At 70.4% G+C, this 56007-nt stretch carries 52 protein-coding genes, 2 tRNA genes, 2 pseudogenes and 1 riboswitch (1 of these 57 only partly in view); of the genes and pseudogenes, 29 read left to right on the top strand and 27 right to left on the bottom strand.

Annotated elements, in window-relative coordinates:
* The 3 genes from SNR22_RS15275 to SNR22_RS15265 all read right to left on the bottom strand — a co-directional run.
* Window positions 1-1506, bottom strand: partial view of an acyl-CoA dehydrogenase gene (locus SNR22_RS15275; RefSeq protein WP_320067235.1) — the 5' portion only. Its footprint begins 351 nt before the window's first position; only the first 1506 of its 1857 coding nucleotides appear in the window; its start codon is at window positions 1504-1506; its stop codon lies beyond the left edge, outside the window.
* A 149-nt stretch (window positions 1507-1655) separates the two neighbouring features.
* Window positions 1656-2783, bottom strand: a complete 1128-nt coding sequence (locus tag SNR22_RS15270; protein ID WP_320067234.1) for a PP2C family protein-serine/threonine phosphatase — start codon at window positions 2781-2783, stop codon at window positions 1656-1658.
* Between the two features lie 122 nt (window positions 2784-2905).
* Window positions 2906-3556, bottom strand: a complete 651-nt coding sequence (locus SNR22_RS15265) for a septal ring lytic transglycosylase RlpA family protein (protein WP_320067233.1) — start codon at window positions 3554-3556, stop codon at window positions 2906-2908.
* A gap of 204 nt (window positions 3557-3760) precedes the next feature.
* Between SNR22_RS15265 and SNR22_RS15260 the strand changes: the two genes are divergently transcribed.
* Entirely contained in the window at window positions 3761-4309 is a 549-nt protein-coding gene (locus tag SNR22_RS15260) for a phosphoribosyltransferase family protein (RefSeq protein WP_320067232.1), read from the top strand.
* Between the two features lie 48 nt (window positions 4310-4357).
* Entirely contained in the window at window positions 4358-5395 is a 1038-nt protein-coding gene (locus SNR22_RS15255) for a questin oxidase family protein (RefSeq protein ID WP_320067231.1), read from the top strand.
* 35 nt (window positions 5396-5430) lie between these two features.
* Here SNR22_RS15255 and SNR22_RS15250 read toward each other — a convergent pair whose 3' ends face one another.
* Window positions 5431-5643: a hypothetical protein gene (locus SNR22_RS15250; protein WP_320067230.1), complete on the bottom strand. Its 213-nt coding sequence runs from the start codon at window positions 5641-5643 to the stop codon at window positions 5431-5433.
* Between the two features lie 57 nt (window positions 5644-5700).
* A complete protein-coding gene (locus SNR22_RS15245) occupies window positions 5701-6591 on the bottom strand; it encodes an LLM class flavin-dependent oxidoreductase (protein ID WP_320067229.1) in 891 nt (296 codons plus the stop codon).
* Between the two features lie 151 nt (window positions 6592-6742).
* On the opposite strand from SNR22_RS15245, the gene SNR22_RS15240 reads away from it, so the two are divergent.
* Window positions 6743-8365: a hypothetical protein gene (locus tag SNR22_RS15240; protein WP_320067228.1), complete on the top strand. Its 1623-nt coding sequence runs from the start codon at window positions 6743-6745 to the stop codon at window positions 8363-8365.
* A gap of 131 nt (window positions 8366-8496) precedes the next feature.
* On the opposite strand, the gene SNR22_RS15235 is transcribed toward SNR22_RS15240, so the two are convergent.
* Window positions 8497-8928, bottom strand: coding sequence for a DUF5753 domain-containing protein (locus tag SNR22_RS15235; RefSeq protein WP_320067227.1), 432 nt, complete (start codon window positions 8926-8928; stop codon window positions 8497-8499).
* Between the two features lie 40 nt (window positions 8929-8968).
* On the opposite strand from SNR22_RS15235, the gene SNR22_RS15230 reads away from it, so the two are divergent.
* Window positions 8969-9541, top strand: a complete 573-nt coding sequence (locus SNR22_RS15230; RefSeq protein WP_320067226.1) for a GNAT family N-acetyltransferase — start codon at window positions 8969-8971, stop codon at window positions 9539-9541.
* 102 nt (window positions 9542-9643) lie between these two features.
* A complete protein-coding gene (locus SNR22_RS15225) occupies window positions 9644-10345 on the top strand; it encodes a dihydrofolate reductase family protein (protein WP_320067225.1) in 702 nt (233 codons plus the stop codon).
* Window positions 10346-10409: 64 nt separating this feature from the next.
* On the opposite strand, the gene SNR22_RS15220 is transcribed toward SNR22_RS15225, so the two are convergent.
* Window positions 10410-10886, bottom strand: a complete 477-nt coding sequence (locus tag SNR22_RS15220) for a barstar family protein (protein ID WP_320067224.1) — start codon at window positions 10884-10886, stop codon at window positions 10410-10412.
* Window positions 10887-11178: 292 nt separating this feature from the next.
* Here SNR22_RS15220 and SNR22_RS15215 point away from each other — a divergent pair, with 292 nt between their 5' ends.
* From SNR22_RS15215 to SNR22_RS15180, 8 genes are all read left to right on the top strand, one after another.
* Entirely contained in the window at window positions 11179-12435 is a 1257-nt protein-coding gene (locus SNR22_RS15215; protein WP_320067223.1) for an MFS transporter, read from the top strand.
* A gap of 273 nt (window positions 12436-12708) precedes the next feature.
* Window positions 12709-13812 (top strand): FAD-dependent oxidoreductase, encoded by a 1104-nt coding sequence (locus tag SNR22_RS15210; RefSeq protein WP_320067222.1) that lies wholly within the window; start codon window positions 12709-12711, stop codon window positions 13810-13812.
* 8 nt (window positions 13813-13820) lie between these two features.
* The gene (locus SNR22_RS15205; protein ID WP_320067221.1) at window positions 13821-15140 is read left to right on the top strand and encodes a SidA/IucD/PvdA family monooxygenase; all 1320 of its coding nucleotides are present in this window, start codon (window positions 13821-13823) and stop codon (window positions 15138-15140) included.
* A gap of 3 nt (window positions 15141-15143) precedes the next feature.
* On the top strand, window positions 15144-15509 hold the full coding sequence (locus SNR22_RS15200; protein WP_320067220.1) for a cupin domain-containing protein: 366 nt from the start codon (window positions 15144-15146) through the stop codon (window positions 15507-15509).
* Complete coding sequence (locus SNR22_RS15195; RefSeq protein ID WP_320067219.1) at window positions 15506-17104, top strand: class I tRNA ligase family protein; 1599 nt, start codon at window positions 15506-15508, stop codon at window positions 17102-17104. The genes SNR22_RS15200 and SNR22_RS15195 overlap by 4 nt, the downstream gene beginning before the upstream one ends.
* Window positions 17105-17113: 9 nt before the next feature.
* Complete coding sequence (locus SNR22_RS15190; protein WP_320067218.1) at window positions 17114-18358, top strand: ATP-grasp domain-containing protein; 1245 nt, start codon at window positions 17114-17116, stop codon at window positions 18356-18358.
* A gap of 71 nt (window positions 18359-18429) precedes the next feature.
* Window positions 18430-19521 carry an S-(hydroxymethyl)mycothiol dehydrogenase gene (locus tag SNR22_RS15185; protein ID WP_320067217.1) on the top strand — a complete coding sequence of 364 codons (1092 nt, stop codon included), beginning with the start codon at window positions 18430-18432 and terminating at the stop codon, window positions 19519-19521.
* 59 nt (window positions 19522-19580) lie between these two features.
* A complete protein-coding gene (locus SNR22_RS15180) occupies window positions 19581-19988 on the top strand; it encodes a hypothetical protein (RefSeq protein WP_320067216.1) in 408 nt (135 codons plus the stop codon).
* Between the two features lie 421 nt (window positions 19989-20409).
* On the opposite strand, the pseudogene SNR22_RS15175 reads toward SNR22_RS15180, so the two are convergent.
* The 3 genes and pseudogenes from SNR22_RS15175 to SNR22_RS15165 form a co-directional block, all read right to left on the bottom strand.
* Window positions 20410-20646: pseudogene (locus tag SNR22_RS15175) on the bottom strand (LLM class flavin-dependent oxidoreductase); the annotation flags it as partial.
* A gap of 91 nt (window positions 20647-20737) precedes the next feature.
* Complete coding sequence (locus SNR22_RS15170) at window positions 20738-21295, bottom strand: NUDIX domain-containing protein (RefSeq protein ID WP_320067215.1); 558 nt, start codon at window positions 21293-21295, stop codon at window positions 20738-20740.
* A gap of 55 nt (window positions 21296-21350) precedes the next feature.
* Window positions 21351-21545 (bottom strand): annotated as a pseudogene (locus tag SNR22_RS15165) (putative immunity protein); the annotation flags it as partial.
* Between the two features lie 57 nt (window positions 21546-21602).
* On the opposite strand from SNR22_RS15165, the gene SNR22_RS15160 reads away from it, so the two are divergent.
* The 3 genes from SNR22_RS15160 to SNR22_RS15150 all read left to right on the top strand — a co-directional run bounded on the left by SNR22_RS15160 (window position 21603) and on the right by SNR22_RS15150 (window position 24071).
* Window positions 21603-21929, top strand: coding sequence for a hypothetical protein (locus SNR22_RS15160; RefSeq protein WP_320067214.1), 327 nt, complete (start codon window positions 21603-21605; stop codon window positions 21927-21929).
* Window positions 21930-21996: 67 nt separating this feature from the next.
* The gene (locus tag SNR22_RS15155; RefSeq protein WP_320067213.1) at window positions 21997-23619 is read left to right on the top strand and encodes a hypothetical protein; all 1623 of its coding nucleotides are present in this window, start codon (window positions 21997-21999) and stop codon (window positions 23617-23619) included.
* A 185-nt stretch (window positions 23620-23804) separates the two neighbouring features.
* Window positions 23805-24071, top strand: coding sequence for a hypothetical protein (locus SNR22_RS15150; protein ID WP_320067212.1), 267 nt, complete (start codon window positions 23805-23807; stop codon window positions 24069-24071).
* 143 nt (window positions 24072-24214) lie between these two features.
* On the opposite strand, the gene SNR22_RS15145 is transcribed toward SNR22_RS15150, so the two are convergent.
* Entirely contained in the window at window positions 24215-24409 is a 195-nt protein-coding gene (locus tag SNR22_RS15145) for a DUF397 domain-containing protein (RefSeq protein WP_320067211.1), read from the bottom strand.
* 938 nt (window positions 24410-25347) lie between these two features.
* Between SNR22_RS15145 and SNR22_RS15140 the strand changes: the two genes are divergently transcribed.
* The gene (locus SNR22_RS15140; protein ID WP_320067210.1) at window positions 25348-26580 is read left to right on the top strand and encodes a PIN-like domain-containing protein; all 1233 of its coding nucleotides are present in this window, start codon (window positions 25348-25350) and stop codon (window positions 26578-26580) included.
* 267 nt (window positions 26581-26847) lie between these two features.
* Complete coding sequence (locus SNR22_RS15135; RefSeq protein ID WP_320067209.1) at window positions 26848-27201, top strand: site-specific integrase; 354 nt, start codon at window positions 26848-26850, stop codon at window positions 27199-27201.
* A gap of 88 nt (window positions 27202-27289) precedes the next feature.
* Here SNR22_RS15135 and SNR22_RS15130 read toward each other — a convergent pair.
* Window positions 27290-27363 (bottom strand) — tRNA-Gly (locus SNR22_RS15130).
* 222 nt (window positions 27364-27585) lie between these two features.
* Between SNR22_RS15130 and SNR22_RS15125 the strand changes: the two genes are divergently transcribed.
* Window positions 27586-28569, top strand: a complete 984-nt coding sequence (locus SNR22_RS15125) for a zinc metalloprotease (RefSeq protein ID WP_320067208.1) — start codon at window positions 27586-27588, stop codon at window positions 28567-28569.
* A 72-nt stretch (window positions 28570-28641) separates the two neighbouring features.
* Here the strand turns inward: SNR22_RS15125 and SNR22_RS15120 are convergent, their stop codons facing one another.
* The gene (locus SNR22_RS15120) at window positions 28642-29202 is read right to left on the bottom strand and encodes a pyridoxamine 5'-phosphate oxidase family protein (protein ID WP_320067207.1); all 561 of its coding nucleotides are present in this window, start codon (window positions 29200-29202) and stop codon (window positions 28642-28644) included.
* Window positions 29203-29301: 99 nt separating this feature from the next.
* Between SNR22_RS15120 and dcd the strand changes: the two genes are divergently transcribed.
* Window positions 29302-29880 carry a dCTP deaminase gene (gene dcd, locus SNR22_RS15115; RefSeq protein WP_320067206.1) on the top strand — a complete coding sequence of 193 codons (579 nt, stop codon included), beginning with the start codon at window positions 29302-29304 and terminating at the stop codon, window positions 29878-29880.
* 72 nt (window positions 29881-29952) lie between these two features.
* Here the strand turns inward: dcd and SNR22_RS15110 are convergent, their stop codons facing one another.
* The gene (locus SNR22_RS15110; protein WP_320067205.1) at window positions 29953-30993 is read right to left on the bottom strand and encodes an NlpC/P60 family protein; all 1041 of its coding nucleotides are present in this window, start codon (window positions 30991-30993) and stop codon (window positions 29953-29955) included.
* Window positions 30994-31005: 12 nt separating this feature from the next.
* Window positions 31006-31146: riboswitch (cyclic di-AMP (ydaO/yuaA leader) on the bottom strand.
* A gap of 210 nt (window positions 31147-31356) precedes the next feature.
* Between SNR22_RS15110 and SNR22_RS15105 the strand changes: the two genes are divergently transcribed.
* Window positions 31357-33348 (top strand): peptidoglycan recognition family protein, encoded by a 1992-nt coding sequence (locus SNR22_RS15105; RefSeq protein WP_320067204.1) that lies wholly within the window; start codon window positions 31357-31359, stop codon window positions 33346-33348.
* A 138-nt stretch (window positions 33349-33486) separates the two neighbouring features.
* Here SNR22_RS15105 and SNR22_RS15100 read toward each other — a convergent pair whose 3' ends face one another.
* From SNR22_RS15100 to SNR22_RS15080, 5 genes are all read right to left on the bottom strand, one after another.
* Complete coding sequence (locus SNR22_RS15100) at window positions 33487-34503, bottom strand: NlpC/P60 family protein (protein WP_320067203.1); 1017 nt, start codon at window positions 34501-34503, stop codon at window positions 33487-33489.
* A gap of 178 nt (window positions 34504-34681) precedes the next feature.
* Complete coding sequence (locus SNR22_RS15095; RefSeq protein WP_320067202.1) at window positions 34682-35683, bottom strand: hemolysin family protein; 1002 nt, start codon at window positions 35681-35683, stop codon at window positions 34682-34684.
* Window positions 35676-37043 (bottom strand): hemolysin family protein, encoded by a 1368-nt coding sequence (locus tag SNR22_RS15090; RefSeq protein WP_320067201.1) that lies wholly within the window; start codon window positions 37041-37043, stop codon window positions 35676-35678. Before SNR22_RS15090 ends, SNR22_RS15095 begins: the two co-directional genes overlap by 8 nt.
* A gap of 98 nt (window positions 37044-37141) precedes the next feature.
* Entirely contained in the window at window positions 37142-39337 is a 2196-nt protein-coding gene (locus SNR22_RS15085) for a (Fe-S)-binding protein (RefSeq protein WP_320067200.1), read from the bottom strand.
* Between the two features lie 309 nt (window positions 39338-39646).
* A complete protein-coding gene (locus tag SNR22_RS15080; RefSeq protein ID WP_320067199.1) occupies window positions 39647-39910 on the bottom strand; it encodes a cell division protein CrgA in 264 nt (87 codons plus the stop codon).
* 228 nt (window positions 39911-40138) lie between these two features.
* On the opposite strand from SNR22_RS15080, the gene SNR22_RS15075 reads away from it, so the two are divergent.
* The 4 genes from SNR22_RS15075 to SNR22_RS15060 are packed head-to-tail and all read left to right on the top strand — an operon-like array spanning window position 40139 to window position 43299.
* Window positions 40139-40945, top strand: a complete 807-nt coding sequence (locus SNR22_RS15075; protein WP_320067198.1) for a DUF881 domain-containing protein — start codon at window positions 40139-40141, stop codon at window positions 40943-40945.
* Complete coding sequence (locus SNR22_RS15070) at window positions 40942-42363, top strand: class E sortase (protein ID WP_320067197.1); 1422 nt, start codon at window positions 40942-40944, stop codon at window positions 42361-42363. The genes SNR22_RS15075 and SNR22_RS15070 overlap by 4 nt, the downstream gene beginning before the upstream one ends.
* Window positions 42364-42365: 2 nt before the next feature.
* Entirely contained in the window at window positions 42366-42644 is a 279-nt protein-coding gene (locus SNR22_RS15065; RefSeq protein WP_320067196.1) for a hypothetical protein, read from the top strand.
* 4 nt (window positions 42645-42648) lie between these two features.
* Window positions 42649-43299: an aminodeoxychorismate/anthranilate synthase component II gene (locus SNR22_RS15060; protein WP_320067195.1), complete on the top strand. Its 651-nt coding sequence runs from the start codon at window positions 42649-42651 to the stop codon at window positions 43297-43299.
* 51 nt (window positions 43300-43350) lie between these two features.
* Here the strand turns inward: SNR22_RS15060 and pknB are convergent, their stop codons facing one another.
* From pknB to SNR22_RS15025, 7 genes are read right to left on the bottom strand one after another with little or no spacing between them, the layout of a single operon-like run.
* Window positions 43351-45162: a Stk1 family PASTA domain-containing Ser/Thr kinase gene (gene pknB, locus SNR22_RS15055; protein ID WP_320067194.1), complete on the bottom strand. Its 1812-nt coding sequence runs from the start codon at window positions 45160-45162 to the stop codon at window positions 43351-43353.
* Window positions 45159-46616: a serine/threonine-protein kinase gene (locus tag SNR22_RS15050; protein WP_320067193.1), complete on the bottom strand. Its 1458-nt coding sequence runs from the start codon at window positions 46614-46616 to the stop codon at window positions 45159-45161. The genes pknB and SNR22_RS15050 overlap by 4 nt, the downstream gene beginning before the upstream one ends.
* Window position 46617: 1 nt before the next feature.
* The gene (locus tag SNR22_RS15045) at window positions 46618-48123 is read right to left on the bottom strand and encodes a penicillin-binding protein 2 (RefSeq protein ID WP_320067192.1); all 1506 of its coding nucleotides are present in this window, start codon (window positions 48121-48123) and stop codon (window positions 46618-46620) included.
* On the bottom strand, window positions 48120-49610 hold the full coding sequence (locus SNR22_RS15040) for an FtsW/RodA/SpoVE family cell cycle protein (protein ID WP_320067191.1): 1491 nt from the start codon (window positions 49608-49610) through the stop codon (window positions 48120-48122). The genes SNR22_RS15045 and SNR22_RS15040 overlap by 4 nt, the downstream gene beginning before the upstream one ends.
* 30 nt (window positions 49611-49640) lie before the next feature.
* The gene (locus SNR22_RS15035; protein ID WP_320067190.1) at window positions 49641-51047 is read right to left on the bottom strand and encodes a PP2C family serine/threonine-protein phosphatase; all 1407 of its coding nucleotides are present in this window, start codon (window positions 51045-51047) and stop codon (window positions 49641-49643) included.
* On the bottom strand, window positions 51044-51529 hold the full coding sequence (locus SNR22_RS15030; protein ID WP_320067189.1) for an FHA domain-containing protein: 486 nt from the start codon (window positions 51527-51529) through the stop codon (window positions 51044-51046). Before SNR22_RS15030 ends, SNR22_RS15035 begins: the two co-directional genes overlap by 4 nt.
* A 6-nt stretch (window positions 51530-51535) precedes the next feature.
* Window positions 51536-52339, bottom strand: a complete 804-nt coding sequence (locus SNR22_RS15025; protein WP_320067188.1) for a DUF3662 and FHA domain-containing protein — start codon at window positions 52337-52339, stop codon at window positions 51536-51538.
* Window positions 52340-52546: 207 nt separating this feature from the next.
* Between SNR22_RS15025 and SNR22_RS15020 the strand changes: the two genes are divergently transcribed.
* From SNR22_RS15020 to SNR22_RS15005, 4 genes are all read left to right on the top strand, one after another.
* Window positions 52547-52632: transfer RNA gene (locus SNR22_RS15020), tRNA-Leu, on the top strand.
* Between the two features lie 128 nt (window positions 52633-52760).
* Window positions 52761-53834, top strand: a complete 1074-nt coding sequence (locus tag SNR22_RS15015; protein ID WP_320067187.1) for an NAD-dependent epimerase/dehydratase family protein — start codon at window positions 52761-52763, stop codon at window positions 53832-53834.
* Window positions 53831-54637 carry a WecB/TagA/CpsF family glycosyltransferase gene (locus tag SNR22_RS15010; protein WP_320067186.1) on the top strand — a complete coding sequence of 269 codons (807 nt, stop codon included), beginning with the start codon at window positions 53831-53833 and terminating at the stop codon, window positions 54635-54637. Before SNR22_RS15015 ends, SNR22_RS15010 begins: the two co-directional genes overlap by 4 nt.
* A gap of 114 nt (window positions 54638-54751) precedes the next feature.
* Window positions 54752-55351: a hypothetical protein gene (locus SNR22_RS15005; RefSeq protein WP_320067185.1), complete on the top strand. Its 600-nt coding sequence runs from the start codon at window positions 54752-54754 to the stop codon at window positions 55349-55351.
* Here SNR22_RS15005 and SNR22_RS15000 read toward each other — a convergent pair.
* Window positions 55319-55732, bottom strand: a complete 414-nt coding sequence (locus SNR22_RS15000; RefSeq protein WP_320067184.1) for a hypothetical protein — start codon at window positions 55730-55732, stop codon at window positions 55319-55321. The genes SNR22_RS15005 and SNR22_RS15000 overlap by 33 nt on opposite strands.
* Window positions 55733-56007 lie beyond the last annotated feature (275 nt).

Genomic DNA, 56007 nt, shown 5'->3' with positions numbered 1-56007 from the left:
CGCCTGCCGCTCCTGCTTGAGCTGGCCGTTGCCGCCCTCGGAGGTGATGAACTCCTGGATCTCGCCGGCCACCGTCATCAGGGCCTTGCCGTTGTCCCGGACGATCTTCCGGAAGATCAGGTCGAGGCTCTGGATGGCCGTGGTGCCCTCGTACAGGGTGTCGATCTTGGCGTCCCGGACGTACTGCTCAAGGGGGTAGTCCTGGAGGAAGCCGGAGCCGCCGAACGTCTGGAGCGACTCGTGGCTGAGCATCTCGTACGCCCGCTCCGAGCCGACACCCTTGACCAGCGGCAGCAGCAGGTCGTTGACCCGCTTGGCGATCTTCGTCGCCTCCTCGTCGCCGGCCGCCTCGGCCATGGTCACCCGGTCCTGCCAGGAGGCGGTGTAGCAGACCAACCCGCGCAGGCCCTCGGCGTACGACTTCTGAAGCATCAGCGAGCGGCGCACGTCCGGGTGGTGGGTGATGGTGACCCGGGGCGCGGCCTTGTTGGCCTGCTGGATCAGGTCGGCGCCCTGCACCCGGTTCTTCGCGTACTCCAGGGCGTTGAGGTAGCCGGTGGAGAGGGTGGCGATCGCCTTGGTACCGACCATCATCCGGGCGTACTCGATGATCATGAACATCTGCCGGATGCCGTCGTGCTTGTCGCCCAGCAGCCAGCCCTTCGCCGGCGCACCGTGCTCGCCGAAGGTCATCTCGCAGGTGTTGGAGACCCGGATGCCCATCTTGTGCTCGACGTTGGTGGCGTAGACGCCGTTGCGCTCGCCCAGCTCGCCGGTCTCGGAGTCGAAGTGGTACTTCGGGACGATGAAAAGCGACAGGCCCTTGGTGCCCGGGCCGCCGACGCCCTCGACGCCGACCGGGCGGGCCAGCACGTAGTGCACGATGTTCTCGCTCAGGTCGTGCTCGCCGGAGGTGATGAAGCGCTTCACGCCCTCGATGTGCCACGACCCGTCCGGCTGAGGGACGGCGCGGGCGCGGCCGGCGCCGACGTCCGAGCCCGCGTCCGGCTCGGTGAGCACCATGGTGGAGCCCCACTGCTTCTCGATGAAGAGCTTGGCCCACTTCCGCTGCTGCTCGTTGCCCTCGGTGTTCAGCAGGGGCGCGAACGACGGGCCGGAGGAGTACATCCAGATCGGGGCGTTCGCGCCGAGCACCAGCTCGGCGAGCGACCACCAGAGGATGCGCGGCGCGTTGGTGCCGCCCAGCTCCGCCGGGAGGTCCAGCCGCCAGAACTCCGAGTCCATGTACGCCTGGTACGACTTCTTGAACGACTCCGGCAGCGGGGCGGTGTGCGTGGCCGGGTCGAAGACCGGCGGGTTCCGGTCACTGTCCGTGTAGCTGGCGGCCAGGCTCTCGCGGGCGAGGCGGTCCATCTCGGCGAGGAAGGTGCGGGCCGTGTCGACGTCGAGATCGGAGTATGGCCCCTGGCCGAACACCCGATCCGCCCCGAAGACCTCGAACAGGTTGAACTCGAGGTCCCGCAGGTTGCTCTTGTAGTGGGTCATGCTGCTGGCCCCGCTTCCGGACAGGTGTTACCGATCAGTAACCCAGACTGTATTACTCACCGGTAGGCAACGACAAGCCGCTCGCTGAAGTGACGGCAATTACACACCTGTGCTTCGTGTGCCCACGAGGCGTCGGGCCGGCGGGCCAGTCAGCCCTCGGCGGCGCCAACTTCCCAGCTCGGCACCGGTGCGGTCGCCGTGCTGCTCGGGCCGGCGTACTCCATCAGGACCAGGGCGATGTCGTCGTCGAGCCGACCGTGTACCCACTCCACCAGGGCGGTCTCCAACGACGCCAGCCCGTCGCCGACCGTCCCGTGGCCGAGCAGCCGCCAGGCCCGGTCCGCCGTCGGGAAGAACTCGCCGTCCCGGCGTGCCTCGCCCAGGCCGTCGGTGAAGAGCAGCAGCCGGTCGCCGGGTTCCAGGCGCTCGACCCGGGGCCGAACCACCGGCATGAAGCCCAGCGGCGGGGCGGGCGCCGGCGGTTCGAGGGAGATCACCGCGCCCCGGCGCAGCAGCAGCGGCGCCGGGTGGCCGCAGTTGACGATGGTCAACGTCCCGCCGCGCTCCTCGACCAGGGCGGCGGTCACGAAGTCCTCGTCGCCGACGTTCCGGGCCACCGCCCGGTCCAGATCGGTCACCACAGCACGCAGGTCGGCCCGTTCGTACGCCACGTGCCGGTAGGAGCCGAGCACGATGCTGGCCAGCCGGACGGCGTCCAGCCCCTTGCCCCGGACATCACCGATGATCATGCGCACGCCGTACGGGGTGTCGATCGCCTCGTACAGGTCGCCGCCGATCTCGGCCGTCGCCGTCGACGAGATGTAACGCCCGGCCACCGCCAGGTTGCCCACCTGCGGGCCGAGCGGACGCAACACCGCCTGCTGGGCCACCGCCGCCAGCTTGGACAGCTCGGCGATCTGCTCGGCCTGGCGCTGCCGGACGGCGGCCACCACCGTCGCGATCGCGGTGGCCAGCGCGATGCCGGCCACGTTGACCGCAGTCACCAACGACCTGGTCGGCTCCATGAAGGCGAAGGCGGACCCGATGACGTTGGCGAGGACCCCCACCCCGATCACGACCCGCCAGGAGGCGAGCGCGGCGGCGAGGAAGGGCGCGGCGACCATGAGGGCGATGTAGTGCGCCGGACGTCCGTCCGCCAACTCCACCGCGGAGATGACCGCGAGCAGCACGAGGGCCGCGCCGAGGCCGGCGCGGGATCCGGGGCTCAGCGGGCCTCGGCCCGGCTGAAAGGCATGTGTGCGTACGAGGGACAGCATGCCTGATGGACGTGAGCCGGTGAATGAGCCTGGCCCGTCGTCCCAGGATGTTCTGCCCGCCCGGGCTGCGGTGCGACCCACCCGGCACCGCCCACCCCTGCCCCGGCACCCCGGTCACCGCGTCAGCCCAGGACCTCGTACTTCACCGTGAGCGCGCCGACGTCGACCGAGGCGATGGTCGCGAACGCGGCCCGGGACAGGTCGATGCAGCGGCCGTCGATGAACGGACCGCGGTCGTTGATCCGGACGGTGACCGACTTGCCGTTCGCCGGGTTCGTCACCCGGACCTTGGTGTTGAAGGGCAGGGTCTTGTGCGCGGCGGTCAGCTCGCCGGGGTTGAAGGTCTCTCCGTTGGCCGTGAGCTGCCCCTCGGCGTAGAAGGACGCACCGCAGGAGCCGCTGTCGACGACCGTGCTGGTCGGGGCCGGCTTCTTCGTCGTGGCGACTGGCTTCTTGGTCGTGGCGGTCGGCTTCGGCGCGGCGGTGCGGGCCTTGCCCCGGGAGGCGGCCTGGGACCGGGTCACCTGCGGGCTGGCGGTGACCGTGGGCGACGGGCTGGCGCTCGGCGAGAGGCTGGCGCTCGGCGACGCCGGGGCGATGGGGGCGCTCGCCGGGCTCTCGGCGATGACCTGCCGGGAGGTCGCCGGCTCGCCGGAGGTGAGTTGGACGGCGCCGACGGTCCCGCCGACGACGAGCGCGACGCCGACGGCGGCGGTGGCCGCGATGCCGGCCGGCGAGGAGAACATACGAATTCGGGAGTGCCTACCAGCCACAGGCCCGGTCCTTTCGTCGTGGAGAACAAACCGGCCCGGACCGTAACGAGAGAAGCACTTCCGAAGTCAACGTGATCACGGTGGTATGAGGGCATTTGCTCGCATACGTGTAGCCGATCATCCGAGGTGAGGTGGCCCGCTCGGCCCCGCCCCCCGCCGGGCCGCCAGGGCCCCGCGCCGCCAGGATGCCGCAGGATGGGTGGCATGCCCGCTGAGCTGAGCGCACGACTCGTCGAGCTGTTCCGCTGGGTCGATCCCGGCCCGCAGAGCACCCACCTGGTCAGCGACGTCTCCGGCTGGTGGCGGGATCCGACGGTCCTCGCGGCGCTCGGGCCGGCCCTGGCCGCGCCCTTCCGGGACGCCCGGCCGACCGTTGTCCTCGCCCCCGCGGTCACCGGCCTGCTGCTCGGCCCGCTCGCCGCGACCGCCCTCGGCGTGGGCTTCGTGCCGGCGTACAAGGCGGGAGACGGGCGATTGCCGGCCGGGGCGACGACCTGGGCGCAGAGCCCACCGGACTTCCGGGGCCGCCGGGTCGAGCTGGGCGTGCGAGACCGACACCTGGGCCCCGGCGACCGGGTGCTGGTGGTCGACGACTGGGTGGCCACCGGCGCCCAGCTCCACGCCCTGTACGCGATCTGCGCCGCCCGAGGCGCCGAGGTCCTCGGCACCTCCGCCGTGGTCGCCGACTGCCCGCCCGCCGTCGCCGCCGATTTTCGGGTACGCGGCCTGTTCGACGCCGCCCGGCTGGGCTGAGCCCCGCCGGTTGACTTGAAGGAAGCTTCATGTTCGACGATCCGGGGCATGGACGACGGGATTCTGAACGAGGCGTATGACCGGCTGCACCGCACCGGCCCCGAGTACGAGGGCTGGCTCTCCAACCACGGGCCGATGGCGGCGGAGGCGCTGATCCGGCACGGGCACGGGGATCGGGTGCACCGCTGGCTGGACGCCTACCTGCGCCGCCTCGACGACCTGCCGCGCGGCATCCGGCCGATCGACGACTGGCGCGAGGCGCTCGGCGACCCGAAACGGTCCGGTGACTGGCTGGCGCACTTCGACCGGGAACTGCGCGAACGCCCCTGGCGGGAGGTGCTGGGTGCCTGGTGGCCCCGGCTGCTGCCGGGTATCGCCGCGGGCGCCACCCACGGCGTCATCCGGGTGGGCCACGCCGTGCGGGCGCTGCATGCCGACGAGACCAGCCCGGCCCGACTCACCGAGTTGGGTCAGGCGCTCGGCTACTGGGCCGCCCGCTGGCAGCCGGTGCCGGGCGCCGATGCGGCCGACCCCCGGAGCCCGGACGGCGGGCGGCTCGGGGTGGCCGCCGCGCTGGCCGGGCTGCCCCGAATCGCCGACCGCACCGGCGGCATCCGCGACCGGCTGGTGCGGCTGCCCGACGTACCCGGGTGGACGGCCGCGCTCGCGGCGCTGCGGCCCGCGCGGACCCCGGCCGAGGCGCAGCGGGGGCTCGTCGAGCTGGCGCACCGGGCCGGCCTCGACTACCTGCGGTACGGGCACGGGGAGCCGGTCATGCTGGTGCACGCGGTGACCGCGCCGACGGCGGTGAGTCGCGTCCTGCCGGCGCTGAACCCCGGCCTCTGGGCGTCGAGCCTCGCCGCGGCCTGGTCCGCGACGGCGGCGGTGACCGCCGTCTACGCCGACCCGGTCGGCAGCGCACCCCCGGCGGTGGCCCCCGGCACCCCAGCCGAGGTGTTCGCCCGCGCCGCCCGGCACGGCGACGCGCATGTGGTGAAGCTGGCCGACGCGGTGCTCGACGCGCACGCGGCGACCGGCGACGAGCGGATCCTGGCGGCGGCCGGCTACGCCGGGCAGCTCATCTGAGCCCTCGTCCCGCCGGTCAGCGCCCGACGGCGGGATCAGTCGAGGAAGCGCTCGACGGCCGTGCAGACCCGGCCCAGGACCTCGGCCGAACGGGCCAACGGGCCGGGCACCAGCAGCGCGTGGTCGGCCCCGCCGATCTCCAGCACGTGCGGGCTGAGCCGGCGGGCCGCCGCGCCGTCCCAGGAGTCGTCGCCGGTCCCGCCGACCAGCAGAAACGGCGCCGTCGCCCGCGCCAGCGGCTCCGCCACGTCGGCCCGGTGCAGCAGCGGCGCGGTGGCCGCGTACGGCCGGCGGGGTGTGGCTGCTCAGGCGCTGGGCAGGCGTCGCAGCTCGGGCAGCAGGCGGGTGGCCACGTCCACCAGGACACCCTCGTCCCCGGCGTACCAGCTGCTGGCCCGTGGCCAGTGGGTCACCACGTCGGTGAAGCCCAGCGCGGCGGCCCGCCCCACCTGCTCGGCGAAGAAGTCCGCGCTGCTCAGCGAGAAGACCGGGGCGGAGTCGAGGATGAGGTATCGGTCCAGGGTGGCCGGGTCGCGGCCGGCCTCGTCCAGCGTCCGGTCCATCCGGGCGGCGAGGTCGACCACCGTCCCCCACCAGCTCTCCAGGTCGTCGCCGCCTGTGCCCGTGGTCACCCAGCCCTGCCCGAACCGGGCCGCCAGCCGCAACGAACGGGGGCCGTTGGCGGCCATCACGAACGGCACCCGGGGAGTCTGTACGCAGCCGGGGTTGTTCCGGGCGTCCACGGCGGCGAACCAGTCGCCGCGCCAGGTCGTCCCGTCCTCGCGCAGAATCAGGTCGAGCAGCTCGGTGAACTCGGCGAACCGGTCGACGCGCTGCCGCGGCGGCAGCGTCTCCCCGCCCAGCACGGCCGAGTCGAAGCCGATTCCGCCCGAGCCGACGCCGAGCAGGAACCGGCCACCGGAGACGTCGTCCAGGGCGGTGATCTGCCGGGCGAACGCCGCCGGGTGCCGGAAGTTGGGCGAGGCGACCAGGGTGCCGAGCCGGATGCGTGAGGTCACCGTAGCGGCAGCGGTCAGCGTGATCATCGAGTCGAACCAGGGCCCGTCGACCAGGTCCCGCCAGCCCAGGTGGTCGTACGTCCAGGCGTGGTCGAAGCCCCACTCCTCCACCTGCCGCCACCGGTGCTGCGAGGCCGACCAGCGCTGTTCCGGGAGGATCACGATGCCAATCCGCATGATCGCCAGCGTACGTCCCCGTCCCGCCGGGCGACCGGCTGCCACTGACCGCCGACGGAGGGCTGTTCACGTTCGTCCGCTGACGTAGCTCGCGACGGCGTCAGTCCATAAAGGGGCAGCGAAAATCTTCGTACGCTGATAAAAAATCCTCATGCTTCTTCCCTTCGCGCGGCGGCTGGTCACCGGCGCGCTGGCCCTCGTCGTCACGGTCTCCGCGACCGTGTTCGGCGCGACCGCAGCTCAGGCGGCGGTGCCGCGACTCGCACTGACCGCCCTCTCCTTCGAGCACTCCACCGTCGACGTGACCGAGGACGGCACGGCCAACAAGCTCACGTGGACCGTCACCAACACCGACCCGGAGGCCCAATCGGTCTACGGCGTGGTGACCATGCGGATGCGCAGCACGGTGACCGGCGCCCTGATCGGCCACGACTGGGTGGCGCGCTACGGCTACCAGGAGACCTGCTGCGGCGACGCCGTTTACGAGTCCGGCACTCCGCAGGAGTCCACCTACTCGTTCCACCTGCCGGTGCGGCGGTATGCCGACGCAGCCACCGCGACGTGGGAGGTCACCAAGGTCACGATCGGTGCCAACGGCACCACCGCGACCGTCTCGGGCACCCGGTTGCAGTCGTTCGGATACCGGTTCACGGCACTGACGCTGGTCGACTCCGCCGGGCCGACGATCGATTCGATCGGGCTCCACTCCTCGCGCAGGCCCTACTTCTACCTCGGCAACGGGCCGGTCACCGCCTACTACGACTTCACCGTGCAGGACGGGCAGTCAGGCTTCTGGAAGGGCAGCATCCGACTCGCCGGGCCGGGCGGGCAGAGCGTCACCACGGCGTTCACCTGGGAACGTGAGGAGTCCAGCACCGGGTTCCGCTGCGGAGCGGTCAGCGGCGGTGAGCGGGACGGCATCTACATGCCGTGCGCCATCGGGGTGACCCTGCCGGCCGGGGCGACGCCGGGGAACTGGCGGATCGCCTCGCTGGTCCTGTGGAACAACGCGGGCGGCACCACCACGTACAAGAACCCCACCGCACCGTCGATCACCGCAACCTACAACACGGCGGTGCAGGCGAGCGGTTTCGCGATCAGCCCCAACCCGGTGAACAACTGGCGCGACAGCGTGACGGCCGAGCTGACCATGGCGGTCACCGGCGCGCTGAGGGGCGTATCGGCGGTCCACGTCGATCTCGACGGTGGCTGCCAGCAGCAGGGCACCGCAACCGTCAAGGCGGACGGCCGGATCGCCATCCCGGTGTTGGTCTACCAGCAGACCACACGCTGCGAGGTCGAGGGCATCGCAGTGGTCGACGGTGCTGGCAACGTGGCGCTGTACGGCCGGGAGTTCGAGGCGCCCGACCCTGAGCTGGTGATCACGCAAATTCCGAGCACCACCCCGCCGGTAGCCCTGGGCGCGACCCTGGACCCGGCGTCGCTGCCGGCGAGCGAGGTGGCGCAGCGCTCGCTCAGGCTCACCATCCAGGCGGAGGTGCGGGTCGCGCCCATCGACGGCATCGGGGTGTACCTGTACGACGCCGACGGGGAGGTGGTGTACCAGTCGTACGGCGGCACCAATCAGGCCGCCGACGGCACCGTCACGGCCTCGGTGTACCTGCCCTGGGACGGCTTGGAGCCGGGCGCGTACACCGTGGGCTTCGCGCTCGACGACGCGGCCAGGATGAGCAGCCGGTGGAACATGCCTGACCGCTCGGACAGCCAGACGCTGCCGGGCGGGCCGGTCGTGTTCACCGTCACCGCGGGCTGAGTTGGTGGGCAGCATCGGTCGGGCATCAGGGTCGTAAGCCGCACGCAGCCTCGATGTCCACAGCACGGCAAAGCGCCCGTCCCCAAGCTCGGGGCGGGCGCTTTGCCGTGCTGGTGGTCGGTCAGGCTCAGTCAGGTCCATTGATTCGCCCCCTCCTTGATCAGATCTAGGGACTGTCGCCGCGACAGCGCCTCGTTTCGGATGCTCTCCCACCGCTCGAAAAGCGTATCCAGCTCTGCCGGGCGGTCCACGACGTCGCCGCCGAGTTGGCTTTCGAGGTGACCCACCCAACTACCGTCCTCCAGGTGCGCCAGCGACAGCGGGCCAGACAAGCCTGCATGAAGGCCAGCGTCCGCAGGGACGACGTGAACACTGGTGTTGGGCCGCTCGGCGCAGGCTGCAAGATGCAGTAGCTGCGCTGACATCAACTTTTCCGCGCCTTCGCCCGCACGCCGGATCGCACCTTCGTCGACCACCACGATGAGCTGCGGCGGAACCTCGCGGGCAAGGATGCCCTGACGCTCGATTCGAGCTGCTACCCGGCGATCGACCGAGCCGGTCACGGGGCGCCGAGGTCGGCGGCGGCTGTCCTACAGTCGACGGGTGCCGTACTTCGCCGCGCCCGCTGTCCCGCCGGGCACGCTGGCGGCGCTCGCCCAGCCCGAACTCGCCGCCGACGGCGTACTGCTGCGGCCCTGGCAGCCGTCGGACCGCCCCGCTGTCGTGTCCGCGTACGCCGACCCCGCGATCCAACGCTGGCATGACCGGTCGATGACCGACGACGAGGCCCGCGACTGGATCGCCGGCTGGCCGGACCGGTGGCGGGCAGAGACCGGCGCCGGATGGGCGGTGCTCGACGCCGGCGAGGTGGTCGGGCAGGTCAGCCTTCGCCGGCTCGCCCTCGCCGACGGGCTCGCGGAGGTGTCGTACTGGGTGCTGCCGGCCGCACGTGGACGGCGCGTCGCCCCACGGGCGCTCTCGGCGGTGACCGCCTGGTTGTTCGGCGCACTCGGGCTGCACCGTGTCGAGCTGACCCACTCGACGGCCAACGTCGCCTCCTGCCGGGTTGCGCTGCGGGCCGGCTTCGCCGCCGAGGGTACGAAGCGCGGCGAGGGACTGCACGCCGACGGCTGGCACGACATGCACCTGCACGCCCGCCTCGCCACCGACGGATGATGACGCCGGTTGTCGTACTGTCACGCTAGGTTTCCCCGATCGGCTCCGACCCCACTCCGGTGGGGCACCGGGGTGCCGCCGGACGGAGAGGGACAACGCGAGATGACGAAGGTGACCGCGCAGCTATCGATATCGGTAGACGGGTTCTACGCAGGCCCGCAGCACATTGACGACGGCGACTGGATCGACTCGGCCGAGAGCGCCAAGTTCTTCCGGGTCACCCGCTGGGCCACCGACGCGTTGTCGTGGCGCGAGCGGCAGGGCTTCACCGGTGGCGAGCAGGACGCCAACTCCGACGTGGTCGCGGAGTCGTTCGGGTCCGCCGGGGCGTACGTGATGGGGCGGCGGATGGCCGACGGCGGTGAGGTGCCCTGGGGCGACGAGCCGCCGTTCCGCGCGCCGGTCTTCGTCGTCACGCACCGCCCCCGCGAGCCCCTGCTGCGCGGCGGTGGCACCAGCTTCACGTACGTCACCGACGGCGTGGCCAGCGCGGTCGAGCAGGCGCGCGCCGTGGCGGGCGGCAAGGACGTCGCCGTGGCCGGCGGCGGAAGCCTCGTGCGGCAGGTGCTCAAGGCCGGCCTGCTCGACGAGTTGGAACTGCATGTGGTGCCCGTCGTGCTCGGCACCGGCTTGCGGCTGTTCGACGCGGACCTGGACCTCGGCGGCAAGGAGGGCATCGAGCTGACGCCGACCCGCGTCATCCCGACCCCGCAGGTCACCCACATCCGGTACGCGGTGAACGGTCGCGCCCCGCTCGTGCTCGACGACCGGGGCAGCGGCGGCGGCGCCACGACGACCCGGTGACGTCCGGCGCGCGACGTCAGATCCCGGACGGGCTGGGTGGCCCGGCGCACCGCCGAGGTCGGAGTCACCGATCCTTCCGCGTCGCGTCGGCCAACTCCAGCCGAAGCACCGCCGCCTCCTGGTCACCGTCACAGAGCAGCAGCACCCTGAATGGGACGCCCCTGCCGCCCGGCCGTCCGAGCGGATTCGCCCACGCACGCGCCGCCCGGGACAGGATCCGGAACAGGGTGTGCCGCTCCTCGGTCTCGTCCGACAACAGCAGCGGTACGTTCTCCAAGACGATGAGGTACCCGTCTGCGGGTAACCAGTTCAGGTCCCGAAGACAGTCGGACAGCGCGTCCCAGTTCCAGCCGAAGTAACCGGAAAAGAGCAGCGCGGCGGAGAACTCGTACAAGGCGTGGTCGACATCCATCATCCTTGCCCCGTCGAGCCGCGCGACGACGATCCGTCCGGCCGACGGTAGGACCCCGCCAACCTCCACCAGAGCGTGGCGCGGGCAGGCCAGCACCTGGTCGTCGGAGGCGTCCCACCAGTCATGCACGGCTTCGCCGCCTGGATCCAGGAGCGGATGCTGTTCTCCAGGGCCTGGTGTCCATCCGGTGGGTCTCCCACGCCAAACCACCCAGCCATCATCCACCGTTCAGACGGTTCAGCCGGTCCGCAACCTCGATCGACTCGCAGGTCGTGAACTTCCCGACCGGCCCACCCGCGGCATCCACCGGCTCTGACGCGCGGTCCACGATCGACCGCCCCTGGTCAGGGGCTGATGCTCATGCCAGGATGTCTCCGCAATCGCGCTTGTAGTCGGCACTCTCCGAAGCAGAGGCTATCCAATGACCAGGACCGCCAAAGTGGGCACGGCCTTTGCGACCTTCGCGGCGGTGGCCAGTTTCTTGATTTCGCTCGCCGGCTCCTCGCTGAAAAGCACCGTCCAGGTCTATTTCCTGAACATCGCGGACGGCTTCGACGTCAGCCGCGGCAGTCTGGCGATCGCGACCACCCTGTTCGCTGTGATTACCGCGGTGACATCGTCGGTGATCGGGCACCTCGCTGACCGGATCGGCGCGATCCCGGTGCTGGCGATCGGCACCGCCCTGAACGGCATCGTGTTGCTGCTCAGTGCCATGGCCACCGAGTTGTGGATGTTCGTCCTCACCTATGGCGTTGTCGGTGCCGTCGCGGTCACGATGCTCTCCTTCGTGCCACTGGGCGTGCTGGCCGACCAACTGTTCCAGGGGCGCAACAGTGGTCTGTTTTACGCGCTGCTGACCAACGGGGCAGCGGTGGGATTCATGGTGCTGGTTCCCCTGTGGACCTATCTGGACGACACCATGTCCTGGAACCAGGTGCTGTTCGCCATCGGTGTGGTCTTCCTCGTCGTACTGCTGCCCCTGTCCCTGGCGTTGGTCCGCCTGTCCATCAGCCGGCAGCCGGCCAGGGTGGCACCGAGGGTGTCGTTCTGGAGCGCGACGGCCACGACGTTCCGCCACCCGCAGATGCGCGCGCTGGTGCTGGCCTTCATCGGCTGTGGGACCACCATGGCCTTCATCGACGTGCACTTCTTCCCGCACCTACACGACCACGGCATCTCGGATTCGGTCGGCGCCTCGGCGGTGGCGGTGCTGGGCGCGCTGGAAATCATCGGCGCGCTGGCCGCCGGACGACTGTGTGACCTCGGCTGGACACGGGCCACGCTGATCGGCGCCTATGCGATGCGCGCCACCGCCATGGTCATGCTGCTGTTCGTCAACTCCCCGGCCACCGTCATCGCCTTCGGTGCGGTCTTCGGCGCGAGCTATCTGGCCACCGTGGTCGCCACGACGGTGTGGGCGACCCGGGTCCTGCCGCCCGGGGTCCGCGGCACCGCGCTCGGGGTGCTCTGGGCAGTCCACATGCTCGCCGTGGCAGCGACCAGCCAGGTCGGGGCGATTCTCGCTGACCTGCAGCACAGCTACACCGTCACCATCGGTGCGTCGGCGGTGCTGACGGCCGCCGCTGTGGTCCTGGTGGCCGTTCAGCCGAGCCCGGACGACCGCATCGCCAACGCCGCGGCCCCGGTGGAGGAAGCGCGACCGAACGTCGAGGTTTGACAGACGAAAAGCGACACTTGGACGCCTGCAAGCCAGCCGGATCAGCCCGTTCGATGGAAAAGGACGTGGTGAGGGCCTAGATGGTGGCCCTGCGCGCCCTACACCAGGGCTTCCTGGTTGGTTGTCGGAACGTCGACTGATCTCTATCGTCTGCAACCACAGTTGCCACAGCGACACCTTCCCCACCGTGGAGTCGGAGTGATCATGCGCGGGCTCAACCGGCGGTCCGCACGACGTACACGGTTCGGCCCACATGCCAGCCGAGCCTGATCGATGCGGACTCCAGTGGCCGTCATCGGCGGAGGCCTGGCCGGCTCCCTGCTCGCGCTGCGGCTCGCCGAGTATATCGGGGGACCTCGCATCGAGTTGTACCTGGGCGCGGCGACGCGCGGCCGAGATGCCACGGTCGCCTCCGGTGGACTGGTCCGGGGCTTCGAGACGAACCTCGACGAGTGTCGGTTGGCGGCTGAGAGCCTCGCCGAGCTTCGCCGCGACCCCGCGCTGGCCCACGCAAGCGGATACCAAGAGTCGCCCTCCTACTATTTTCTGCGCCCGGAGGTCGATCCGGACCGCCAGCTCGCCCTGTTGGGCGGCGCGCTCAGCGGCTCCGCCCGGCTGGTGCCGGCCGGACAGGTGGCGCGGGCCCTCGGCCTCGCCCCCCGGCCGGAGGGCACGTTCGCGGTCGTCGAGCAGCACGCGGGGCACATCCGTCCGGATGCGTTGCGCCACTATGCCGTCACTCGGGCCACCGCATTGGGTGTTCGGGTACGCCACGAGGCGGTCGCCTCGGTCACAGCCGGGCCAGCCGTGACGGTGGGCGGCAACGTCCGGCATCACGACGTCGTGGTGGTCGCGGCCGGTGCGTGGACCAGCGCACTGGTTCCCGTGTCGCTGCGCACCCGACAAATCCAGTACGGCGTATACCCGCTGGCGCGACCGGACCTCGGCTGCCTCGTCGATGATCTGTCCACGTTGTATTGCCGGTCCTATGGAGTCGGGTCCCTACTGCTCGGTGTCGCCACCGCGGCGTGGGGAGCAGCTCCGGGGGACGACCGCCCCGACCCGGCGTACGTGGATCGGGTTTCGGAGGTCGCCCGCGCCGTTCTCGGCCTCGACGGGCGACTGCCGTCGCCACAGTGGTCGGCCGCAGGCGTCGACTGTTTTGCCGATGAGGGCGGGCTGCGGCTACGCGCGGTCGACAACATGCCGGGGGTGTTCAGCTTCGCAGGTGGGGCGGGGGGCGCCGCGAAGAGTGTTCTGGCATCGAGCCGACTGGCCGCCGCGACGGTCTGCGTGGCGGCCGGCGGACAACCGCCACAGATGTCCACGCCCCCGGTGCCGGTTTGCCGGGAGCAAGGCGACCAGGCGTCAAGATGAGGGGCAGCATGGAGAGACACAAGTCAGTGGTCGCAGTGGGGGCCGGTCCGGCCAACCTCGCCTTTGCCGTGGCGGTCGAGGAGATGGCTCCCGACATGGCCGAGGAAACCCTGCTGGTGGACCAGTACGACGACATCGCCTGGCAGCGCGGGATGCTGCTGCCGTGGGCTCAGAGCCAGGTCGGCTTCCTCAAGGATCTCGTGACGCTGCGCAACCCACGCAGCCAGTACTCCTTCGTCAACTACCTGCACTCGACCAACCGGCTGGACGAGTTCATCAACCTGGGCTCGGCGTTGCCGTTCCGACTGGAGGTCTCCGCGTACCTGCAGTGGGTGGCCAAGTCGCTGGAGCGGGTGCAAGTGGAGTACGGACGGAAGGTGACGGCGATCATGCCGGTGTCGTCACGTGACGACGGAGTGTCGGATCGCTGGCGGGTCCAGTTCGACACCGGCGAGGTGGTCCGCTGCCGGGACGTGGTGATCGGAGTCGGCCGGGCCCCCAACGTTCCCGCCGCGTTCCGAGATCTGCCCGCCGATCGGGTGGTCCACAGCACCGAGTTCACCGGCCGGGTGGCGCAGCTCGACCCGAAGGCGGTGCGCCGGGTCGTGGTCGTCGGCGGGGCGCAGAGTGCTGCCGAGATGCTGTGGACGATGTACCAGCAGTTCCCAGCCGCCGAGTGCCGGATGTTGATGAGGTCAGCCGGGCTGCGCGGCTACGAGAGCAGCGCCTTTACCAATGAGCTGTACTTCCCGTCGTTCGTCGACCAGTTCCACGCCGGCTCCGCCGAGGCCCGGGCCCAGTTGTTGCAGGAGATGCACCGGACGAACTATGCCGGCCTAGCCCCCGGCATGCTCGACACGCTGTATCGCCAGATGTACCAGGACCGGCTGACCGGCAACACGCGGATCGTCATGCATACGCTCACCGACGTGCTCGCCACCCGGATGGAGGACGACGAGGTCGTGTTGACCGTGCACGACCGGCTACGGGCGACGACCGACGAGCTCCGCGCCGACCTGGTGCTCCTGGGCACCGGCTTCGAGCAGGGCCAGCCGGCGCTGATCCGGCAGACCGCCGCCTCCGTGGGCGTACGCGAGATCACGGTCGACCGCAACTACCGCATGGTGACGCCGGACTCCGTGACCGCCGGCTGCTATCTGCAGGGCGTCAATGAGGAGACTCATGGCATCGCGGACTCGCTGATCAGCGTACTGGCGGCCCGCGCTGGCGAGATGGTGACCGATCTGCTCGCCCCCCGTGCCAGCACACCGGCGCTGGTCGGCACGACGGCGGCCGGCGGCGTCCTCGCCGAGGGAAGGGATGACTGACTCATGGAGATCCGCAAGCTAGACCACCACGGCCTCAAGCCCGACAACGGGCTGCGGGCGCAGCGGCTGATGCCCTGGGAGGCGTTGAACGCCCCCTTCGAGGGCTCCTGGTGTGTGGTGCCGCCCGGGGCCGAGTCCGGGGCGCACGGTCACCACGAGTACGAAATCTGGATCGCGTTGACGGGCCAGGCGGAGCTCGTGACCGACGCGGGCAACACGCCGTTCGTCGCGGGGGACGTCGTGCACTTCCCGCCACACGAGCGGCACCAGGTGGTCAACCGTGGTGAACAGCCGTTCCAGATGTATGCGATCTGGTGGGATCACGAGATGGCGGACCAGTTCGTCGAGCGCCACCGGACCGTGTCATGAGCCTGGACGAACCTCCGGTGATCGTGGTTCCGGCCACGCCCACCTCCAACGGGGGCCTGCACGTCGGGCACCTGGCGGGGCCGTACCTGGCCGCCGATGTCTACGCCCGGTACCAGCGTGCGCGGGGCAAGTTTGTCATCCACACCACCTGCACCGACGACAGTCAGTCCTTCGTGGCGACCCGCGCGGCGGGCCTGGGGATAGCCCCGGCGGACCTGGTGCGCGATGCCACCGCGCAGATCGGACAGGCGTTCACCGCGCTGGGTGCCACCCTGGTCGGGCTGCCGCCGGTCGACGAAACCTACCGACGTACCGTGCTCGACTTCGTCACCGCCCAGCACCAGGCAGGCGCTTTCGAGCTGCGTACCGTCCGGTTTCCGTTCGCCCGACGGGCCGGGGTCTGCCTCTACGACGCGCTCGTCTCGGGTATCTGTCCGACCTGCCTGGCGCAGAGCTCGGGCGGCGCGTGCGAGGCGTGTGGGCACCCGAACAACTTCGACGAGCTGCTCGACCCGTATTACCCGCTCGACCCGACGGACGACGTCGAGCACCGCGAGGTGGAGATCCTCGTGCTGCCGTTGGAGCGACTGCGTAACCAGCTCGCCGACTATTACGCCCAGCACGCGCCACGGTGGCGGCCGAACGCCCGCGACTTGGTCACGGAGCTGATGGCCGGCCCGCTACCGGATGTGCCGGTCACCGTGCCTGGCCACTGGGGACTGCCGGCGCCGTTCGCCGAGACTCCCGGGCAGCGGTTGTACCCGTGGATCGAGGCGATGCCGGCGATCATCTACAGCACGTGGTGGTCGGCGGGGCGGCTCGGCCGGCCGGCCGAGCGCACCGACCAATTCTGGCTCGCCGACACCCAGCCCACGATCGTCTACTTCCACGGGTACGACAACGTCTTCCACTGGGGGATGCTCGACGTGGCCATGCTGCTGTCGCACCCGCAGCGGTACGCCACCCCGACGGTGACCGTGACCAATGAGTTCTACGAGCTGGACCGGTCGAAGTTCTCCACCAGCCGCGGCCATCTGATCTCTGCCACTGATCTGCTCGACCGCGTGCCCCGCGACCTGGCGCGGTTCTATCTGGCCCTCACCGCCCCGGAGTTCCAACGCACCAACTTCACCGAGGCCGATCTGCGGAACGTGGTGGCCACCCGGCTGGTGCGGCCCTGGAACCGGCTGGCCACGGCGCTGGCCGAGCTGACCATCCCGGACGGCGCGGTGTTGCCGGTGAGCGCGGTCGGCCGCGCTCGGGCCCAGGTGGTGGCCGACCGGCTGCGCCGGCACTACCAGGACGACCGGTTCAGCCCGGGCGGGGTCGCCGACACGATCGCCACCCAACTGGACCGCCTGGCGCGTGACACCATCAACTCGGACACCGCAGCCGACATGCTGGCTCAGGTGCAGACCCTGCTCGCGTACGCCGCGCCCATCCTGATCGACGTTACCGACATGCTGGCCGGCGCCGGGGTGCGGCTACGGATCGACGACGGGCCCGTGGACAAGGTCACGATGTTCCGGTTGCCAATGCTGCCAGCCACGTTCGACCAGCTGGCTCCCGGCGCTGACGCCGGACGAGCATCGTAGGAGAACCAGATGAAGTTACTCGCCATCGAGACTTGTCAGTATTTAGAGTACTATCTGTCGCGTTACGCGCAGGTGGAAGCCCTGGGTGCAACACTCTACGTGCTCAACGGTGAAGGTAAGCCGGACTTCTGGCCCGCCGAGCGGTACCAGGTGGTCGGTTCCCGCCACATCGACGACATCATCGCCGCCGGCAAACAGTGGCACCAGGCCGAAGGCTTCGACGGGGTATTGACCTTCTCGGAGTCGTCGGTGATCACCGTAGCGGCGGTGGCCGAGGCCCTCGGCCTACCCGGCATTGGAGTCGAAGCCGCGGTCAACTGCCGCAACAAGTACCTGATGCGGCAGGCGTACGAGCGGGCCGGCGCGCCCTCTCCCCAGTTCCGGCTGACCGGCACCCTGGCAGAGGCGCATGCCGCGGCGGAGGAGTTCGGTTATCCGGTCATCATCAAGCCCACGCACGGCGCCGGCAGCAACTTCGTGTTCAAGGTCGGCTCCCCGGCGGAGTTGGCCGAGCGGTACGCGCAGGCTGAGGAAGGCAGCCGCGACATGTTCTGGGCCCGGTCCGAGCCGGAAGGGGTGGACCTCGGACCGAGCGGCCTGCTGGTGGAGTCGTTCCTGGACGGCGCGGAGTACCTGATGGAGGTGGTCGTCTGGGATGACGAGGTGTACCTCGGCTCGGTGGTGGACCGGATCACCATCGAGGGGCAGACCTTCGACGACGATGTCCACCACGCGCCGACGTCCATGAGCCCGCAGGACCTGGCAGCGGTGCACGAGGTGGTCGCTGCCGGGGTGCGGGCGCAGGGGCTGCGGCGCAGTGTGGGGCATGCGGAAGTACGGTTCCACGACGGCAGGCCGCACCTTCTGGAGATCGCCGGGCGGGTCGGCGGCGGCGGGCTCGACCTGATCGCCAGGCTGACCGCCGATCACGACCCGATCGCGGCGGCCGTCGACATCGCCCGCGGCGTGCGGCCCGAGGTGCGGCACTTTGAGCCCACTGGTGTGCACACCGCGTCGATGTGTCTGATCTGCGCGGCCGGCACCATCGCCAGCGTGCACGTGCCGGCCGAGGTCAGCGAGTCGGAACGGACGTTCGACCTGAAGATCACCGCACGGCCGGGCGACGTCATCAAGCGCCCGCCGCACGGCAACACGATCCTCGGGTTCCTCGGCACCACCGGGACCTCGCAGGAGGACGCCTTCGCGACGATGATCCGGTTCGCGGACCTGATCAAGGTGGAATTCGCCGGCTGATCCGGGCCGCTCCACTGGCCGTCCCGCCCCTATACCAGCAGCAGCAGCAAGACAGACAAGGACGATGATTCATGGCGCAGACAGTCGAGGCCGTGGTGTCGCTCGGCCCGGGCCAACCGGTGCAGATCCGCGACATCGTGGTCCCGGACCCGGGACCGGACGAGGCAACGGTGCGGGTGCTGGCCTGCGGGGTCTGCCACACCGACCTGCATTACCGCGACGGCGTCATCGGCTCTGGCTACCCGTACCTGCTGGGACACGAGGCAGCCGGGATCGTCGAGCAGGTGGGTGACAACGTGACCCACGTCGTCCCAGGTGACTTCGTCATCCTCAACTGGCGAGCGGTCTGCGGGCGCTGTCGCCCCTGCCTGCGCGGGGCACCCGAGGCGTGTCTGGACGAACTCACCGCCAGTCGACCGATGACGCTGACCACCGGGGAACCGCTCGGGGCAGCCCTGGGCATCGGTGCCTTTGCCCGGCTCACCCTGGTCCACGCGGGCCAGTGCACCCTGGTCGACAAGGCGGTGGACCCTGCCACTGCCTGCCTCCTCGGCTGCGGTGTGATGTCCGGACTGGGTGCGGCGATGCGCACTGGGGGCGTCAGTCCCGGAGACACCGTCGCGGTGATCGGCTGCGGCGGGGTGGGCTGCGCGGCGGTGGCCGGCGCGCGACTGGCCGGGGCGACAACCATCATCGCTGTCGACATCGATCCGCGAAAGCTGCCAATGGCCACCCAGTTGGGCGCCACGCATGTCATCGACGCCAGCCGGGAATCGGACGTGGTCTCCAGGATCCGACAGATCACCGGTGGGCTCGGCGCCGACGTGACCATCGACGCGGCCGGGTCGCCGGAGACATGGAGTCAGGCTTTCCACGCGCGCTCCATCGGCGGCACCTTCGTGCTGGTGGCCAGGCCGGACTCATCGATGCGGCTGGAGATGCCGCTGTTGGACCTGTTCCTGCGGGGCGGCACCTACAAGACCTCCTGGTACGGCGACTGCCTGCCCTCCAGGGACATGCCGATGTTGGCCGATCTGCACCTGCAGGGCCGGCTGCCGCTCGACCTGTTCGTCACCGAGCGAATTGGCTTGGGCGACGTCGAGGTGGCGTTCGAGCGCATGCGCCGCGGCGAAGTGCTGCGCAGCGTCGTCCTGCTCGATTGACCACCTCGACCGTACCGCTATCGCCGGCCCAGGCCGTCCACCCCGTTCAAGGAGCACGCGTGCCCTCACCCAACGCCACGGCCCTCTCGATCAACTATCACGGGCGCCGGTTCCGGCCGGTCGCGGACGGCAGCGGGGAGCACAGCCGCGTCGCGAACTACTGGCAGGATGGCGACCTGCTCTGGGGCGAATTCACCGGGGGTCACGCGCGCCGGGGCACCCTCGCCGGACAGTGCCAGCCCGACGGCTCGGTCGACTTCGCGTACTGCATGGTGCTCGACGACGGGCGGATCATCGTCGGCGAGTGTCACAGCACCCCCGAGATCCTCCCCGACGGGCGCATCCTGTTGCACGAGACGTGGCAGCGCCACGGCGCCCACGCCGCCAGCGGCGTATCCCAGATCGAGGAGATCCCCACGTCCCCGCCGGACCCTCTTGGTCAGGATGGTGTGAGACACCTCGGGTGAACGCTCACCCTTCAGGTGGACCAAGACCGCCGACGAGATCCTCAACTCGCTCGCCGACTACCTCCTAGCTAGTCAGCCGAGGAAGCGCTCGACGGCCGTGCAGACCCGGCCCAGCACCTCGGCCGAACGGGCCAACGGACCGGGCACCAGCAACGCGTGGTCGGCCCCGCCGATCTCCAGCACGTGCGGGCTGAGCCGGCGGGCCGCCGCGCCGTCCCAGGAGTCGTCGCCGGTCCCGCCGACCAGCAGAAACGGCGCCGTCGGCCACCCAGGGGGCCGCCCGGTCCGCGCCCAGGTCCGGCGGCACCTGCCAGCTGATCTCGTGGGTGTCGAAGCCGATTCGCCGCAGCGCCTCCCCGACGTACGCCAGGTGCAAGGAAGGGCACCTTGTTAACGCCTACGGCAGAGAAGGGTCCCCTTCTCACCACCCTGCCAGCGAGCGCGGGAGGCGGCGCACCTCGGGCAGGAGGCGGGTGGCCGCGTCGACCAGGATCGCCTCGTCACCGGCGTACCAACTGCTGGCCCGTGGCCAGTGCGTCACCACGTCGGTGAAGCCCAGCGCGGCGGCCCGCCCCACCTGCTCGGCGAAGAAATCCGCGCTGCTCAGTGAGAAGACCGGGGCGGAGTCCAGAATGAGGTATCGGTACAGAGGGGCCGGATCGCGGGCCCGGCCCGCCCCACGACCGGCCGCCGTCGCCCGGCCAGCACCCGGCCGCCGCTCAGTCAGAGGTCGCCCGGTCGTCGCCCGGTCAGAGTCGGGCCAGCAGCCGGGTCAGGTGCGGCTCGACGGTCCCCGCGGCGGCGGCCCGCACCTCGCCCGGCGTCCACCAGCGGACGGCGCGGAACTCCGCCGGATCGGGGGTGAGCGGCTGCTCGCGGCTGCCGCTGAGCACGTACCAGAGGCTCACGTCGACGTGCCGGTCCTCGGGCGGCCCGACCGTCGTGGTCACCGTCAGGAACGCCGGTCGCGCGCCGAAGGCCGGTGCGAAGACCGCCGGTACGCCCAACTCCTCAACCACCTCGCGGCGCACCGTGTCGGCGGGGTGCTCGCCGGGCTCCAGGTGCCCACCGGTGGGCAGCCACATGCCCGCCTTACGGTGGTCGACCAGCAGAACCGCGCCGTCGCGGTCGTCGCGCAGCAGGAAGTACGTGACCAGGTGCGGCGACGGGATACGCGGCTTCGCCCGCCGGAAGATGTCGTCGGTCGCGGCCAGCCAGTCCAGGCACTCCGCCCGATGGCGGGCCTCCACTTCGTCGCCCGGCGTCAACGCCGCCACCACAGCCCGAATCTCGTCCTCCACCCGCATCCGACCAGTCTCCCCGATCGGCACAGGACCCTCGCCGAGCGGCACAGGCTCGGACTCAACTGTGGAACACCGACCAGCAGATGTCGTTGCGCAGCCGCTGGTCGTCTAGGACGAGCTCGCGGATCGCCTCCGGGAGCTGATCGCGCTGCCACTGGCACTCCCGCCGCCCGGCCGCCTCGCTCAGCCCCTCCGGTGCCGCCGCGCGCGCGGCCTTGATCGCGTACGCGGCGGCTCCGAGCTCGTGTGAGCCGCCTGCCGCGAGGCAGAATCCGGTGTGCTCTCGGGACCCCGAGTAGCGTGCCGCATGATGTCGCGGACCGACTGGCAGGCGTGGCACGAGCCGTACGCCGACGAGAACTCGCCCCTGTCCCGCCGCCTGCGGCTGGTCCGCCGGCCGGCGTCACGGTCCGCGCTGCCCCGGCTCTGCGCGGCCGACGCCACGGTGATCTGGACGCGGACCCGCCGGGCCCCCGACCTGACCCCGGCGGTACGCGGCTGGCTGCGCGACGCCGGCTTCGTGGAACGGGCGTTCCACGTGCCGGAGGGGGTGCTCTTCGCCGTCGGCGCACACCAGTTCGCCGGCACGCCGCAGCCGCTGGCCAGCGACGGAGAGCTGTTCACGTTCCTCTGTTAAGGCAATCCGCGACGGTTCCCGTCAATAAAAAAGAGACAAAATCGTCACCCGCTGATAGAAATTCCTCATGCCACTTTCCCTCGCGCGCCGGTTAGCCACCGGCATGTTGACCCTCATCGTCATGGTCACCGTGGCCCTCGCCGGCACTACCGCAACCCAAGCGGCGGTGCCACAGCTCGCATTGACTGCACTCTCCTTCGAGCATGCTCTTGTCGACGTCACGCAGGATGTGGCGATCAACAAGCTGACCTGGACCGTCACCAATACCGACCCAGCGGCTCAATCGATCCACGGCACCGTGACGATGCGTATGCGCAGCTCTGTGACCGGCGCCTTGATCGGTCACGATGTGAGAGTGCGCTACGAATTCGACGACACCTGCTGCGGTGACGCCGTCTACGAGTCCGGCACCCCGCAGGAGTCGACCTACTCGTACGCCCTGCCGGTGCGGCTCCATGCCGACGCGGCCGCCGCAGCCTGGGAGGTCACCGAGGTCACCATCGGTGCCAGCGGCACCACCGCGACCGTTTCGGGCACCGGGTTGCAGTCGTTCGGATACCGCTTCTCGGTAGTCGCAATGGTCGACCACAGCGGGCCGACGGTCGATTCCATCGAGCTGCACTCGGCGCGTAGGCCGTACTTCTACCTCGGCAACGATCCCGTTACGGTCTCCTACCGATTCGTGGTGCAGGACTGGCAGTCAGGCTTCTGGAAGGGCACCATCCGACTGGCCGGGCCGGGGGGTCAGAGCGTCACCACGGCGTTCACTTGGGAACGCGAGGAGTCGAGCACCGCGATCCGCTGCGGATCGATCAGCAGCGCCGATCAGGACTCCTGGGTGCAGTGCGCCATCGGGGTGACCCTGCCGGCCGGGGCAGCTCCGGGAAGCTGGCGAATCGCCTCGCTGGTCGTGCGGAACAATGCGGGCGGCACCACCACGTACAAGAACCCGACGGCGCCGTCGATCGCCGTGACCTCCAATTCGACCGTGCAGGCGAGCGGTTTCGTGATCGGCCCCAACCCGGTGAACAACTGGCGCGACAGCGTGCTCACCGAGCTGACCATGTCGGTCACCGGCGCGCTACGGGGCATCACGGCGGTCCACGTCGATCTCGACGGCGGCTGCGAGCAGCAGAATACGGCGACCGTGAAGGCGGACGGCCGCGTTGCCGTTCCGGTGATGGTCTACCAGTACATCGCGCGCTGCGAGGTCGAGGGCATCGCGGTGGTCGACGGTTCCGGCAAGGTGGCGCTGTACGGCCGGGAGTTCGGAGCGCCCGACCCCGAGCTGGCGATCACGCGGGTGCCGAACACCGACGCGCCGGTGGCTGAGAGCGCAACCCTTACCCCGTCCTCGCTGCCGGCGGATGAGGTGGGACAGCGCTCGGTCGTGCTCACCGTCCGGAGGCAGGCGCAGGTCGCGCCCGTCGACGCGATCGAGGTACACCTGTACGACACCGATAACAACCTGGTGGTGTCCGAGTCGTACAGCGGTGCCGTGGAGGTTGCCGACGGCACCGTGACGGCTAGGCTGCCCCTGCCTTGGGAAGGCCTGGCATCGGGTGCTTACACCGTGGGCTTCGCGCTCGGCAACGCGGCCGGGATGACCAGCCGGTGGAACATGCCTGATCGCTCGGACAGCCAGACGTTGCCGGGCGGGCCGGTCGTGTTCACCGTCACCGCGGGCTGAGCGGATCGGAGGGCGGGCGGGTCGCACCTGACTCGCCCGCTCCCGGCCCCTCGAGCAGCCGCGACGCCCGGCTCGGTCGCCGCAGCGCCGCGGGGGAGACGGGCGAGGTTGATCACGGTGAGCGGTGACCTCACGGGTATCGCCTCGACCGGCGACAACACGAAGAACCCAGCGCCGGTGAGCCGGTGTCCCGGCGCGGGCCGCCGGCACCCGCCGATCTGCCGACTCCGTCGAATGCCCCCGCCACGCCGCCGGGCGCGGACGGGTCGGGTCCGATCACGGCCGGCGGCATCCCTGGCATCGCCTCCACGGGCGCCAACGCGACCAACACCCAGCACGTCACGGTGCTGCCGGCGGAGGCCCTGGTCGCGTCGGAGGAGGTGCCGGCACCGGCCGGGCTGGTCAACCTTCCGGGGCGGCGGCGGCTCTTCGTCGGTCGTGCGGGCGCTTAGCCGGCTAGACGCGGCGGTTCAGGAGCCTGGCGTGGTGATCGTGCAGGCGGTCCACGGCCTCGGCGGCATCGGCAAGAGCACCCTGGTGGCCCGGTGGGCGAAAGAGCACGGCGAAGACAGGTGATCCGCTGCGTTGATGGCCATTAGGCTCGCTCGGTCACGTCGGCGACGAACGCGCGCCAGGCGCTCGGGGGGAAGGTGAGCACCGGCCCCGCCGGGTCCTTGCTGTCCCGTACGGCGACGACACCGGAGATGTGGTCGGCAACCTCGACGCAGGCACCGCCGTTGGAACTGCTGCGGGTGGACTTCCTCCACCGCAAGCCGGTCAGGTCATCCATGCTCTCGTCCTCAACAGGTCAATTGTCTGGTCTCGCGGCGGTGTGACCCGCCTCGACCATCGCGGCCTGCACGGCCCGATTCACCCCGTCTTTTCCCCTGAACGTTCCGAACGGACAAGGGCCCGTAACGCAACGTATTGGGTCAGCGATTCTGGGCACGCTGCCCATGGGGCGGCACGGGTCGGCGGCGTAGCGCCCCGGCTCGCGCCTGTCGGGGGACCGCCCCGGTCCTTCCCCCTTGCGACGCGCGGGCGGTCCCCCTCCAATCTCAACCGACAGGGGAGCACCGTGTCGAACCGAGAAGGACGTCACCGCGCCGGCAACCGCCGAGCCCAGCACGCGACGTGTCCGCCGTGGCGGGAGCGGGCGGCGAAGGCCGACCCAGCGCGCAACCCGAAGCGCCCGACGCCGCCGCATCTACCAGCACGCCAACCGGGAGGCCGACCAGGGCATCGCCGACGCGATCGACAAGGCGGTCAAGGCGGCCCGGCGCAAGCCGAGCAAGCGCAAGGTCAAGCGGGTTACCGAGGGCGACGGACCGGCCGCCGAGGCGAGCTAATGGCCCACCCCTGTTTCAGCATGCCCTAGAACCACGGAAGCCCTGGCGGGACGTCTGTCCTGACCAGGGATTCCGTGTGTGGAGCGGGTGACGGGAATCGAACCCGCACTGTCAGCTTGGGAACCGTACAAGATCCGCCGAGAACCGACGTTGCTACTGGTTCGACAACTCATCAGGTGGACTGGAGTGACCTAGAGCTGCAAGAAGTAATGGCCCGCTAATGGCCCGGCCCGCTCGGCGAAGAGATACCGACCGAGGCATCGGAGGACCTTGCACCAAGGCAACCGAGGATGTTCATCACCCTCTATGCTGGGCGCGTGCTGGAGTCGGGTCTAGCACCGCGCGTCCTAGTAGGACCGAAGCGATCAGAGGAGTAAGTGTGGCAAAAAGCTTCAGCGGAGCATTCACGCACTTTCTTACTCCTTCCGATGAGACAATTCGGGTAGCTCTAACAAGCGGGTTCGTCGTCCTGGACACCAACGTGCTGCTTTCTGCATACCGGTTTGCTCCGAAAGCTCGTGAAGAGTTGCTATCAACGCTTCGCACCCTCGGCAATCGGGTATGGGTGCCTCATCAGGTGGGCTTGGAATTTCACCGAAACAGGCTCGAAGTGATGGCGGAGCGGCGTGCAACCTACGATGCTGTCCTCAGTGTCATTGACTCACACAAACAAACTGCTCAGACGGACCTAGAGGGCAAGATTAGAAATCTATCCAATCAGGCCGCCCTGACTGACGAGGAGCGAGACCGACTCTTAATGCAGCTACAGCAAGTTTTTGGCTCGCTGCGAAAATCCGTCAAGCGATTGAGCGACGATCATGCCCCGGATGAAATTGAGAGCGACGATCCTATCCTTTCAAGCCTTCAAGGAATTATAGGCGATCGCGTCGGCGACGAGTTTGACGAGCAGAACCGTGCCGATGCGCTGACCGAAGCAGAGCGTAGGGCCAAGGAAAAAATACCTCCTGGCTTCAAAGATGCCGGCAAGTCCACCGGAGGGCACGGCGACTATTTCGTTTGGCGGCAAACCCTGGACGAGGCAAATCGGCGGTCCACCAGCCACTTGGTATTCGTTACAGGCGATCGGAAAGAGGATTGGTACCTCAAAGCAAAAGGAAAGATTATCGCCGCCCAGCCCGAACTGGCCGAGGAGGTGCATCGGTGGTGTGGAGCTCAGCTAGTACTAATGAGCACTCAAACACTTTTATTCCATGCAACTAAGTACCTCAATGCCAATGTAAGTAGCGAAACCATCCGACAGGCCGGGGAGTTGCCAACAGCAGACTACCGCCATCATGAGCGGCAAGAGCTGGCAAGCCGGAGCAATGAGCTCCAAGCAAGACTTCACTACACTGTTCGCAATCTCGAAAGCGCCCAAGATGAGATATCGCGCATTAACATGAAATGCGAAGACATTGAAATAGCGCTTCAGCAAGCTGCGAGCCAATCGGAGAAAGAGGGCCTACTTTTAGAGAGGCACACGTTAGAAGCTAAGCGCCGCACGATCCAAAAGCGTCTCCAGGAAGCGGCGGAATATCAGGCCATGTTTGAGCATAAATACCGCGAAACATTGTGGGCTATGAGAGAAATTGATCGCCAGTTGAATTCCTAAGCTGAACCGGCATTACTTGTCCCGACTTGGGGCCACGGTTGGCTGATTTTCGCGGTCGATAGTGCGGTGATCTTCGCTTCGGGGACACGGAAGAAGGACCTCAGTCCCCCCTGTTCTCGCAGCTCAGTCCCCCTTGGGCGACACGGGGGACGGCGGGGACACGGGGGAGGGCGGGGACACGGGGGACGGCGGGGGACACGGGGGATGGTGCACTGTGCAGCCGGACGGCACCGTGAATGCGCTGAGCCGCCTGCACCCGAGGCGTTCGTGTTCACCGGCGAGAGCGGCCGGAACCTCTGGCGCGGCAACTTCAACAAGCTGGTCAAGTGGCCCGAGGCGGTAGCCGCGATCGGCGCGGCCGGGCTGCACTTCCACGACCTGCGGCACACCGGCAACACCCTCGCGTCGCGGGCACCAGGCGCGAGCCTGCGCGACATCATGGCCCGGATGGGGCACGACAGCCCGCGCGCCGCGCTGATCTACCAGCACGCCAACCGGGAGGCCGACCAGGGCATCGCCGACGCGATCGACAAGGCCGTCAAGGCGGCCCGGCGCAAACCGAGCAAGCGCAAGATCAAGCGGGTTGCCGAGGGCGACGGACCGGCCGCCGAGGCGAGCTAATGGCCCGCTAATGGCCCCCCTGTTTCAGCAGGCCCTAGAACCACGGAAGCCCTGGCGGGACGTCTGTCCTGACCAGGGCTTACGTGTGTGGAGCGGGTGACGGGAATCGAACCCGCACTGTCAGCTTGGGAAGCTGATGTTCTGCCATTGAACTACACCCGCAGGCGGCACCACTGTACCCGACGGCGTCGCCGGGTGCATCCAGGCACCCCGTCGCGCGCCGCCGACCTCCCCGCGATCCCCCGAGCCATCGATGAACCGTAAAAGTTTCACGCCGGCAATATATAGCCGTTCTCAAATCCCTCGATCGGTTGTAACGTCTGCCGCACGTTTCAGCCATGGCGCGACACACCCCCTGCCGCGCTGCCAGAAAGAGGTGGGCCCATGGGACTCCGTCCCAACCTGCTGACCCGGCGCACCGCAGGCGTCGCGTCGACGACCCTCGCGCTGCTGCTCAGCACCGCTGCCGTGGGCGTCGTTCCGGCCGCTTCGGCCTTCTCCGCCGCCCCGGCGGAGATCTGCGCCGAGCCGGCCGACGTGCACTCCGACGCCCGGGTCAAGGCGGGCGCGCAGGCCAAGCACGAACCCAACGAGCTGACCGCCGCACAGGTCCGCGAGCGCGAGGCCGACCTGGCTGGCGCCCTGCGCGAGCGGGCCAACTTCCGTGCCGGCGCCGGCGCCGGCACGCTCGCCACCGTGACCATCCCGGTCGTCGTGCACGTCATCCAGGAGAACAGCACCCGGGCCGGCGGCAACATCCCGGACTCGCTGATCACCTCGCAGATCACCGTGCTGAACAATGCCTACAGCGGTGGCACCGGCGGCGCGGCGACCGCCTTCAGCTTCCAGCTCCAAAAGATCAACCGGGTCACGAACCCGGCGTGGTACCCGATCGTGTCGGGCTCGTCGGCCGAGCGCTCGATGAAGACCTCGCTGCGTGAGGGCGGCAAGAACACCCTGAACATGTACCTCGGCGAGCTGAGCGACGACCTGCTCGGCTGGGCGACCTTCCCGCAGCGGAAGCTGAGCAGTATGGACGGCGTCGTCGCGCTGAGCGAGTCGCTGCCGGGCGGCACCGCCACCAACTACAACCAGGGCGACACCGGCACCCACGAGGTCGGCCACTGGCTGAACCTGTACCACACCTTCCAGGGCGGCTGCTCCGGCTCGGGCGACAGCGTGGGTGACACCCCGGCGGAGGCCTCGCCGGCGTACCAGTGCCCGACCGGGCGGAACACCTGCACCGCCACCGGCCTGGACCCGATCACCAACTTCATGGACTACACCTACGACTCGTGCATGTACCAGTTCACCACCGGGCAGGCGAGCCGGATGCTGACCGCGTGGAACGCGTACCGCGCGGCCTGACGCTCCCCTGTTCCTGACCCTCCGGTGCCGGCTCCGTCCTTCGACGGGGCCGGCACCGGCGTCGTCGGGGGGTCAGGCCGCCGCGCGGTGGGCGTTGCGGGCGTGCCGGGCCGGCCCCTGATCCGGTACGCCCACCGGGGCGCCGCCCGGGTCACCGGCGGCTCGGGGGTCGAGCCACACCTGCACGGCCGGCTGCCCCGGGCCGCCGCCCGGGAAGACGGCGCCACCCTGGTAGCGGCGGGCGAGCATCGCCACGTCGACGGTGAACTCGAACAGCCGCCAGTCCACCTGCGGGGCGGCCCGCCCCAGCTCGGCGAGCCGGGCCATCCGGGCCTGGTCGGTCACCGGCCACGCGTGTCCCGCCACGTACGCCTCGTCGTCGCTGTCCTCCGGCGGGAAGGAGTGCAGCGCGTAGCGGCCGTCGCGTTCGAGGTCGCGCCGCTTCGGCGAGTCGATGATGAAGCAGAAGAGCCCGTCGTCGGTGATCACCGGGGAGACCGGGTGCACCCGGGGCCCACCGTCGGCGCGGACGGTGGCCAGGTAGCCGAAGCCCGGCCCGTACTGCTGCATGAGGAGGCGGATCCCGCCGGCGAGTCGTGGCTCGTCAGCGGCGAATTCGGACCAGGAAGCCATGTGGACATTCTATCGAACACCTGTACGACAGGCGAGCGCGGCACGCCGGGCGCAGCGGGCGATGACAGACCCACCGACCAGGCTCGCTATGGTGTGGCGATGCTGCTCTCCGACCGCGATCTCGTCAACGAGCTGAAGGCCGGGACGCTCGCGCTGGAGCCGTTCGAGCCCACCCTTGTGCAGCCGTCGAGCATCGACGTACGCCTCGACAAGCTCTTCCGGGTCTTCAACAACCACCTTTACACACACATCGACCCGTCGGTGCAGCAGGACGAGTTGACCTCCCCGGTGGAGGTGCCCGACGGCGAGCCGTACGTGCTGCATCCCGGGGAGTTCGTGCTCGCCTCCACGCTGGAGGTCATCTCGCTCGGCGACCAGCTCGCGGGCCGGCTGGAGGGCAAGAGTTCGCTGGGCCGGTTGGGTCTGCTCACCCACTCGACCGCCGGGTTCATCGACCCGGGTTTCTCCGGGCACGTCACCCTGGAGCTGTCCAACGTGGCGAACCTGCCGATCACGCTCTGGCCGGGCATGAAGATCGGCCAGCTCTGCATCTTCCGGCTCTCCTCGCCGGCGGAGCACCCGTACGGTTCGGCGGTCTACGGCTCGCGTTACCAGGGGCAGCGGGGCCCGACCCCGAGCCGCTCCTGGCAGAGCTGGCGCACCTGGCCGACCCGCTGACGCCCCTCTTGGGTGTGAGAAGGGGCCCCTTCTCGACCGTATGCGTTAAGAAGGGGCCCCTCCTTACCCCTCTCAGGCGGGGCGGCCGTAGCTGTTGATCTGGCCGTCGTCGACGCGCTTCATCTTGATGGGCTGGCCGGCCTGGGAGGCGTGCACCACCCAGCCGTTGCCCACATACATGCCGACGTGATGCAGGTCGGCGTAGTAGAAGACCAGGTCGCCGGGGCGCAGGTCGGCGCGGCTCACTCGGGCGGTCACCGATCGCTGCTGAGCGGCGTTGTGCGGCAGCGACACGCCGGCTTTGGCCCAGGCGGCCAGCATCAGGCCCGAGCAGTCGTACGAGTTCGGTCCCTCGGCGCCCCAGACGTAGGGCTTGCCGATCTGGGCGCAGGCGAACTTCACCGCGACCCCCGCGCCGCCGCCGGGGTAGGCGGCCGGGCAGGGCGCGGGGCGCAGCGAGCCGCCGCCACCGTTGCCGTACACCGTGAGCCGTAGCTTCTGGAGCCGGTCGATCTCGGTGTTGATCTGCTTCCGCTTGGCCGCGAGCTGCGCCTCGGTGCGGGCAAGCTGGATGACCATCTCGTCCAGCGGCCGTTTCTTCGCGGCCAGTTCGTCGCGGAGGTCGATGACCGTCCGGACCTCGCGCTGCTGGCGCTCGGCGAACTGGTCGAGCATCTCCAGTTGCCCCATGAGCTGGCTGGGCGAGCGGCTGCCGAGCAGCGCATTCATCCCCGAGAGGTTCTCACTCTTGTACGCCTCGACGGCGAGGCCACTGACCTTATCCATCGCCTCGTCGACCCGGCGTTGCAACGGCCCGATCCGCTTGGCGAGCGCATCGGCCTGCCGGCGCTTGGCGGCGAGGTCCTGGCGGGTGGCGTTGTGCCGCTCGATGAGCGGTTCGAGCTTGTTCCAGTCCTGGTCGATCTGCCGCTCGATCTCGGCGACCGAGGGGTCGGCGTGGGCCACGGTCGGTGCGCCGGTCAGGACGACGGCGGCGCCGGCGAGAGCGGCGAGGGCGGTGGTGAAGCGTGACCAGCGTTGGCGCGGCGTGGCCGGCATCCGGTCGGCGTCGGCCGATCGGCGTGCCGGGTGCCGCAGGGCATGGTGTGCCACCGGGCTCAGTTCTCCTTCTTCCCTGACCGCCTACCGGGTTAGCTGACGGGTTCGGGCGGGAAGGGAGAGCGCCCTACCGCAGCGGTGCTGCGGATTCACCCCGGCGTACCTGGGTCCCCGGTTCGCCCGGAGGCGACTCGGCGGTGTCGGGCCGTCACCTCCCGGCTGGGCGGTGCAACTACCGGCCGACGATTGACCAGAGTAGAGACGCCTGTTATAGATCCGCAACCCTCCGGGCGGTGACACACCGTAACGCCCGGGACGGAAGTTTCCTTCACATCGAGGCACTTGGGGGAAGGCTATTGACGGAGGGAGGGCGACGGCGGGAAGGTGACCTCAACCGCAGACCCCTCAGGAGATTCGATGCACCGTTCCGTCGCGTCGTCGAGCAGGCGGATCCTGCTCGCCGCCGCCGTGGCCGCCACCACGGCCCTCGTACCCCTCGGCACCGCCGTTTCCTCGGCCGCAGCTAACCAGACCCCCGACCGCCAGCAGCAGTATGCCGACGCCGCCGCCGAGTTCGGCGTGCCGGAGAGCGTCCTGCTCGGCGTCTCCTACCTCCAGTCCCGCTGGGACACCAACGCCGGCACCCCGAGCACCAGCGGGGGGTACGGGCCGATGCACCTCACCGACGCCGACTACGTGACCGCCCTGCCGACCGGCACCCACCACGACTCCGGTGCCGAGGACCCACGCGGGGACGACTCCCGCACCGCCCTGGCCCCCGCCCAGCCGAAGGCCGACGAGGCCCCGAGCGTCGAGTCGTTGCAGACCCTCGACACCGCAGCCACCCTCATCGGGGCTGACGAGGCGGCCCTGCGCACCGACGCGCCGACGAACATCCGCGGCGGGGCGGCGCTGCTCGCGTCGTACCAGCAGCAGATCGGCGCCCCGGTCGGAACCGCCACCGACCCGGCGGCCTGGTACGGCGCGGTGGCCCGGTACTCCGGCGCGGACGGCGCCGACGCGGCGGCGGCCTTCGCCGACGAGGTCTTCGGCGAGATCACCGCCGGCGAGACCCGGGTGACCGACGACGGGCAGCGGGTGACCCTTGCCGCCCGCGCGCTGACCCCGCAGAAGTCCTGGCTGGACCGGCTCGGCCTACGCCCGCAGCCACGCCCCGACGGCCTGGAGTGCCCCTCGACCATCTCCTGCGAGTGGATCCCCGCGCCGTACCAGTCGCTCGGCGCCGACCCCGGGGACTACGGCAACCACGACCTCTCCGACCGGCCGAAGCGGCAGAAGGTCGAATACATCCTCATCCACGACACCGAGGGCAGCTACGCGGGCACGCTCAACATGGTCCAGGACCCGACCTACGTGAGCTGGCACTACACGCTTCGCTCGGTGGACGGGCACATCGCCCAGCACGTGAAGACCAAGGACGTTGCCTGGCACGCCGGCAACTGGTACGTCAACTCCAAGTCGATCGGCCTGGAGCACGAGGGCTTCGCCGCCCAGGGCACCTGGTACACCGAGGCGATGTACCGCACCTCGTCGAAGCTGGTCCGGTACCTCGCGCTGCGCCACGGCGTCCCGCTGGACCGGCAGCACATCATCGGCCACGACAACGTGCCCGGCACGGTCGCGGCGAACGTGCGCGGCATGCACTGGGACCCGGGGCCCTACTGGGACTGGTCGCACTACTTCGACCTGCTGCGCGCCCCGGAGCTGAACCTGCCCACCCCGCTGACCGGGATGGTGCGGATCGACCCGGACTTCGCCACCAACCGGCCCGCGTTCACCGGCTGCGTCACGGTGGGCGTGCCGTGCCCGTCGCGCGGCTCCTCGTCGGTGGTGCTGCGCTCCGCGCCCAGCGCCGACGCGCCGCTGGTCAACGACATCGCGCTGCGCCCCAACGGCACGCCCGCCACGATGGCCGTCTCCGACCACGGCGCCCGCGCCTCGGCCGGACAGACGTACGCCCTCGCCGGCCGTGACGGCGACTGGACGGCAATCTGGTACCTCGGGCAGAAGGCGTGGTTCCACAATCCGGCCTCCGCGCCCACCGCCGCGTGGACCGTCGGCCTGGTGGCCACCCCGAAGGCCGGAAAGACGACGATCCCGGTGTACGGGCGGGCGTACCCGGAGGAGGCGGCGTACCCGGCCGGGGTGCCATACCAGCCGATCTCGCCGTTGCAGTACACCCTCTCCGCCGGCCAGCGCTACGCCGTCGGCGCGGTGCTCCCCAGCGAGTACTACCGGGCCAGCACGTTCGACGGCTCCGGTCCCGGCGACTGGACGGTGATCCGGGGCGAGAAGAAGTACGTGCAGATCCAGTTCGGCCACCGGATCATGTACGTCGACCGCGCCGATGTGAACCTCGTGGCGTCCCCGCTGGGCGCGCCCCGCTGACGCTCGCCGCACGGCACGAGGAAGGCCCCCGGTCGAGTGACCGGGGGCCTTCCTCGTCCGCTGCGTCCGGGCGGCCTTCGCGGGGACCACGCCGGGACGCCGGCTGGGCGCGGCCCCCTGCGGGGGCTGCGCCGAAGGTCAGCCGGGGCGGCGGAAGCCGGCGACCGGCATGTGGTTGATGCTCGCCACCTGGACCGGTTTGCCGGCCCGGGGCGCGTGCACCATTTGGTCGTTGCCCAGGTACAGGCCGACGTGGTGCAGGTCGCTGAAGAAGAACACCAGGTCACCCGGGCGAGCCTCCGAGCGCGGGATGGCGCGGCCCTCGTTCCACTGTGCCCCGGTGAAGTGGGTCAGCGAGATCCCGGCCGCCCGGTAGGCGAACTGGGTCAGGCCGGAGCAGTCGAACGAGTTCGGGCCGGTGGCACCCCAGACGTACGGGTCGCCGACCTGGGCGCAGGCGGTCCGGATGGCGGTCCGGGCCGCCGCGTTGACCACACCCTCGATCGTCGGGCAGCCGGCAACGGAGACCGTGGTCTTCGGCATCGACGCCTGCAGCCGCTTGATCTCGGAGTTGATCTGCGTCTTCTTGGCCGCCAACTCCTTGGTCTGCTTCTCCTGGGCGGTGATCAGCGTGTCCAGCTTCAGCTTCTGGCTGTCGAACTTGGCCCGGACCGCGAGCACGCCCTCAAGCTGTCGGCGCTCCTCCGCGGCCAGCCGGTCCAGCATGGTGAGCTGCTCGGCGAGCGTTCCCGGCGTGGTGCTGACCAGCAGCGCACCGAGGTCCTGCGACGGGCCGGACATGTAGTAGCGGGAGGCAAGGTCACCGACCCGGTTCATCGCCAGCTCGGTCTCGAGCGTGAGCGGCTCGATCTTCTTCTCCAGCTCCCCCGATTTCTTCTTGTTCACCTTCATCTGGGCGCGGACCTTGTTGTACTGCTCGATAGTGGGTTCAAGCTGCTCCCACTGCTTGTCGATCGCCGCCTCGATCTCGTCGACCGAGGGCTCGGCGTACGCGGGCGCGGTCAGCGTTCCCGCGCCCACGGCAACGGCCGCAACCAGGGTGAGTAGGCGGTGTACGAACCGACGGGCGCCACCCGGACGAACAGGTGACCGTCCCGGGGCACGACGATGGAGGGGCGTGGTTGCCACCGGCATCGACTCCTTCGCAACCGACCGCCGGGCGCCTCGCGAGAGGGAAGAGATCGAGGCAGACGACCCACAGCGGTCAGCGCCCCACATTAGGGGAGGCCTATGTGGGGAATCAAGGTGGGTTGGCCCACCGTGACGCTCCGACAACCCTTCCCGCACAACGGGTTGCCCGCGCGACCACGACTCAGCCGACGATGGCCGTCAACACGTCGTCGAGGGTCACCACGCCCAGGGGCAGACGGCCGTCGCTCACCAGAACCATGTGCCGCCGCTCGCGGCGCATCGACAGCAACAGATCCGCCAGCGTGCGATCCGGCGGAACCACGGCCAGCGGGTGGTACACCTCGGCGGGCACGGGCGCGCGGCGGTCCGCCCCGGCATACCCGAGCACGTCCTTCACGTGCACGAAGCCGAGCACCTTGCGGGTGGCCCGCTGCACCACGGGGAACCGAGACCGACCCGTCCGGGTGGCCAGCACCTCCAGGGAGGCCGGCGAGACGTCCTCGGCCACCGTGGTCACCGTCGACCAGGGTTGCAGGGCGTCCGCCGCGGTGCGGGTGTGCAGTGCCAGCGCCCCGGTGATCCGGGCGTGCTCCTCCGCGTCGAGCAGCCCCTCCGTGCGGGCCTGCGCCACCAGCCCGGCCAACTCCTCGGCGGTGAAGACCGTCTTGACCGAGTCCGTCGCCTCGACCCGCCACAGCCCCAGCACCCGCTTCGCCGCCCACTTCATGGCCAGCAGCAGCGGTTTGGTCGCCGTGCAGAAGGCGAGCATGGCCGGGCCCAGCCAGAGCGCCGACGGTTCCGGCCCGGCGAGGGTGATGTTCTTCGGCACCATCTCGCCGACGACGGTGTGCAGGAAGACCACCACGCCGAGGGCGATCAGGAAGGCCGCCGGGTGGACGGCCCCGTTCGGCAGCCCCAGGGCACGGAAGGGCACCTCCAGCAGGTGGGCCAGCGCCGGTTCGGCGATCGCGCCCAGCCCCAGCGAGCAGATCGTGATGCCGAGCTGCGCCCCGGCGATCATCAGCGGGATCTGGTTCATCGCCGACAGCGCCCAGCGGGCCCGCTTCGACGTCGCCGCGAGCGGCTCGATCACGGTCCGCCGGGACGCGATGAGCGCGAACTCGCTGCCGACGAAGAACGCGTTGCCGAAGAGCAGCAGCACGGTGATCAGCAGTTCAGTCATTGTCGCCGGGCTCCTCTGGGCGGACCACCCGCACCTGCTCGATGCGGTGCCGCTCGACCTCGACCACGGTGAACTCGTACCCGCTCTCCTCGACCGTCTCCCCGGCCAGCGGAATGTGCCCGAGCCGGGCCATCAGGAAGCCGGCGAGGGTCTCGTACGGCCCCTCGGGCAGCCGGAAGCCGGTCTGCTCGACCAGCTCGTCCTCGCGCAGCACCCCGTCGACCAGGACGGTGCGCTCGCCGCCCGGCACGGTCAGCTCGGCCGGCCAGACGTCGTCGACCGCCGCCGGATCGAACTCGTCGGCAATCTCCCCGACCAGCTCCTCCACCAGGTCCTCGACGGTCACCACGCCGTCGGTGCCGCCGTACTCGTCGACCACGATCGCCAGATCCGCGCCGGCCGCCTTGAGTGCCGCGAGGACGCCGTCGAGGTCGAGGCTCTCCGGCACGTACACCGGCTCGCGGGCCACCGACGCGACGGTGGTGGTGGGTCGGCGGGCCAGCGGTACGCCCAGTGCGTCCGGCACCGCCGCGACGCCGGTGACCAGGTCGAGGGTCTCCTCGAAGACCGGGAACCGGGTTCGGCCGGTCTGCCGGGCGAGGGCGAGCAGCTCGGCCACGCTGGCTGTGGCGCGCAGGGCGATCACGTCCACCCGGGGGGTCATCGCCTCGGCGGCCCGCTTGTCGCCGAAGCGGATGGTGCGCCGCAGCAGCATCGCGATGTCCGGGGGCAGCGCGCCGGCCCGGGCCGAGATCACCGCGAGCAGGCCCAGCTCCTCCGGGGATCGGGCGCTCGCCAACTCCTCCTGCGGCTCCACCCCCAGGCCCCGGACCAGGGTGTTCGCCGAGTTGTTCAGCCCCTTGATCAGCCACCCGAACGTCCGGGAGAAGCCGCGCATCCCCCGGGCAGTGGCCAACGCGGTGGGCATCGGCCGGGCCAGCGCCAGGTTTTTCGGCACCAGCTCGCCGAAGAGCATGGAGAGCAGGGTCGCCAGGGCGAGGGCGAGGAACGGGGTGAACCGGTCGGCGTCCGCCCCCAGCGGGTGCAGCAACGGGGTGAAGAGGCGGGCCAACGCCGGCTCGGCGAGATATCCGGTGAGCAGCGCGGTGATGGTGATGCCGAGCTGCGCCCCGGAGAGCTGGAAGGAGAGCTCGTGCAGCGCATTGCGGACGGTGGCCGCCGCGCTGTCGCCGGCCGCAGCCCGCCGGTCGATCTCCGGCCGGTCCACAGTGACCAGGGCGAACTCGGCCGCAACGAAGAAGGCATTACCCGCTGTCAGCAGCACGAAGCCGACCAAGGGCAACACCGTGGCAACAAGAAGACTGTCGATGATCGGTTCACCTCGGCGCGATTGTTCCATGACCGGCCGCCTTGCACACGGCTACGCGCAGCCGTCAGATCTCGACGACGACGCGGCACCACCCCCGTCCGGGTGGCGCCGCGTTCGGGTGTCTGCCGTCAGCTTCCGGCCGGGGCCGTCTCCTTCGCGCCGGCGGCGTCCGCCGGCTTGACGGAGCGGAGCAGCACGCTGGCGACGTCGACGACCTCGACCTGCTCGCCGGCGCCCTTGCCGTTCACCCCGTCGTTGAGCATCGTCGAGCAGAACGGGCAGCCGACCGCGATGGTCTTCGCCCCGGTGGCCATGGCCTCCTCGACCCGGTCCACGTTGATCCGCTTGCCGATCTTCTCCTCCATCCACATCCGGGCGCCGCCGGCGCCGCAGCAGAAGGAGCGCTCGCTGTTGCGCGGCATCTCGGTGATGCCACCCTCGATGGAGCTGTCGAGGACCTCGCGCGGCGGGGCGAAGACCCGGTTGTGCCGGCCCAGGTAGCAGGGGTCGTGGTAGGTGACACCGCCGTCGACCGGCTGGACGGGGGTGAGCTTGCCGGTGCTGACCAGGTGGGCCAGGAGTTGGGTGTGGTGCACCACCTCGAACTCGCCGCCGAGCTGCCCGTACTCGTTGCCGAGGGTGTTGAAGCAGTGCGGGCAGGTGGCGACGATCTTGCGCTTGTTCTTCTCCCGGCCGTCGAACGCCTCGTTCAGGGTCTCGACGTTCTGCTGGGCGAGCATCTGGAAGACGAACTCGTTGCCGATCCGGCGGGCCGGGTCACCGGTGCAGGTCTCTCCCTCGCCGAGGATGGCGAACTTCACGCCGGCCTCGTTGAGCAGCGTGGCGACCGCCCGGGTGGTCTTCTTGGCCCGGTCCTCGAACGCGCCGGCGCAGCCGACCCAGAAGAGGTACTCGAAGTCCTCGACCTCGCCGACCCGGGGCACCTCGAAGTCGAGTCCCTTGGTCCAGTCCTCGCGGGTGTTCGGCGGGGCGCCCCACGGGTTGCCCTTGTTCTCCAGGTTGCGCAGCATCACGCCGGCCTCGGACGGGAAGCTCGACTCGATCAGCACCTGGTAGCGGCGCATGTCGACGATGTGGTCGACGTGCTCGATGTCGACCGGGCACTGCTCGACGCACGCCCCGCAGGTGGTGCAGGACCAGAGCACGTCGGGGTCGATGATGCCGCCGTCCTCGGCCCCGCCGATCAACGGCTTCTCGGCCTCCGCAAGCGCCAGCACGTCCATGTGGGCGAGCTGGGCGGCGGTGGCCTTCTCTTCGCCGGTCAGGTCCTTGCCGCCACCGGCCAGCAGGTAGGGCGCCTTGGCGTACGCGTGGTCGCGCAGGCTCAGCACGAGCAGCTTCGGCGACAGCGGCTTTCCGGTGTTCCAGGCGGGGCACTGCGACTGGCAGCGACCGCACTCGGTGCAGGTGCTGAAGTCCAGCAGGCCCTTCCAGGTGAACTGCTCGACCTGGGCGACACCGAACTGGTCGGACTCCGGGTCGGCCTCCTCGAAGTCGAGGGGCTTGCCCTGGCTCATCATCGGCCGCAGGGCGCCGAGGCCGGAACCGGCCCGACCCGGGTTGCGCTTGAAGAAGATGTTGGGGAACGCCAGGAAGCGGTGCCAGGCGACGCCCATGGTGACGTTCAGCGAGATCACGATGAGCCAGGTCATCGAGATGGCGATCTTGATCAGCGCGGCGACGCTGACGCCGGCCTCCCAGGCCGGCAGCCCGTTGCCGATCGCATGGCTGAGCGGGGTCGCCCAGACCGGGTACTCGAACTGGTCGGTGGCGACCTTGAAGCCCCGAATCAGGAAACCGAAGATCAGGACCAGCAGCACCACCCACTCGACGAAGTAGCCCTGCCACATGGTCGAGCCGGTAAACCGGGAGAGGCCACCCGGCCGGGTGGGCCGGTTGCGCAGCCGGATCGCCATCAGCACCAGGATGCCGACCAGGCCCAACACGGCGATGATCTCGGTGGCCAGGCCGAAGATCGTCCAGTGCCCGATCACCGGCAGCCCGCCGTTCGGGCTGACCACCTCGAAGTACGCCTCGAGCACCAGCAACGAGAGCACGACGAACGCGACCATCACGAACCAGTGCGCGGCGCCCACCACGCTCCACCGGAGCATCCGCGTGTGGCCGGCGGTCTCGGCCAGCATGGTCGTGGTGCGGGTGCCCTTGTCGGTGAAACGCTCCGGGTCGGGCTGACCCAAACGGATCACCGCCGTCATCTTCATGACCGCGCGCACCGCAAGCCACACCGCCACCGCGGTGATGGCGGCCGCGAGGATCGTGGTGACGATCTGGACGCTGCCCATCGAGTTGGCCTCCCGGTCTGCTGCCTGTCGAGCGGCTCGGCGACCGGGGCCGGGTCAGGGGTGCGACCGGCGTTGCGCCGTCACCGCACCCCGACCGGACCGGTCGATGACCTCAGCTCCGCTCGGTCATGCGGTGCAGCCTACGCGCAAAGTTACCCAACGGTAACGTGAACCTTCTCGCACCCCGGCCGCGCCGTCCTGCGGACACCATAAGGTGCCCGGCGCCGAAGCGCCGGGCAGGGGCTCGCCGAGGTGATGTGATCGTCTCCGCGAGCGGGGACGACGGGGGCCGGGCACCGCCCGGCCCGGTCAGCGCCAGCGGGAGAGCAGGACCAGGGAGCCGACCATCGCGCCGAAGCCCACCGCAAGGTTCCAGTAACCCCACGACATGACCGGGTACGCCTGCTCGGAGAGGTAGTAGATCACCAGCCAGCCGATGCCGGCGACGATCAGCGCGACTGCCGTGACCGGCAGCCAGACCGGGCTAGGCTTACGCGTCGCCGCCATCGCCGTCGGACGTACGTCCGTCGGGGGGGTGTACACCTTCTTCTTGCGGACCTGAGACTTGGGCACGACGCTCTCCAGAGGGGTGACGACCTCGTCCGGCCTGACAACCGGGCGCGGGGGCGACGGTCCATGGCCAATAATGTTTCGATAGCCAGCGTAGTCCCGAAGACCCGCCCAGGCCATGAATGGGGTCACTCCGATGCGCGGAGTGACCGAAAAAGGCGGGACTGTTCGGGTCGGCGCACCGGTCCGCGTCGTGGCGGGCCGACACACACGACGCGGAAGGACGGCTCGGTGGAGTACACATCCGGCGCGGCCTCCTGGCAGAAGGCCCTCCGACGGGCGGTCGTCGCCCTCCTGCCCCGGAAGCGACGCCAGCGCCGACCGGGCTGGTCGATCGGGGTGCCGCTGATCGCCGCCGCGGCCGGGCTGCTCTTCACCACCACGGCGACAACCGCCAGCGGCACCGCCCTACGCGAGGACCGCCGCCCCCAGCTCACCCAGCTCATCGAGGACCGCCGTGAGCAGGTCGCGGCCGGCGAGCGGCAGGCCGCCCGGCTGCGGGCCGAGGTCGAGAGCTCCACGGCCGACCTCGCGGACTCCGACGAGCCGATCCGGGATCAGCGGGACCGGGCCGCCGTGAACCGACAGTCCGCCGGGTTCACCGCACTCACCGGGGCCGGGGTCACCGTCGAGCTCAACGACGCCCCCCGACTCCCGGAGCAGGGGCTGCCCAAGGGCGCCAGCAACGATGACCTGGTCGTCCACCAGCAGGACGTCCAGGCGGTGGTGAACGCACTCTGGGCCGGCGGCGCGGAGGCCATGTCCATCATGAACGTCCGCGTGCTCGCCACCAGCGCGGTACGCTGCGTCGGTAACACCCTGCTGCTGCACGGCCGGGTGTACTCCCCACCGTTCAAGATCGTAGCGATCGGCGATCCCGCTGCCCTCCAGCAGGGCCTCGCCGCCTCCGAGGGAGTCCGGGTGTTCAAGGGCGTGGTGAAAGACTTCCACCTCGGGTACCAGGAAACGGTTTCCACCGTCACCGTGCCGGCCTTCGAGGACTCGACCGCCCTGCGCGCGGCAACGGTGCCCAGATGAACCGGACGCCCGACGATCGGACACCCGACGACCGCCGGGCCGGCCGACACCACGACCGTGGTGAGGACCCGACCGACTTCCTCCCCCTGGTCAACCGCTCCGCCCCGGCCGCATCGGAGCGCCCCGGCCCCGCCGGCCCCTGGCCCGAGCCGGTGCTGCCGCCCCGTTCGGCGGCCCCCCACAGCGGTGACCCGGCGCCGACCGCCCGACGACCGACGCCGCCGGACACGCCGCCTGCCTGGCCCGGCCCCGCGCGACCGCCCGGGGCCCCACTTCCGGCCCGGGACCGTCCCGCCTCGGGCACTCAGCGGCAGCCCGACCCGTACTCCACCACACCACGGCGAACGGCCACCGAGCCAGCGGACGGGCCGGTTTCCCCCGCCGACGCCCCCACCAACTTCCTTCCCCCGGTCAACGACCGCTCGGCCGACCGCACCAGGCCGGCGGCGGACGGCGGCGGTTTCCCGGGGCCCGGCGGGCCGGACCGCTTTGCCGACCCGGCCGCGACCGCCCTCATTCCCGCAGTGCCCGGCCCGCCGCCGGCCCCCGACCCGGCCCTGGACTCGACCGCGCTGATGGGCGCCGTGCCCCGCACGTCGGCGGGCGGAGACCCGGCCGGGGCCGACACCGAGCCGACCGAGCCACCCCGGCCGCGCCGCGGCGAGCGGGTGGTCCAGCTCCGGGCCGAACAGACCGACAAGGGCTACAAGAGCGTCTACTACGAACTGACCCGGCCGTCCTTCTGGACCCGGCTGCGCGCCGGAATACGGGTCACCGGCGAGGTGCTGATCACCTTCGGCCTGGTGGTGCTCCTGTTCGCCGGCTACGAGGTGTGGGGCAAGTCGGCCATCGTCGACGCCCACCAGAACGACCTCGACCGCCAACTCGCCCAGGCCTGGGGCCCCACCGGCGACCCGACCGTGGCACCCAGCGCGAGCCCCACCGCGAAGCCGAAGCCACCGGTGCACGGCAGCCCCATCGCCGGGCTCCACATCCCCAAGCTGGACAAGAACTGGGTCGTGGTCGAGGGCGTCAGCCAGGAGGACATCCGGTACGCCCCCGGTCACTACCCGGACAGCGCGCTCCCCGGCGAGCTGGGCAACTTCTCGGTCGCCGGCCACCGCAACCGGGCCACCTTCTGGCGGCTGGACGAGCTGGCCGCCGGCGACGCCATCGTGGTCGAGGGCAAGACCGAGTGGTACGTATACACGGTGCGCGAGACCCGGATCGTCAAGCCGAACCAGGTCGAGGTCGTCGCCCCCGTGCCGACGAATCCGGCCGCGAAGCCGACGAAGAAGCTCCTCACCCTCACCACCTGCAACCCGAAGTTCGACAACTACCAGCGCCTGATCGTCCACGCCGAGCTGGACCACACCCAGCCCAAGGCTGACGGCCAGCCTGCGGAGCTGGAGGGCTGACGATGTACGGCTGGATCTGGCGCAAGCTGCCGCTGGGGCTGCCCGGCAAGCTGACGGGCTCGCTGCTGCTGGCCGCCGCGACGGTGGCCCTGCTCTGGTACGTGGTCTTCCCGTGGGCGGAGCCGCTACTCCCCTTCGACGACGTGCAGGTCACGCAGGACTCCGGCGTGCCGGGCGGTGCTCCTCCTGGCGTCGACGGGAACACCCCGTCCGGCGACGAGCACGAACTGCCGTACGACACCGACCAGAACAACCCCCCGCCCCCCGCTCCGGACAGGTGAGTCGATGCGCGTCCTGGTGATCGACAACTACGACTCGTTCGTCTTCAACCTGGTGCAGTACCTCGGCCAGCTCGGCGTGGACTGCGAGGTCCGGCGCAACGACGAGATCGACGTGGCGGAGGTGGGGCGACTCGACGCCACCGGTGTCCTGCTCTCCCCCGGGCCGGGCAGCCCGGACCGGGCCGGCATCTGCCTCGACGTCATCCGCCGATACGCGGGCGAGCTGCCCATCTTCGGCGTCTGCCTGGGCCACCAGGCGATCGGCGAGGCGTTCGGCGCCACCGTGGCCCGCGCGCCGGAGCTGCTGCACGGCAAGACCTCCGAGGTCCGGCACCACTCGGTGGGGGTGCTGGCCGGGCTGCCCGACCCGTTCACCGCCACCCGGTACCACTCGCTCACCGTGTTGCCCGAGACGCTACCGGACGAGCTGGAGGTCACCGGCTGGACAGACTCCGGCGTGGTGATGGCCATGCGGCACCGGACGCTGCCGATCGAGGGCGTCCAGTTCCACCCGGAGTCGGTGCTCACCGAGGGCGGCCACCTGATGCTGGCCAACTGGTTGGCGAGCTGCGGTCACCCCGAGGCGCTGGAACGCGCCCCAAAGCTGGCCGCCGAGGTCGACACCCGCCGTCGCTCCGCGTTCGCCGCCGCCTGACGTCAACGTGCAGCGGGGACCCGGCCCCTGATCGGGGCCGGGGTCGCCACGTCACTGCTCGGAGAACCTGGCAGGTTCGGTCGAGAGCGGCAGCCCACCGCCGCGGCCCGGTGGTGGGGTCGGGCTGCCGCTGGGCGGCGGGGTGACCGCCGGCTCGGATGGCTCCGGGGCGGGCTCGGGCACGTCGACCTCGATGGTCACCTGCTTGCCCTTTTCGAGATTCGTGCCGCCGCGCGGGTTCTGACCCGAGACCCGGCCGGCGCGGTCGGCCGGCACCTCGTCGCCGTCGACGATCCTCACGCTGTACCCGGCCTGCTCCAGCTCCCGCTTCGCGTCCTCCGCAGAGGAACCGACAACGCTCGGCACCTTGCGGATGTTGCCCCTCGAGACCGTCACCGTCACCGTGCTCTGCTCGGCGACCTTGCTGCCGGAGGGCGGCTCGACCTTCGTGACGATCCCCTCGGCGACGGGGCTGTCGATCGTCTTCTTCACCACCTTGAGATTCAGCTCCTTGAGCTGCTTCTCGACGTTCTTGAACGGGGAGTCGACCAGAGCGGACGGGATCGGCACCTCCGGCTTGCCACCGCAGAGCTGGATGGCGACCCCCTCGCCCTTCTCCAGCTGGGTGTTCGCCCGTGGCTCCTGGCTGAAGACCGTGTCCTTCTTGCAGGTGCTGTCGAAGACCGGATCGCCGACGGTGGGGACCAGGCCGGCTCCCTCGATCGTGGCGACCGCGGCGTCTCGGGTCTGGCCCGCCAGGTCGGGGGTGGAGACCTTGTCGTCGGAGCTGCGGTTGAGCAGGATGGCGGCGACCAGGGCGATCACGGCGAGCACGCCGAGCGCGGCGAAGGTGGCGATCACCCAGGAGGATGCCTTGCGCTGACGGGGGTCGCCGACCCGGGCCGCCGGCTGTTGGCGGGTGGCCGCCCCCCCGGCGGCCTGGGTCGGATACCCGGATGCGGCGGGGGCCATCGGCGCGGTCTCGGCGTCCTGCATCACCGGGGTGGCCAGCACCGGCCGGCCCGCGGCCGCCCGGAGCATGTCCGCCCGCATCTCGCCGGCGCTCTGGTACCGGTTGAGCGGGTTCTTCGACAACGCCTTGAGCACGATCGCGTCGACCGCGGGGGTGACGTCGGGATTGATGTCGCTGGGGATCGGCGGGGCCTCCCGGACGTGCTGGTACGCCACACTGACCGGGCTGTCCCCGACGAACGGAGGATGCCCGCAGACCAGCTCGAAGAGCACGCAGCCAGCGGCGTACACGTCGGAGCGGGCGTCCACGGCCTCGCCGCGTGCCTGCTCGGGGGAGAGGTACTGGGCCGTGCCGATGACCGCGCTGGTCTGGGTCATCGAGGTGACGCCGGACGCCAGGGCGCGGGCGATGCCGAAGTCCATCACCTTGACCTGGCCGGTCTGGGTGAGCATCACGTTGCCGGGCTTGATGTCCCGGTGGATGATGCCGTGTCGGTGACTGAACTCCAGCGCGGCACATGTGTCGGCGCAGATTTCCAGCGCCCGGCGCGGCTGGAGGCGCCCCTCGACGCCCAGCAACTCCTTGAGAGTCCGCCCGTTGACGAACTCCATCACGATGAACGGCAGCGTCTCGCCGGTCGGCCCGGTCTCCTCGCCGGTGTCGTAGACGGCGACGATCGCCGGGTGGTTGAGCGAGGCGGCGTTCTGCGCCTCCCGACGGAACCGCATCTGGAAGGTGTCGTCCCGGGCCAGGTCGGCCCGGAGCATTTTGATCGCGACGTCCCGGCCCAGCCGAAGGTCACGGCCACGGTGCACCTCGGCCATGCCGCCGTATCCGAGCAGCTCGCCGACCTGGTACCTGCCACCGAGCAGGCGGGCCTGCGCTGTCATCGCGTTTGTCGTCCTTCGCTCGTCGTCGTCTCGCCGCCGCCCGGCAGGAGCCGTTCCATCCGACGGTACGGCGTCCGGGACGGATCGTCGCCTCCGCCCGCCCGCAGCGCGCCGGACGTCACGACCCGGAGACCTGCCGCGCCAGGAACACCCGCCTCCGCCCTCTGCCGCAGGTTGTAGGCAATCACGCCGGAGCAGACGAGGACCAGCACGGCCAGCAGGACGAACAGCACGACCGGCCCCAACCTGGACCGCTCTGGCGGGGCCGGCGGCGGGCCGGGCTGGCGGGCGTACCCCATCGGGTTCGCCTGCCGGACCGGGGGCGGTGGCACGGTCGCGGCGCCGCGTGGGTAGGCCGGTCCGGTGGCGGCCGGCGGGCGGGACACGGCCGCCGGCGGGTGGGGCTGCTGGCGGATGACCTGCGGGTGCGGCTGGTGGATGACCGGGGGCCGGGGGGCCGCGACCGGGGGCCGGGGGTGCGGCGGGGCGGACGTCGGGACCGGCCGCTGCGCCGCCGCGGGCGGGCGGGGCTGCTGGCGCGACGGGGGCGGCACCTGGGCGCGGGCCTGCGGGCCGGCCGGGGACGCCGGGGCGGCGGAGATCTGGCCGAGGTGTGCGCTGCTGCGGGACTGTTGCCCCAGTACCAGCTTCGCCTGCCGGGCCACCCCGGCCAGGGCGGCGGCGCTGGGCCAGCGGGCGGCCGGGTCCTTGGCCATCGCCCGCTCGACGATCGACCGGACCGGCGGCGGGATGTCCGCCGGCAGCGGCCGGGGGGCGTCCCGGACGTGCCTCATGGCGATCTCGAGCGGGTTGTCCCCCTCGAAGGGCCGCCGTCCGGCGAGGCACTGGTAGGCCACCACGCCGAGGGCGTACACGTCGGAGGCGGGTGTGGCGACCGCGCCCGTGGCCTGCTCGGGAGAGATGTACGAGGCGGTGCCGAGCACCGAGCCGGCGGCGGTGAGCTGCCCGACCAACTCGGAGCGGGCGATGCCGAAGTCGGTCAGCACCAGCGTTCCGTTCGGCCGGACGAGCAGGTTCCCCGGCTTCACGTCACGGTGCACGATGCCCTTGCAGTGCGCCGCGTGCAGCGCGTCGGCGGCCTGGGCGAGCAGCGCCATGGTGCGGGCGGGGGTGAGCCGGCCGACCCGGTTCAGCGTCGAGGAGAGCGCATCGCCCTCGACATACTCCATCACCAGGAAGGCGATGTGCTGGTCATTGCCGAAGTCGTAGACGTCGACCACGCCGGGGTGGTTGATGGTGGCCATGGTGCGCGCCTCGCCGCGGAACCGCTCGGCGAAGCCCGGCTCGTCGAGCAACGCCGGGAGCAGGCTCTTCACCGCGACCGTACGCCCCAGCACCTGGTCGGTGCCGCGCCAGACGTCGCCCATGCCGCCGCTGGCGATCCGCTCGTCGAGGCGATAGCGGTTACCGAGCTGGACGCCGGGGCTGAGCATGTCAGCGGCCCCCGGAGTCGGCGATGGCCGCCTGCATGATCTTGCCGGCGATCCGGGCAGCCTCGCCACTGCCGCCGCTACCGGCCTCCTCCAGCACCACGCAGACCGCGGAGATCGGGGTGCCGTTCTTGCCGAGCACGAAGCCGATGAACCAGCCGTGGTCGGGGGTCTGCGGGCTGGACTGGGCGGTGCCGGTCTTGCCACCGACCTGGTAGCCGTCGATCTTCGCCCTGCCGCCGCTGCCCTTCTCCACCACGCTGACCATCATGTCGCGCAGGTCCGACGCGACCGGGCCGCTGACCGGCTGCCGCAGCTCCCGCGGCTTGGCCGTGTAGTAGCTGGTGGTGCGGTCCGGGGCGAGCAGCTGCCGGACCAGGTACGGGCGCATCTGGCTGCCGCCGTTGGCGACCGATCCGGCGATCAGCGCCCCCTCCAGCGGGGTCATCTTCACGTCGCGCTGCCCGATGGAGGACTGCGCCAGGGCGGCCGGGTCGGTGCCGCCGTCGGGGCCCTCCATGGACCCGGTGCGGCTGGCCGCCGTCGGCAGCCCGTCCTCGCCGAGCTGGCCGACCGTGAGGTCGTCCTGCTCGAAGCCGAACTGGCGGGCCTTCTCCTTCACCTTGTCGGCCCCGAGCTTGACGCCGAGCTGGGCGAAGCCGGTGTTGCAGGACTCGGTGACCGCGTCGAGGAGCGTGACCTGGTCCTCGGGGCAGATCGACGGCGCGGCGTTGCGGATCGGGGTGCCCGACGTCGGCGGGGTCCAGCTCGCCCCGGCGGGGATCTCGGTGTTCTTGCCGACCCCGTTCTCCAGGGCGGCGGCGGCCACCACGATCTTGAAGGTGGAGCCCGGGGGCAGCACCTCCGACAGCGCCCGGTTCTTCAACGGGCCGGCCGGATCGTTGTCGAGCTTGTTGTACGCCGCCGTCGCCTCGTCGGTGTCGTGGCTGGTCAGCGGGTTCGGGTTGAAGCTGGGCATGGAGACCAACGCCTGCACCGCCCCGGTGCGGGGGTCGAACGCGATCGCCGCGCCCTTCTTCGCGTTGACCTCGTTGTCGGCCAGCCCGTTGTACGCAGCCTCCTGCGCCCGCTTGGACAGGGTCAGCAGCACGTTGCCGCCCCCGGTCTCGTCACCGGTGAACATGTCCCTGATCCGGTTGGCGATCAGCGCGTCGCTGGTGCCGGCGAGGAAGTCGTTCTCCACCCGCTCGACGCCGGTGTCGGCGAGGTTGACCGGCTTGTAGCCGAGCACGTGCGCGTACTTGTCCCCACCGGGGTAGGTACGCAGGAACCTCAGCTTGCCGCTGGTCTCCTTGCTGGTGGCCAGGGCGGTGCCGCCGGCCTCGATGTTGCCGCGCTTGCGCTCGTACTCGGCCACCTGGACCCGGCCGTTGTAGTCGCTGTTGCGGTATTCGTCGGCCTTGTAGGCCTGGATCCAGTTCAGGTTCGCGAAGAGCAGACCGAACAGGACCATCGCGACCACGCCAACACGGCGAAGGGGTGCGTTCACGGTCTGATCACCTCCGTGGGGGCACCGTGCAGCTGCTCGGGCGGGCCACCCCCGGGTCGGGCCGCCGAGCCACCGGCCCCGGTCATCGGCCGGCGGGCGCCGTCGGAGACACGCAGCAGAATGGCGATGAGCAGCCAGTTCGCCATCAGCGACGAACCACCGGCGGAGAGAAACGGGGTGGTCTGACCGGTCAACGGGATGAGCTTGCTGATCCCACCGACGATCACGAAGACCTGGAGGCCGAGGGTGAAGGCCAGGCCGCCGGCGAGCAGCTTGCCGAACGAGTCCCGCACGGCCAACGCCGCCCGCAGCCCCCGCTCGACGATCAGCAGGTAGACCACCAGCAGCGCGGAGAGCCCGAACAGGCCGATCTCCTCGCCGATGCCGGCGAAGATGAAGTCGTTCTGCACCTCGGGGATCTCCAGCGGCTCCCCGCCGCCGGGACCGGTGCCGAACAGCCCGCCGCTACCGAGCGCCAGCAGGCCCTGGACGAGCTGATAGCCGTCCTGGTAGGGGTCGGCGAACGGGTCGAGCCAGATCTCGGCGCGCAGATGGAAGTTGGCGAACGGCCCACCGATCACGCCGCCGAGCACGTAGGCGAGGTATGCACCGCCGAAGAACAGGATCAGGCCAATGAGCAGCCAACTCACCCGTTCGGTGGCGATGTAGAGGGTCACCACGAACATGCCGAAGTAGAGCAGCGAGGTGCCCAGGTCCTTCTCGAAAACGAGCACCAGCACGCTCAGCACCCAGACCGCGAGCACCGGGCCCAGGTCCCGCCCACGCGGGAAGTCGATGCCGAGCACCCGGTGGCTGGCCAGCGAGAGCACCTCGCGCTTGCGTACCAGGTAGTACGCGAAGAAGACGAGCAGCGCCAGCTTGGCGAACTCACCCGGCTGGATGCTGAAGCCGCCGACGCGGATCCACAGCTTCGCGCCGTAGATCTCCGAGTATTTCGCGGGGAGCACCGCCGGGATCATCACCAGCACGATGCCGGCGAGGCCGAGGGTGTACGCGTACCGGGAGACCGAGCGGTGGTCGCGCATCAGCGCCAGCAGCCCGGCGGCGAGGGCCACCGAGGCGAGTGTCCAGGCGAGCTGACGCCCGCCGTTGCCGGCGAAGACGGCCAGCGTCTCCCGCTCGACCGGGGCGGCCCGGGCCAGGTCGATCCGGCGCAGGAAGCCCACCCCGATCCCGTTGAGCAGTGCCACCGCAGGCAGCAGGGCCGGGTCGGCGAAGGGCGCGAGGAACCGAATGACCACGTGCATGGCCAGGAAGACGGCCGCCAGCACGGCGGTCGGGATCCAGAAGTCCGGGGTGACCGTGTCGAGCACGGCCGCCTCCACCGTCGCGCCGTACGCGCCGACGATCACCAGGGCCAGCAGCAGCAACGACAGTTCGGCGTTGCGCCGCGACCGGGCCAGGCGTACGCCGGGCTGCTCGCCCGTCGAGGCGGGCGAGGCTGCCGGTACGGCCGCTGCGGTCACGGATGAGTCCTCGGAGTTCTCAGCCGACGCTCACTCGGTCGACCGGCAGCCGGCCGGGTCTGCCGGCGGGACCGTGTCCGAGGGCAACGCGTCGGGTGTGGTGGGAGCGGGGGTCGGGGTGGTGGTGGGCCGGCGGCCGGCGGTAGCCGAGCGGCTCGCGGCGGGGGTGGCCGGTGCGGGGGTCGCCGCGCCCGGTGTCGCCGTCGGGCTGGGCGGGCAGACCGGCTTCAGGTTCGGGTTCGCCGGGTCGTCGCTGGTCAACTCGGTCAGCCGGCGCTCGGCGTCCGACTGGTTCTTGGCCGGGATGCCCTGCTTCACCTGCTCCTGCGCGGCCAGGGTGAGGTCTTCCAGCCTGGCCGGGCTGGTGGAGTGCACGGCCGAGAGGTCCAGGCCGGCGACCTGCCCCTGGACGCCCTGGAAGACGGCCACCTGACCGTCTTCGGTGGCGCCGACGTAGTACTGCCGCTGGGTGTAGCTCCAGCCGGCGAAGAGCACGCCGCCGACGATGACCACCAGGGCGGCGAGCATCGCGGTGGTCCGAAGCGGCCGGCGCTTCGGCCGGTCGTCGTCGCCGTCGTCGGCTGGCTCTTCGGGGACGGGCGGCCGGGGCGCGGAGAGCGCCGAGGCCCGCGCGGCGGGGGTCGAGACATCCGCGGAGGTGGCCATACCGCGGTCTTTGGCGGCGGCGCCGCCGACGAGCGGGCTCGCCTCGACGATGTCCTGGTCGGTGGCGTCGGCGATGACCACCGTGATGTTGTCGGGGCCGCCTCCGCGCAGCGCGAGCTGCACCAGCCGCTCGACGCACTGCTGCCCGTCGGTGTACTCCCGCATGGTGTCGGCGATCGTTTCCGCACTGACCACACCGGAGAGGCCGTCGCTGCAGATCAGGTAGCGGTCGCCGCGGAGCACCTGACGGACGCTGTATTCCGGGTCGATGTCGCGGCCGTCGAGCGCCCGGGTGAGCAGCGAGCGCTGTGGGTGGCTACTCGCCTCCTCGGCGCTGATCCGGCCCTCGTCGACGAGCATCTGGACGTACGTGTCGTCCTTGGTGATCTGCGCAAACTCGCCGTTGCGCAGAAGGTAGGCCCGCGAGTCACCGATGTGGACCAATCCCAGCTTGGTGCCGGAGAAGAGGGTCGCGGTGAGCGTGGTGCCCATCCCCTCCAGCTGTGGGTTGGCGTCCACGGTGTCGCGGAGCTGCTGGTTGGCGGTGCCCACGGCTGAGCGCAGCGCGTCGACGAGGGCGTCCCCGGGGGCGTCCTGGTCGAGCGGCTCCATGGCACCGATGACGATGTTGCTGGCGACGTCACCGGCGGCCATGCCGCCCATGCCGTCGGCGACGGCGAGAAGCCGCGGCCCGGCGTAGACGGAATCCTGATTACCGTCTCGGATCAGACCGCGGTCGCTGTGGGCCGCATAGCGCAGGGTCAGAGTCATGGCCGTAATTCGAGAGAGGTGCGGCCGATACGGATCGGCACGCCGAGGGGGACGGGGGTTGGTCCGGTGACCTTAGCGCGATCCAGGTAGGTGCCGTTAGTCGATCCGAGGTCCTCGACGAACCACTGCCCCTCACGCGGCACGAGTCGGGCGTGTCGCGCCGAGGCGTAGTCGTCGGTGATGACCAGGGTCGAATCCTCGGCCCGACCGATGGTGATCTGGGATTCACCCAGGGTGATCCGGGTGCCGGCGAGCTGACCGGCGGTCACCACCATCTGGTGCGCGGCCCTGCCTCGCTTCACCTTCGCCGGCTTGGCCGCCTGCCCGGTCGAGGCCCCCACCGCCCGTGGCGCGGCCACCAGCCGGCCCGAACGGGCCCCGGCGAAGAGGTCCCGGCGGATGACGCCGACCACCGTGAACACGAAGATCCACAGCAGGATGAGAAACCCGAATCGGGCGACGGTGATGACGAGTTCCGGCAAGGCGGGTCAGCCGTCCACGCGGAAGGTCAGGGTGGTGGTGCCGAGCTGGACCATGTCGCCCGGGTTGAGGGCGACGGCGGAGACCCGCTGGCCGTTGACCATCGTGCCGTTGGTCGACCCGAGATCGGTCAGCACAACCTGACCGCCGTCGAAGTCCAGCCGGGCGTGTCGCCGGGAGATGCCGACGTCCGGCAGACGCAGGTTGGCCTGGTCGCCACGGCCGATCACCGTGGAACCCATCTGGAGCGGATAGGTGCGGCCGTCGCCGGAGACCAGTCGGACATTGCGCCCGCCCCCGTGCCCCTGCGGCGGGCCGTAGCCACCACCCTGGTCGTACGCCGGGTACGCGGGCGGACCCGCATCGTAGCCGCCCTGGTCGTAGCCGGGCGCGGAGACCGGGGCGACGTCGCCGCCGGTGTAGACCTCGGCAGTGACCCGGAACATCCCGGTGTCGAGGCCCTCGCCTCGCTCGATCTCGACGATCACGTCGCCGTAGACCGTCCAGGCCTGCTCACCGATGAACTCCGCCTGCGACTGGGCCAGCTCCTGGGCCAGCGCAGCGGCGTACGGCGCCAGCCGACTGTGGTCGTAGGGCGAGAGATCGATCACGTAGCGGTTGGGCACGAGAGTGCGCCCACCGGCGAGGATCGCCTTGTGCGCCTCGGCCTCCCGCTGCATGGCATTGAGGATCTCGACGGGGTGAACCACCCCTTTGAAGACCTTGGCGAAAGCTCCCTCCACCAGGCCTTCCAGACGCTTCTCGAAGCGTTGCAGCACGCTCACCGGCTCCTCCTCGGGTCCCGAGGACATGATGGTATCCGGCCGGCGCGCGCGCAGCTCACACGCCGCTCGGCCGCCTGTTGCCGACCCGTTCGGATGGGCCGGTGCCCTCGTGCTACAGTTTCGTCCGCCACGAACGGTAACTGGTCGTGGCGAGGGCCGGAAGGCCGTAGGATGTGCCGGGCCCGCTGGAGACAGCGCAGCCGGGGCGAGCTACAGTTTCCGGTGTCCTGCCGCGGGGGAGTGGCGGAATGGCAGACGCGCACGGTTCAGGTCCGTGTGCCCGAAAGGGCGTGGGGGTTCAACTCCCCCCTTCCCCACCAGAGCGAGGGCTCCGCAGCAATGCGGGGCCCTTTCGCCATTTCCAGGGCCCTGCGTCGCGTCCGGTCGGTGCCGGACGTCACGCTATGCTCCGATCGTTTCTCTGCCTCCGATGGACCAGGAGTGGCGTGTGAGTGTCGCGTTGGTGACCGGGTCGGGCGGCCTTATCGGTTCCGAGGCGGTCCGGCACTTCGCCGGCCTCGGTCTCGATGTCGTCGGCATCGACAACGACATGCGGCAGGAGTTCTTCGGCGTCGAGGCGTCGACCGCGTGGAACGTCCGGCGGCTGTCCGAGGAGTTGGGCGGGGCGTACTCCCACCACAGCATCGACATCCGGGACCGCGACTCGCTGGCGAAGCTCTTCGCCCGGTACGGCCGGGACATCGCCGTGGTGATCCACACCGCCGCGCAGCCGTCGCACGACTGGGCGGTCCGGGATCCGTTCACCGACTTCGACGTCAACGCCGGCGGCACCCTCAACGTGCTGCAGAACGTCCGCGAACACTGCATCGAGGCGCCGGTCATCCACTGCTCCACCAACAAGGTGTACGGCGACCGCCCCAACAGCCTCCCGCTTGTCGAGCTGGAGACCCGCTGGGAGATCGAGCCGGGGCACCCGTACGAGCAGGGCATCCGCGAGGACATGTCGATCGACGCCTGCCTGCACTCGGTCTTCGGCGCGTCCAAGGTCGGCGCCGACGTGATGGTGCAGGAGTACGGCCGCTATTTCGGGATGCGGACCGCCTGCTTCCGGGGTGGCACGCTGACCGGCCCGGCGCACTCCGCGACCGAGCTGCACGGCTTCCTCGGGTACGTGATGCGGGCGAACATGGAACGCCGGACGTACAAGATTTTCGGTTACCAGGGCAAGCAGGTCCGGGACGCGATCCACAGCTCCGACGTGGTGTCGGCGTTCGAGGCGTTCTTCCGCGCCCCCCGCTCGGCGGCCGTCTACAACCTCGGCGGCGGGCGGCACTCCAACACCTCCAACCGGGAGGCGTTCGCCCTGGCCGAGCAGATCACCGGCCAGGAGATGGTCACCGAGTACGTCGAGGCGAACCGGATCGGCGACCACAAGTGGTGGATCGGCTCGAACGAGGCGTTCCAGGCCGACTACCCGCAGTGGAAGCAGGTCTACGACGTGCCGATGATCGCGCGCGAGATCTACGAGGCCAACGTCGACAAGTGGGTTCCGGGCGCATGACCGTCGGCAGCAAGCGCAACGTCCTCGGCGTCCTGGTCGACGCCACCGACTACGCCACCGCGACCGAGCGGGTGGTGGCGGCCGCGCGCGAGCGCCGTCCGTTGGCGCTGACCGCGCTCGCCGTGCACGGCGTGATGACCGGCGTGCTCGACCCGGCGCACAACGCCCGGCTCAACTCGTTCGACGTGGTCACCCCCGACGGGCAGCCGGTGCGCTGGGCGCTGAACCTGCTGCACCACGCCGGCCTCGCCGACCGGGTCTACGGCCCGCTGCTGACCCTGCACGTGCTGCGCCGCTTCGCCGAGGAGGGCCTGCCGGTCTACCTCTACGGCTCGACGGAGGAGACCCTGGGCCGGCTGATCCCGGAGCTGGAGCGGATGTTCCCGGCGCTGAAGATCGCCGGGGTGGAGCCGTCGAAGTTCCGGGCCGTACAGCCGGGCGAGGACGTCGAGATCGCCGACCGGATCAGGGCCAGCGGTGCCCGGCTCGTCCTGGTCGGGCTCGGCTGCCCGCGCCAGGAGGTCTTCACATACGCGATGCGGCCCCTGCTGGACATGCCGCTGATGGCCGTCGGGGCGGCCTTCGACTACCACGCGGGCCTGCTCCGCAAGCCGCCGCCGTGGATGCAGCGGGCCGGCCTAGAGTGGTTCTGGCGGCTCGGCCTGGAGCCGAAGCGGCTCTGGCGACGGTACGTCATCCTCAACCCGGCGTACCTGGGCCGGCTGGCTGCGCAGAAGACCGGCCTGTGGAAGGCGGAGCCGCCCGCCCCGGCCACCGGGCGTCCGGCCACCTTCGACGTCTGATTTCGCGGACGCCTGCCGACGAGCCGGCCGGGAATCCCCTACGGGGGCGGTCTGCGGGGCGAACCCGGGGCCGGCCCTGATTTGTCGGGGGGCGAACTAGGCAAGGCTGATGCCATGGATGGGCATCTAATCGTTCTGCTTCCGGTCGCCGGCGTCTGGCTGGCCGCGGGGGTCCTCGCCGACCGGCTGCCCCGGCCGCACCGCGCCAGCGCGCTTCACCGGCGTACCGGATGGTTGCTCGCCCTGACCCTGACCGGCCTCGGCCTGACGACGGCGGTGCTCGCCGCCGGGCTGCAGAGCGCCGGCGCTGGCACGGTGGACCGGGCCGCCGCCGGGCTCGCGCTCGCGGCCGCCCCCGCGCTACTCGTCGCGGCCTGGACCGTTCGCCGGGTCCGCCGACTGCGGATCGGCGCCGGCGTCCTCGTCACGGCGCCCGACGCCCCGGCCCCGCACGGTCTGCGGGCGGCCGCCGCGCATCCGCTCGTCGGCCTGCCGCTCCAGGTCACCGGCCTGGCCACCGTTCCCGGCCTGCTCTCGGCCACCGGGCTGGACCTCTTTGCCGGACCGGGCACGACCGGGGCCGCAGTCACCGTCGGCGTGTTGGGTGTCGTCGCCATCGGAGTTCGGCACGCGCTGCGGCACAGCCGGCTCTCGGAGCGGGCGCTGCCGGAGCGGCCGGCCTCAGCGCAAGCGGCCGGCCCCCTGCACGTATAGCAGCTCCAGGATCGCCCGGGTCGCCTCGAACCAGCGGTCCATCCAGTCGGGCGAGGGGACGCTCCCCTTGGGCGGCAGCTCCATCATCAGGCCACGCAGCAGCGGGTGGTCGACCAGGGATTCGGTCTGCGGGACCGCCCAGCCTTCCGAGGGGAACGACGGCTCGGTGAGCGGGTTCGGGTCCAGCGAGGGCAGCGACAGCGGCGGGCCGGCCTGTTCAACGGCCGAGGGCCCGACGTCCCGGCCCCCGATCTCGGTGTCGGTGTCGGTGGAGACCACCTCGGTCAGCACGGTGTCCCGGCGGGCCCCGCGGTACTTGCCACCGAACCGCTCCGGCTTGCCCGGACCGTTGGTGAGGTTCTCTGACCCGATCGTCGTCATCGTCTCGCCTGCCTCGCTCGGTTACCGATCCGTGTGGCGGGTCGTGGACCAACGCCGTACCGAGGGGTTCAACGACCCGGGGCGGTGGTGGCGACGGGTCGGGCCCCGATCCGTGCCGCCGGCTCGGGTCTGACCTGCGGATACGCGAGGGGCGGGGGGGGGGGGGGGGGGGGGGGGGCCGCGGCGCGGGCCGCCGGCGCCGGGGGGGGCGGGGGGGGGGGCGCCGCACCCCACCCACCCCCCACCCACCCACCCAGCCCCCCACCAGACCCGAA

Source organism: Micromonospora sp. RTGN7 (assembly GCF_033804645.1).
In the GTDB taxonomy this organism is placed as follows: Bacteria; Actinomycetota; Actinomycetes; order Mycobacteriales; family Micromonosporaceae; genus Micromonospora.
This window is presented reverse-complemented; position numbering and strand designations above follow the sequence as displayed.

What these genes read in the sequence shown, in the direction of transcription:
- SNR22_RS15270 (WP_320067234.1), bottom strand. Translation starts at nt 2,783, where the DNA reads ATGCTGTCCCTCGTACGCACACATGCCTTTCAGCCGGGCCGAGGCCCG.
- SNR22_RS15260 (WP_320067232.1), top strand. Translation starts at nt 3,761, where the DNA reads ATGCCCGCTGAGCTGAGCGCACGACTCGTCGAGCTGTTCCGCTGGGTC.
- SNR22_RS15255 (WP_320067231.1), top strand. Translation starts at nt 4,358, where the DNA reads ATGGACGACGGGATTCTGAACGAGGCGTATGACCGGCTGCACCGCACC.
- SNR22_RS15245 (WP_320067229.1), bottom strand. Translation starts at nt 6,591, where the DNA reads ATGCGGATTGGCATCGTGATCCTCCCGGAACAGCGCTGGTCGGCCTCG.
- SNR22_RS15240 (WP_320067228.1), top strand. Translation starts at nt 6,743, where the DNA reads ATGCTTCTTCCCTTCGCGCGGCGGCTGGTCACCGGCGCGCTGGCCCTC.
- SNR22_RS15225 (WP_320067225.1), top strand. Translation starts at nt 9,644, where the DNA reads ATGACGAAGGTGACCGCGCAGCTATCGATATCGGTAGACGGGTTCTAC.
- SNR22_RS15215 (WP_320067223.1), top strand. Translation starts at nt 11,179, where the DNA reads ATGACCAGGACCGCCAAAGTGGGCACGGCCTTTGCGACCTTCGCGGCG.
- SNR22_RS15210 (WP_320067222.1), top strand. Translation starts at nt 12,709, where the DNA reads ATGCGGACTCCAGTGGCCGTCATCGGCGGAGGCCTGGCCGGCTCCCTG.
- SNR22_RS15205 (WP_320067221.1), top strand. Translation starts at nt 13,821, where the DNA reads ATGGAGAGACACAAGTCAGTGGTCGCAGTGGGGGCCGGTCCGGCCAAC.
- SNR22_RS15200 (WP_320067220.1), top strand. Translation starts at nt 15,144, where the DNA reads ATGGAGATCCGCAAGCTAGACCACCACGGCCTCAAGCCCGACAACGGG.
- SNR22_RS15195 (WP_320067219.1), top strand. Translation starts at nt 15,506, where the DNA reads ATGAGCCTGGACGAACCTCCGGTGATCGTGGTTCCGGCCACGCCCACC.
- SNR22_RS15190 (WP_320067218.1), top strand. Translation starts at nt 17,114, where the DNA reads ATGAAGTTACTCGCCATCGAGACTTGTCAGTATTTAGAGTACTATCTG.
- SNR22_RS15185 (WP_320067217.1), top strand. Translation starts at nt 18,430, where the DNA reads ATGGCGCAGACAGTCGAGGCCGTGGTGTCGCTCGGCCCGGGCCAACCG.
- SNR22_RS15170 (WP_320067215.1), bottom strand. Translation starts at nt 21,295, where the DNA reads ATGCGGGTGGAGGACGAGATTCGGGCTGTGGTGGCGGCGTTGACGCCG.
- SNR22_RS15160 (WP_320067214.1), top strand. Translation starts at nt 21,603, where the DNA reads ATGTCGCGGACCGACTGGCAGGCGTGGCACGAGCCGTACGCCGACGAG.
- SNR22_RS15155 (WP_320067213.1), top strand. Translation starts at nt 21,997, where the DNA reads ATGCCACTTTCCCTCGCGCGCCGGTTAGCCACCGGCATGTTGACCCTC.
- SNR22_RS15145 (WP_320067211.1), bottom strand. Translation starts at nt 24,409, where the DNA reads ATGGATGACCTGACCGGCTTGCGGTGGAGGAAGTCCACCCGCAGCAGT.
- SNR22_RS15125 (WP_320067208.1), top strand. Translation starts at nt 27,586, where the DNA reads ATGGGACTCCGTCCCAACCTGCTGACCCGGCGCACCGCAGGCGTCGCG.
- SNR22_RS15120 (WP_320067207.1), bottom strand. Translation starts at nt 29,202, where the DNA reads ATGGCTTCCTGGTCCGAATTCGCCGCTGACGAGCCACGACTCGCCGGC.
- dcd (WP_320067206.1), top strand. Translation starts at nt 29,302, where the DNA reads ATGCTGCTCTCCGACCGCGATCTCGTCAACGAGCTGAAGGCCGGGACG.
- SNR22_RS15105 (WP_320067204.1), top strand. Translation starts at nt 31,357, where the DNA reads ATGCACCGTTCCGTCGCGTCGTCGAGCAGGCGGATCCTGCTCGCCGCC.
- SNR22_RS15100 (WP_320067203.1), bottom strand. Translation starts at nt 34,503, where the DNA reads ATGCCGGTGGCAACCACGCCCCTCCATCGTCGTGCCCCGGGACGGTCA.
- SNR22_RS15095 (WP_320067202.1), bottom strand. Translation starts at nt 35,683, where the DNA reads ATGACTGAACTGCTGATCACCGTGCTGCTGCTCTTCGGCAACGCGTTC.
- SNR22_RS15090 (WP_320067201.1), bottom strand. Translation starts at nt 37,043, where the DNA reads ATGGAACAATCGCGCCGAGGTGAACCGATCATCGACAGTCTTCTTGTT.
- SNR22_RS15085 (WP_320067200.1), bottom strand. Translation starts at nt 39,337, where the DNA reads ATGGGCAGCGTCCAGATCGTCACCACGATCCTCGCGGCCGCCATCACC.
- SNR22_RS15070 (WP_320067197.1), top strand. Translation starts at nt 40,942, where the DNA reads ATGAACCGGACGCCCGACGATCGGACACCCGACGACCGCCGGGCCGGC.
- SNR22_RS15065 (WP_320067196.1), top strand. Translation starts at nt 42,366, where the DNA reads ATGTACGGCTGGATCTGGCGCAAGCTGCCGCTGGGGCTGCCCGGCAAG.
- SNR22_RS15060 (WP_320067195.1), top strand. Translation starts at nt 42,649, where the DNA reads ATGCGCGTCCTGGTGATCGACAACTACGACTCGTTCGTCTTCAACCTG.
- pknB (WP_320067194.1), bottom strand. Translation starts at nt 45,162, where the DNA reads ATGACAGCGCAGGCCCGCCTGCTCGGTGGCAGGTACCAGGTCGGCGAG.
- SNR22_RS15050 (WP_320067193.1), bottom strand. Translation starts at nt 46,616, where the DNA reads ATGCTCAGCCCCGGCGTCCAGCTCGGTAACCGCTATCGCCTCGACGAG.
- SNR22_RS15035 (WP_320067190.1), bottom strand. Translation starts at nt 51,047, where the DNA reads ATGACTCTGACCCTGCGCTATGCGGCCCACAGCGACCGCGGTCTGATC.
- SNR22_RS15025 (WP_320067188.1), bottom strand. Translation starts at nt 52,339, where the DNA reads ATGTCCTCGGGACCCGAGGAGGAGCCGGTGAGCGTGCTGCAACGCTTC.
- SNR22_RS15010 (WP_320067186.1), top strand. Translation starts at nt 53,831, where the DNA reads ATGACCGTCGGCAGCAAGCGCAACGTCCTCGGCGTCCTGGTCGACGCC.
- SNR22_RS15005 (WP_320067185.1), top strand. Translation starts at nt 54,752, where the DNA reads ATGGATGGGCATCTAATCGTTCTGCTTCCGGTCGCCGGCGTCTGGCTG.
- SNR22_RS15000 (WP_320067184.1), bottom strand. Translation starts at nt 55,732, where the DNA reads ATGACGACGATCGGGTCAGAGAACCTCACCAACGGTCCGGGCAAGCCG.